Raw genomic sequence first — 57,671 nt, 5'->3', positions numbered from 1 at the left:
ATTGAAGTACCCATTATACAATAAATAAAATTGAATTTCTCAAAATATGAAGCGATCGTTTATGAGTAGTAACTTTCTTTTATTAATCTCGTTCCCATAATTCTCCCAAGACTGAAATTTAGCAACTTCTGGATTGGAACGATACAAATGAAAGGATTCCGTGTCATTAATACTAAATCCCCTTAAAATAAGACGGTTTGTTTTTGCGAAAACCTGATCATTTGTTTCCATTGTTTTTACCCCCATACACAAGATTAATTAAATCCTCCGAACATTACTGCCCTTATCTAAATTTAATTATGTTAATTAACATTCTGAAAACCTTCAGTCACGGTATAGTGGCCCTTTCATTTTGACGACGATTGGGGATCTTTACTATAAATTAGATCGTAGTTGGCTCTTGCCTCCTCGACATGCGAATAATTTATCCTTCCCCATTGCCTTAGCTCTCTCATCGGTTGAAGCAAGGATTCGCCTAGAGGGGTTAACGAATATTCGACGGTTGGGGGTACGGTTGGTGTAATAGTCGTTGGACCAGCCCATCTCGTTCCAGCTTTCGCACCGTTTGAGTCAGCATTTTTTTGGAAATGCCTTCGACTCTTCTGGCTATTTCTATCTGATATTTCCGTTTTCCAATGCGTAGATAACGAGTGCTGTCCATTTATTCGAGATTATTTCAAGAACTCTGCTGTAGCCGCAACCTGCCAAAGAGATGTCGGGTTGTTTTGTTTTGGTCGAAGATGTCAAATGATTCCCCTCCTATGCACCTTAAAGTACCCAGGACACATTAAAGTGCCTACTTATGTAATTTTAGATTGTATATTATTGTATGTCTATATTACCACTACGGCAGCGTGTTCAAGAACTAGGACGGCAAGTGCGCTGTTTATGACGATTCGGGGTTCTCGCTGCCGGTACACATCAACTCGAAGTGAGCCAGAGAATTAATGGACATTACTACAAATTGGGAGGAAACGAACATGTCAAATCTTATAAAAGCCCGTCCTAAGTTGTATGTGATGGATAACGGTCGTATGAGCATGGACAAAAACTGGATGATCGCAATGCATAATCCGGCTACGCTAAGCAATCCTAATGCGCCGACACAATTCGTCGAATTTCCGATCTATACGGTATTGATTAATCATCCTGAAGGGAAAATTTTGTTCGATACGGCCTGCAACCCGAACTCAATGGGTGTTGAAGGACGCTGGGCCGAGTCGACCCAGCATGCCTTCCCTTGGGTGGCTAGCGAGGAATGTTACCTGCATAACCGGCTGGAGCAGCTGAATATAAGACCTGAGGAAATTAAGTATGTCATTGCCTCTCATTTACATCTGGACCATGCAGGATGCTTGGAGATGTTCACAAACGCAACAATTATCGTCCATGAGGATGAGCTGAACGGCACGCTGCAGACCTATGCCCGCAATGAAAAAGAAGGGGCATATGTTTGGGCGGACATCGATGCATGGATCAAAAACCATTTGCAGTGGAAAACGATCAAGCGCAACGAAGATAACCTGGAGCTGGTTGAAGGTATCAAGATTATTAACTTGGGGAGCGGACATGCTTGGGGCATGATAGGCTTGCACATTGAAATGCCGGAAACGGGCGGGATCATCCTGGCTTCTGATGCCATCTATACAGCAGAGAGCTACGGCCCACCGGTCAAGCCTCCGGGCATTATCTATGATTTGATCGGCTACCGGAACTCGGTTGAGAAAATCCGTACACTGGCTACACGAACGAACTCTCAAGTGTGGTTCGGACATGATGCGAATCAATTTAAACAATTCCGCAAATCAACCGAGGGATACTACGAATAAAGAGGGTTCAACATGACCGAGCACAATTTGGTCTGTGCTCGATATGTTACAAAGCATGGACTTCTGTCAAATTATTGGACAGAAGTCCAGTAACTTTTTCGGAGCATATTTGCCCTGCTGCTGGCATGTACTTTGTCAATGTGCTTTTACGCACAGATTTCGCCATAGATCATGCGTGCTTCTGGGCACGTCCAAAAAAAAGCAGCCTAGCTAGGATCCTAGCTAGACTGCGAAATCATTCTTAACAACCAAACCGATTACTGCAATCCCTGCCGTTCCGGGAGGGGGGATGCAATATGAATTTGCAGCAAGTAGTCATTCTGTTCAGTAGTTGACAAATTTACTCGTAAATTACTGTGATCTGTACCTTACCATGCTACAATTCCCCCTTGCTGCGCCGAAACATCGGCTTGGTCCAACAAGGCGATATTGCCTGTTTGTGGCTCGGAAAGCGATTTGGAAAAGAGTCCCTTCAGTTCTTTGCCCAATTCAACAAAATGGTTCTTATCTGATGTGGTAAACCAGTATTCCCCAGATACCAATTGATCATCTTGAAAATTGTAAATGACCGTCTGCTTCACCGAAGCATCTAAAGGGATACTTCCTGCTCCGATGAGCCTATCAGCGTCTTTTGACTGAATGTTATCCAACTTCTGCTTTTCAATGACTTCTTGCTTGGAAATCAGCCAGGGAAGCCTTTCAAAAACAAATGCGCCATCTTGGTTAGTTTTCGCTAGAAGTTGGTCCAGCCCTTCAGAGGAAGAACCGCCCTGAACAGGCTGCTTATTAGATCCACAACCACTGATAATAAGTACCACACAGAGAACTGAAATGATGCAGAAAATCAACGTTTTCGTTATATTCATCCTGCACACCCCTTTTCTAGAAATATTAATTTCACTCTAATCCAAGGCGATAAGATTGCTTTTGAGGGAATTAATGGATCAGGGAAATCTACTATCGTTAAACTTTTATTGGGACCTTACACTAATTATAAGGGTGTTATTAACATAAATGGTATTAATATAAAAAGAAATTAATGTTAAAACAGTAAGAGATCGTATAGGAATTGTTTCACAGAATATTATTTTATTCTCTGGTACACTCTTGGATAATATCAAAATGGCGAATCCCGATATCACAGTAACTTAGCAAATATTATCATGGAAGTTAAAGAAGGTATTATTGAAGAAAAAAGCAAATATCCTATTTCCCAATAAAGAAGGTGAATACCCATGTTAAACATACAGGGAATTACCAAGCACTATGACAAGATGGAGAACGCAGTTGATAATTTAACATTAAGAGTATTGCCAGGCGAAATATTCGGGTTTTTAGGACCTAATGGAGCAGGGAAATCAACTACAATTAAATTAATTACTGGTATGCATACCCTCGATTCTGGCACCATTACGATAAACCAGTTTGATATTAAATTAGATACGATTAAAGCCAAACAAAACTTAGGATATGTACCTGATACGCCAAACTTTTTTTTACATCTGAAAGGGATAGAGTATTTAAATTTTCTAAAAGATGTCTATGCTATTCCTTCTGAGAAGTGTGAGCAAACAATAAAGACATTAGCAACAAAATTCAATATGTTACATGCTTTAGATGATTTTATTCAGAACTATTCCCATGGAATGAGAAAAAAAATTTTGATTATTGGCTCCTTATTACATGATCCCAAAGTATGGGTTCTTGATGAACCCTTAAACGGTCTAGATCCCAATGCCGTATTCATATTAAAAGAATTGATGAGAGAACACGCTGATAAAGGAAATGCTGTGTTATTCTCAACCCATATGCTAGAAACAGCAGAAAATACTTGTGACAAAATAGTGATTATTAAGCACGGCGTGAAAATATTTGATGGGGTTATGCAAGAAGTTAAACATAAAATGAAAAGTGAAGTATCCTTAGAAAAATTATTTATGGAGTTAACTAAAAATGATAAAGACATTAATTAGAAATATGTTGTTGGTCAATTTCAGGTCAACCGTGCAATCTCGAAAATCACTTTACATTCGAATAATAGGGGTTATTTACTTTTTTAGTTTATATTTTATATTCATCGAAGATTTCATTCGATTTCTATATGGAAATTTTGGAGGAGACAAGAGCCTGGCGCTAATCATGAACATGATGTTTATGGTTTCAAGCATTTTAATTTTCATCCTTAGTTTTATGCCTATAGTTTCGATGTTCTTTTTTTCTACGGATATTACTTCTTATTTCCACTTACCCATTAAGAACAGGGATCTCATTATTTCAAAATTGTTTATCTTATTCCTATCTGAATTTTTATTGCTGTTACTGCTTTATACTCCAATCATCTGGTATATTGGGATCATTCACCACCCTCCCCTAATCTTTTATTTCGTTGTAGTAGCTATAATAGCTACCATTCCTATTATTCCTAATTCTATAAATATGTTGATCATAATGTTAGGTATGCGAATAATAAGTATGAACAAGAGGAAGTTCGATTTTTATAAAAAATTGTTTACTTTCTTTGTTGCTATCATTGGATTAGCCACTACTTTCTTTTTCATACAAAAATATCAGTTTATCAATCATATTTTCGAGAAATTAACATGGAATATCACAGATACTTATTATTATCCACCTAGTATATTAATAAATTATATTTTTCATCATTTAGAACACATAAATATGATTATGATCATAATCATCTCATATCTTGTTGTTTCATATTTATTCCTATATATATCGATATGTTTAGGAGCTAAAATCTACACATATAATTCATCTACCCAACGAAAAAGAAAATCTCACCCTAAACTAAATGATCACTCCATTCATCTACATACTAGAAAAGAAGTACAGTCATTAATCATACAAGAATTCAAAATGTTGTTTAGAAGACCTGTCTTATTTATAAAAGGCTTGATTGGTTCAATACTTCTCCCGTTTTTATGTATTTTAGTTTTTATTTTGAATAAACAGTTGGAAGGAATCCAATTTTTCATTGAAAACCATTTAACCCTATCGTTTATACTTTTGGTTGGATTTTCAATATCAACGATTGGATGGAACCCTATTGCTATTTCTTCATTCTCTCGGGAGAAAAACAATCTTTTTATTAAAAGTGTATTGCCTATATCTGAAAGAAATATTTTATTATCTAAAATTATTACATCATGGGTTATATTTTCACCTACGATACTTCTATATTGTTATATGATCTACGAATTCTTAAATGTACCTGTAGTTGCTTTGTTTCTATGGTTGATACTTTCAGTTTTGATTTCTTTAAATGGTGTACTCATTTGTGTCATATTCGATATAGTCTTCCCCATATTCCTTTGGACTGATGAGCAACAGTTATTTAAAGGACGAACTGCGATCACATCATTCCATGTTGTGAATTCACTTTTTGTAGGTCTAGTTTGTCTAGTAGGCATAACAGTAAGTAAATACTTATCAAGTAACTTATATTTCATTTCAATATTTTATATAGCTCTTTTATTACTTACTCTCAGTATTTCAATTAAGTATTTATATAATCGCTGCAACAGTATCTTAGAAAAGCTAATCAAAAATTATAGAATAATTAAATAATAAATTTTGAAGGAGATCACATGAATACTAATATGAAAATTGCTCTTATTCTTTGTTTCATTAGTTTAATAGCTTTTAGTCTCTCTATCGAACGAGTCTCCGTTTTGCCACTTCTTCACCCACATCTTCAGTTGTAACAATGATGAATCTCTAATTGTTCTGCTACTACTTACTTGTCACTTTTGGGCCAATAAAAATATCCCCTATAAGTGTTACTCGATCCTTCATGATAACATGACAGTTTTTTTGAGTGTCTACTTTAAGGGGATATTCCCAAATAATGCATATCCCATGAACATAATCAAGAACAGTTGAGCAGTTTGGAGTACTAATCAATGGGATGATATTTATTTTTATGATCAGCGACTGAAGGAAGTATCACAAGTGCGGTAGTGCCCTCTCCTTTGACGCTCTGAAACTCCAATTTTCCATTAATGGCTTGAACAATCCTAAACGTCACCATAAGACCGAGTCCTGTACCATTCATTTTGGTAGAGTAAAAAGGGGTTCCTAATATCGACAGTTGTTCAGATGTCATACCAACCCCGTTGTCACGAATTTTTATACAAACTTTATTTAATTGGCGATAGGCTGTAATAGAAACTTGCCCTTTAGATGCTATAGAAGCATCTATTGAGTTTTTAATGATATTAATTAGCGCTTGTTTTATTTTATACTGATCTGCCTGAATCCATAGGTTATCCTCTGAGACCACATCCAAGCCCACGCTGTTCGATTGTGCAATCGGATCAATAGATTCTTTTATCTGATTTAAAATTTCAGATACTGTGAACACTTTTTTCGTCTCGATTTGGGGTTTTGCATAATTGAGAAAATCATTAAGGATATATTCCATGCGATTTAGTTCAACCATCGATATTTCTAGATATTGCTTTTCCTTCCCTTCCGCATTGCGCAACAACAGCTGCAAAAAACCTTTAATAGAAGTTAGTGGGGAACGAATTTCATGTGCTACAGAAGCAGCTAATTGGCTGGTTACATTTAGCTTTTCAGTACAAATAATTTGTTCTTGCATCGAAATTGCTTTAATGGTGATTTCCATTAAAAAAACAGACATGCACATGGTGATCAATTGCAATAGGAAAATTTGAAATGTAATAGATATGGATTTCAACTCGTCCATTTGATACGTAAAGACGGATGCACACCATAAGATGATAAAAGAGGCTATTGTTAAAAGGAAGCAGATGATAAATCGAGTTTGCGGTGATCTTTTATGAAAACGAGCAGCAAAAGGATATGTAGCAGCGCAGATAATAAATGAAGCGACGAAACTTATAAAAAAACCATCCATGCCAATAAAAAAACGGCATACTAAAAAAAATGTTAAAGAGATGATTCCCCCCCTATAACTGCCATATAACACAGAAATGATTAATAGAATGCTTCTTAGATCACCATCAAAGTCATTGGTAATAGTAGCCGGTAAAAGCATGGATAAAACGATTGCCGTTCCGCAACATAATCCCAGAAGCATTTGGCGGTGTTGATCCCTTTTATAGAAATTTTTATTTGTAATACAAACAAATTGGTATATCAATAGCGGAAACAAAATATCGAGAATATCCAGTAGCAGATCTTTTAACATAAGAAACCTCCCAAGAACTAATTCGACTTTAAGGGGATAATACCATTTCCGCAGCTTCTTATGAATATATGTGATTGTTTTGTTCGTTAGAGTGATCTACTTGTACTTCCGCTTTAGGAATACTGCTTTGTTATTCGAGTGAACTTCACATTTATCGAGCAGTTAGGCGCGACATGTACCATTTGTAACACATGTACACGATGAGTAAAAATATGAGATAAATAATAAGAAAAGTAACCCATTGCTGGGAACCAGAGATCATATTATCGCCGATATATGCGAACGAAATCATCACAGGAAGTTTTCCAATCAGTGTTGCAATAAAAAACGTTTTAAAGCGGATTCTAAATACACCTGCATAAATATTAATCACAGCCGCAGGAAAAATCGGAATCATTCGAGCAATCAATATGGACCAGAATAAATGACTATTTATGAATAGGTTACACCGCTCAATGGCTCCTGATTTTGTAAGAAGCTCTCTTCCCCATGATTGAAACAAATACCTCGTGAAAGTGTATACGAGTGCAGCTGCAAGAGAAGATCCAGCGATATTCATAATGCTTCCCCATATTAATCCGTATTTAGCTCCGATTACGCTTCCTACGATTCCGAACGGTATACCTGGTATAGCCGCAAGTATGACTAAAATAATAAAGACAAATAGAGAACTACCGTCCTCTACTTCCGTAACCCAATTCATAAGGTACTCCCGATTCCACCATACAAGAGCAATAATAATAAGATAAACAATCATGATAGCCCATTTTCTATAACTCATGACAAAATTAGAACTGCCCCCTCTCTTCTTCATATCTCATTTTAACTTATTCTCCATTTCATTATAAGAGGTAGGTGCTCTCCGTTTTACCCCCAAAAACCACCTATGGCTTTTGGGGGTCCCTTGTCAATTGTCTCTTAAGAGAAGAAGGTTTGCCAGAAGGTAGCTACAGTCAACCCGATGAGCAGTGTAACCATCGTCCACCCCGATATTTTTCCGAACCACTTCGTCCTGTACTCTCCCATCAATTCTTTATCACTTGTCATCAACACCATAAAGATAAGTAATGGCAACATCAGAATCCCACCAATGACTTGTGTAATAATGGATATTAAATTTAACGGCAAGTTAGGTATTAATATGGCGATAGCTGCAAAAACAAGGCTGCCGATATAGACGGCATAGAACTTTGGCGCTTCCGTTATTTTGTCATTGAGACTTTTGGACCAACCAAATAATTCTGCAATGCTCCAAGAAGAAGATAGAGAGACCGTAATAGAAGCAAGAAAACCGGCATTGAACAACCCAAGACCAAAGAGAATAGCTGGCCACCGGCCTACAACGTCGTTAAGCGCGCCTATCATTTCAGACGGACCTGCGTCACTGATATTCTGTACATGGCCAAAGAGTGCTGCTCCGCAGATAATAATTCCTGCTGCAATAATAACCTGGATGAGGGAACCTAATGCTGTGTCAACTCTGCTAAAACGCAGTTCTTGTGCGGTTATTCCTTTATCAATCGTGCCGCTGCCTTGAAAGAAAATCATCCATGGTGCAACCGCATTACCAACCGTGGCGATAATGAACCATATCATACCGTCTTGCATTTCTACAGGTACATTCCAAGCAGCAAAAGCATGACCGATCTCAGCAATACTTGGATGTGTCATAGCTGCTACCACTAAAAAAATGACGTTTAATGCGCCTACAAACAATGCAATCCTCTCTTTCGTCCAATAACCGGTAAACAGGACAAATGTAACGACAAGCAATAGACATATGATGGAACTAAGCCACAGCGGGAGACCTAATAACACAAGTCCTGCTGTCATCCCGATGAATTCTGTAATCAGTGTCAACAAATTCTCGAACGCAAGTGTTGAGATATGATAATACCCCCAGAATCGACCGTACCTTCGCAAAGCCAGCCTAGAAAATCCTTCTTGCGTTACCGCACCCAACCGCATGCTCATCTCTTGTATGGTAAATGCTAGAGGTGCAAGGCATATGACTAATGGGACAAAGAGGCCAATGCCAAACTGTGCCCCCGTGACAGCATAAGAAATGACCCCGCCAGCATCATTATTCGCAAGTGCTGCAAGCAAACCGGGACCTAGCAAAGCCCAAAATACCCAAATGAATCTTCTCCTTCCCGATTTACGATTTGTAAGTATTTCTTTAAGCTTCGATTTACTTCCTTCTGACTGAACTTGATTCATTCACTCATCACATCCTAAGCAACGTTTTTTAACTATTGCAATGTATTCCGATCTGTTGAGAAATGTTCAACAAAATTCAAACATGTTGAAAAAATCTTGATGATCTGTTGAAAAGATTCCGTAAATTAAACGCGCTGTATTATGAAATTAGGATGGTACGACATAAAAAAACCATAAGATGTGGTTAAATTTCAACATTAACCTCACCTTATGGACATGTTTGAGCCTTTCGTTATACATACCGTTATTATGTAATTAACGGTATTCCTAAGCAGGATGGTTGATTTGTGATAAACGCTGCAAAACAAGTTGTACAGCAATAGCATCATCTAAATAACCTAAAGGAAATAAATAATCCGGAATGATGTCAACCGAAGATATAAAATATAGGAGTCCGCTGCCAAGAACTGCACGTTCGTGTACGGTCGTATCCTCGTGGCAATATTTCTCAAACATTTGCTTCAATTGTTCTATAAAAGGGCCAGCTCCATTTACTTGTTCTACTTTCGAACGAAAATCATCATAAATCATCTGATTACCCTCGGCTGTTTGCGCATACTGCTCATACTTCTCTAATTCCTGTTGAACCCGTTCTGTCGTATATTTTTGATCAAATAGGTAGGATGAGGCTAAAACTTCTTGAATCGTATTCACGGAGTGATGAATGTCTGAGAGCGGTTCGCTTCCTGGTTCATTGCCATCAAAGACCGTAGCTTCAACTAATTTCTCTAATGGCATGTGTAAATGTTCTGCGAATTGCTTTAAATGGCTCAATTTAGCAGGTTGTTTGCCATTCACAATACGAGAAATCGTTGCCGTATCGATACCTGTCAGTGTACTTAGTTTACGCATTGAGAGCGAGTGTTTCTTCAACAATGACTTGAGTAACAATCCAATATTCGAATCCATAGAGATCGAGCGCTCCTTTCCTGTGAAATGAAGATCGATTCATGATCAGTATATGTCTGGAATTCGTGTCTTGTTCATCATTCTCAATACAATCTCGAAACATGTTACAAATTCCTCAATATTTTCTTCAACAGTATGCACGGATCTCAACAGATCACCATATGCTATTTTCAAATCAGCTTACCAACAAACAAAAAGAGGTGTATACGGGATGTATAAATGCATTAATTGCTTACGATTGCTAAACGAAATTGAAACAGAAGGATGGGTATTTGAGAAGGGGATCTATATAGAACCAGGAACTGGTGCTAGGATTCATCTGGGCATATGTAATAAGTGTAATGTAGGACCTGAAATAGTAATTAAAAATAAAAGGGTAATCGCGCATAGCTCCCCTAAAAAAGATACGATCAACAATTGGCTACCCATATATGATTATATTATAGAATTCCAACAACAGCACTAAGATCGTAATAATAACCGGCCATGAATCCAATTGGCCGGTTGCCGTCTTTCCCCCATAACCCATGTATGATTTGTTTGTCTCGCCCAATCTTTAGGTTGTCTTAAAGAACAATTAAGGTTTCCCTCAGGTTTGCTGTATACAATGACATTAGGCTGAAACTCTCATATCCCGAAACTTACGCATATGACAAACACAAAAAACAGGAAAAGAGGATTTTTAACCATGAACATAAAGCGAGTGATGATTGTCGGAACGATGGTAATAGTTATGTCTTTCGGAGGTACCGCGTTAAGCGGCTCCATCATAAGCGCAAGCCCGGTAGCGAAGTGGTCCTCCACTGGCTTTACGGAAAAAGATGACTTGCTAGATGCACTCAATCAATCGTCCGACGAGGAACTGTATGATTCCTTATATGAAGGCAAATCCTTGCATGACATTGCGGCCGATCAAGGCAGAGACATTACGAATGTTATCGAGCTGCAAATGAAACAGCTAACACAGCAGCTCGATGACCGCCTGCGTAGCGGAAGCATTACCGCAGCGCAATATGCCGCACACAAGGCAGAACTTAAGGAAATCGTAGAACAGAGCGTCTTCACTTCCTTCGGTAATCAGGAGGTACATAAAGACAGAAGCGCTATCCATTAAATAATACGCTCTTAATTCATAGGGTCTTTCTCTCAACCGGAACGGGCTTGGCAAAGCTGCCTAACTTTCCGAAGGGAGGAAGTCCTTTTTTGCAAATCTGGTTGCGATATTCATTGTTCTACCGGTTGATCTTCTAAATCCCATCAAATTAAGTTTTTGAGCATACAACTTTATTATCCTCATTCAAGTATTTTCTATGTTTTGTAGATTTTGATTCGTTTTGGGATATCTCACGTACATAGGGCAGCAAAGACAATAAGCCAAGCACCCCAAACAGCGATCCAACCCAGAGCGGTGAGACGAGACCATAACCGCCACTTATGGTAAGCCCGCCGATCATGGAGCCTGCCATAACACCGAATGTAATCACAGAGGTATGAACGGTATTGACCAGCGGGCCAGTGCCTGCTGAACGCATTACGCGTGTTGCCATGGCAGGATTCATTGGCACACCGACGATACCGATCACGATAACGGCAATGATCGTAATGACATTATTATGAGCACCCAGAGCGAAAGTGATGAGCCCAGCTGTTAGAAGGAGTAGCCCTCCTGCCAGAATCTTCATCGCGTATCGATCTGCAAGCCTGCCGGTGATAATGTTGCCGATAACGGTTGCCATGCCATAGAGTGATAGCAGAAAAGGAACCATCGTGGGGGCGAACCCCGTTACCTCAGTGAGAATCGGCGAGAAATAGCTGAACGCCGCAAAGGTCGCACCGATAATCAACGAGCTTGTTGCATAAGCCGCCCACAGGCTGCGATTGTTAAAGGCCGCTAATTCACCGCGTAGACTGATCGGCTCCGGCTTGGGTGACGCTGGAATCAACCATTGCGTAGCAATCCCAGATAATAGCACCAGGACAACAACAACCCAGAAGCTCGTGCGCCAGCCAAAGGCTTGTTCAATCAGCGTTGCCGCCGGCAAACCGATGACAGTGGCGACCATCAATCCGCCGATGACGATTGAGGCCGCACGTCCGCGGGACTCCGGACCGACGAGACCTGCACAGATGGAGAGTGAGACACCGAAGCCTGCTGATGAGGCTACCCCCGTGATGATACGAGCGACCATCATCGACTCATAACTCCAGGCTAGCGCACCGAGCGATTGCCCGATCAGAAAGAAAGTCACAAGCGCCAGAAGAGCTTTCTTCTTCGGAATGTTTAGAAGCCCCACTGTCAGCACGGGACCGCCAATAACCATCGCCCCAGCGTAGCCGGAGATTAGATAACCGACAGCAGACACAGACACCCCAAATTCTTTTGAGAGCGAGTCGATCATCCCTGCCACCATAAATTCGGAGGTGGTCATGGAGAAAATCGTCAGTCCCAGAACATAAATTGCAAACGGCATAGTAACACTTTCCTTTCATTTCACGTAATTAGAACAATATTTGATTGATCAGTACAAAATTAACAAAAAAATATATTGCCGAATCGTCGCCGGCTAAAAAATGGCAGCCAGCGTAGCTTCGACAATATGCATCGCCATTTCGCGATTCTGTGTGGACTTATTAAGAAAACGAAGACCGTGATAGCTGCTCATGAACAATCTGGCTAGTTCCAATGCCGGACGATCCGCCCTGATTTCCCCCGTCCGAAGACCATCCTCCATTAGGCGGCATAAGGCCTGTTCGAGAAATCCAATATGACGGCCAATCACACGTTCAACGACAGGATCGATCCCTGCGCGCTCCATCGCAGCATTAAGCACCAGACAGCCTCTACGGTCCGGATGGGAAAAATCGATATCAATAGCCCATTCTAGCAGCCCTGTCAATCTCTCTTTCGCCGACACAGGCCGTTCTAATATCTCCAGCTGCGCCTCGATGCCGAGCTCGTGGTACCGCTGCAGAGCCTGCTCATACAGCTCATGCTTGCTGCCGAAAGCGTTATACAGGCTTCCCCTGCCGAGTCCCGTCCGATCGCACAGCTCCTGGGTGGAACATGCTTCATATCCTTTGGACCAGAACAAGTCTATAGCTGCATCAATTACCGCCACATCTTTAAACTCACGCGGTCGGCCACTTGTACTCATGGAATATTCTCCTCTCTCGCGTCTTTTCAAATTCATTATAAATATTTTGTATTGATCAGTCAAATATTATCTGTCTTTAACGAGGGAGGCACATTTGCTATAAGCGAAGCACTATTTTGGCAATCGTAAAGTAAATAACAAGTCCAGTGCCATCCACTAGCGTCGTAATAAACGGGCTAGACACGACCGCAGGGTCTGCCTTCAACTTGTACAATATTAATGGTAAAATCGCTGCTACAAACGACGCCCAAATGACGATCGTCAGCGCAGTAATACCGACAACAAGTCCAACGTTCCAATCAACCCCGAGCAGTAATGCTCGACCAATAGCAATCAATGAAATCGTGGCACCCGTCATAAGACCTGTGGTTACTTCCTTCCTTATAACTTTAAACATATCCCTAAATTGTACTTCTCCGACTGCAAGTGCCCGGACGAGCGTCGACACCGTTTGCGTTCCTGTGTTCCCACCCGTGCCAATCAGCAATGGGATAAAGAATGCCAATGCAATGACTTCTGACAACGTTTCCTCATAGTGTCTTAGAACCGTTCCCGTATAGGCCTCCGCTACAAATAAAATTAATAACCAAATGATACGTTTTCGATATAATTGAAATACAGAGGATTTAAAATAAGGTTCTGTTAGAGGTTGACTTCCGCCTAGCTTCTGAATATCCTCTGTCGCCTCTTCGTGAATGACATCGATTAAGTCGTCGACTGTGATTACGCCAATTAAACGCTCTTGCTGATCAACTACAGGCAGAGCAACTAAATCATAACGGGTTAGTAGATCGGCTGCTTCCTCTTGCCCCATAGAAGCAGGTACGGAGATCACTTCACCCATTACGATTTCTGATATTTGGGTCTGGGGTTCCGTTAATATGATTTTCTTCAACGAAACTACACCTAGAAGCTCCCCTTTGTTTCCGGTGATATAAACATAGGAAGTAATCTCTGCTTTATGGCCAATTTTTCGGATATGACGTAGTGTTTTCTCTAATGTCCATGTACTGCGTGCAGCAATGTAATCGACCGTCGCCAGACTTCCTGCGGTGTGTTCAGGAAAGGTCATTAATGTCTGCACTTTTTGCCCATAGGCCTCCGGTAGTAAATTAAGCAGCTTCTCGGCTTGATACCGATGTATGGCAAGCATCATATCTGCTACGACGTCGCTAGACATCTTATGAAGCACTTGAGCTGTCAGTGTTTCCTCCAACTGATTCAGAATGCGGTACTGTAATACCGGTTCTAAATATTCCAATATTTCAGCAGACATGACAGGATCCAATATCTTGAACAATTTAATTTGTTCCTTGCTTTCGAGTTGTTCTATGCATTGGGCCAAATCAAAAGGTCTGAACGATTCAATATAGGTTATTATGGATTTTGTATCGGATTTATCTATAATTTTTTTCATTTCTTCAATCTGGATCATTCCTGTCTACTCCTTCATGTTAGGATGTTGCAAATGGGATAAGAAGAGTAGCAACGCTGTAATAAATTAATAATGCCACGATGTCCGTTAAAGTTGTTACCACAGGTCCAGAAGCGATTGCAGGGTCTATATTCAGACGTTTAACGATTAAGGGAAGTATGGCTCCGGTTATCGTTCCGAACAGAACAGATACAAATAGTGCCAAACCGATGATCATGCTAAACATCAGCGATGAATCCAATAATAGGCTGGATAACACGGTTGCGAAAACACCACAAACAAACCCCGTCAGCACACCGATACCCGCTTCTTTTCCAAGTAGATACCAACTGTCCTTACCGCTCACGGGACTCACACTCATTCTTCTAATGACAACAGATAAGGATTGAATTCCGCCGTTACCCGACATTCCTAGTATTACCGGGATGAACAGAGCTAGCATGGTGAAATGTTCCAGCGAGGCGATAAAAGGAGCCATGATTTTCGTCATCAGAAAGCCCACTACTGTAAGCCCAATAAGCCAAGGCAATCTTTGGCTTACTAATCTGAATGTACTTGAAGAAAACGACAGTCCACTTTTTAGCGCGGCAATATTCTGAATTCTCTGCGTCATCCGTTCTTCCAACAAATCGAGCACATCATCAACCTTCATGATTCCAATCATGATTCCGTCTTGGTTCGTAACAGGGAGTTCATGAAGATCATACTTTTTGATCAAGTCGGCAGCGTTGGTTTGATCAGCATGATCGTGTATAGAGATAATGTTCGTGTTCATGAGCATTTCCATCTTACTGTCTGAACGAGCTCGCAATAGTTGATGAATCGATACTACACCGATCAAACGAAGGTCCTGATTGGTAACATACAGAAAATAATAATTATCCTCGTTCGATAGACGCAACCGGCTTAGTACCGCATCAACAGTATCCGCTAAATCTACGGTTTGAAACTCCGTGTGCATTAGTGCACCCGACGAGTTTACGGGGTACTTCAAGATCCGCTCCACTTTTGTTCTAGCCTCAGGCTGCATCGCATTCAATAGTGGAACGGCTTTACGCCGCGATATGGATTTTAGGAAAGCCGCTGCTTCGATCGAGACCATATCGTTCAGCATTTCCGTAACATATTTAGAGTCAAGATACGCCACAATATGCCTTCGATCATCCAAACTCAATTCCTGAAATATGCCGGCAAACTCACTCGGTTTTAGAGACTTAAGAATCGTTTCACGGTTTTTTTCATTCAGTTCTAAAAAGAATGTGGCTTGGTCTGAGACATGTAGACTTAAAAAAGTAAAAATGAATTGTTGAATCTCGTTGGATGCTAGAGACAATCGAAGGCGACTCGTAATTTCATCATTTTGTCTTATGTAAGTGGGATTCATAGGGATCGCTTCCTTCCTTCGATTATCATTAATAATGATCTTTCATCAAACTTGTTATTATGAGCTTTCTATAGAATTCACGGAATCAACATGACATATACAAATAATCCGATCAGAGCGAATATGCCTTATTTCATGGCATCATGCCACGGATATGTTCACTCAACAAGCACGTATTATTTTATAATTATCCAGGGACGAAGTGGTTATGAAAAAGTTAAGTTCGGTCTAAATTTGATCGCATGCTGTATCGAACGACCTTGAAATCACTCTATGAAATCATGTATCTTAGAAGGAGTATTCATTATTTTATGAAAAACAAACATACTCTAATTGGAGGTCATTATATGTCAGGAACGGAATCAACAACGCGAGGTGCATTAATATGGGAAGGAAGAAAATGTACGATTTTCGGGCTGCCGCTTTCATTCACGAAATATTTTGTATATGAAAAAAGATTAGTCACAAGAACAGGATTCTTCAACTTGGTCGAAGATGAAATGGATTTTTACAAAGTGTTGGATAAAAGCCTAGTACTACCATTCTGGCAACGAGTGTTTGGCTGTGGCTCGATTCATCTGAATGTCGCTGATGTGGATACACCGATTAAAGTGCTCGTATCCATCAAAAATCCACGAGAGGTTTACGCTCAAATCGATAGCATTGTCACAAGCCAAGCAAGCCAGAACCCCATGCGTAATGCTGCGAATATCCTAAGCTCTGTCTCGCAAGGAGAGTATTTTAATTAATCGCACCACTTAACAATAGAGTGGGTACAAGCAATCATGAAACCAGAAATCGAAATATAAGGTGATTGGGCGATTATCGAGGTCCCAAGACATTTCATCCCCCATATGATAGTGCGAGGGAGTGATGAAACTTGGCAAAAACCATGCAGCCGGTAACCATTGGAGCGAATAGTATAGCAAAGATTGGAAACCGCTTTTTTCTCATTGTTGAGGTGGAGGCAAAATCACCTGGGGTTGAAATTGACCCAGTATTCGGCGTTCGAACGACCGCACAACAAGCAAGAAGTCTCATTCGTGCGGGTGTTATGCGTACGATATTTCAAAAAACGCCTCCAACACCGAGTAAAGGAAAGAAAGTTGAGTTGAAAGGTGTGTTGTTCGCGAATGGTCGTATTTTTTCAGTCTTTGACGTTGAAAACACGACTGACGTTTCTGTACTTGTGAGAATTAACCGGGAACAAGCAAATAGGCTTATCCGCGGTGGAACACGCATCATCAAAGTTATTAGGAAACCGTTCTAAGAAGTTATTGTTTAATTGCAAATTCATGAATCAAAGGGATAGAGTTTTAGATTATATCTGAGAACTCTATCCCTTCTCCGTCATCATCACCGAAATTTGTATTCACTAAGATCAGAAATCCTGACCATGACTTTCAAGCGATGATTAGGAAGTACCGGATTTTCCCAGTTATCTCAATTAGTTATCGCCCTCAGATTTGAATGTTTTGCCCAAATACCAATTCCATTCCGTTGCGCTACCTGAAATCCTTGTCCACGGTGTGCTTAATCTCAGAGTTAGCACCCCACTCCGTCAAAATGATTACTGTCAGGAGGTAAATGCCACGATGAAGCTGCATATTACCTATGATCATCCCATCCCAATCAATGCTTTCGAATGGACGCCTGCCACATACCGACAGTCGCCACATGTGCACGCAAGTCTGGAAATCGGTCTTTGTTTGTCTGGCAAAGGTGCCTTTTTCTTCGGCAATAAACGATATGCAGCGAGTCCTGGCGATCTGTTCATCGTCAATAATGAAGAACGGCACATTGCTCAATCAGATCCAGATGATCCGAGCCGCTATCTTTTCATTAACTTTGATGCTGCAATGCTGCTGGCAGAAGAACCCGGACTATTGCTGCCATTTTCATATCGATCCACTCATTTTTGCAATCATATTGCTGGTGGCTCAGCGCTTGCACAGGAGCTTACACCTTGGATACTGGCCATAGCAGAAGAACTGCAGGTGAAATCCGCGGGTTATCTGGCGATGGCCAAAAGCGCACTTATTCAACTATGCGGGCGCCTTCTGCGCCATTATAACGGGCTGCTCACGGAAGTTGAGCGGCAGACCATGGTACAGTCCGTTCGTCAAATACAATCGCTGGCCGCTTTGGTCGAGCAGCGTTATCGTGAGCCGATTAGCCTCGGAGAACTGGCCGATGAACTTGGTCTAAGTGTCTCGCGTGTGAGTCGGGCATTTCTGGAAACGACAGGTTATCGATTCTCGGACTATGTATCCCTATTGCGTATTCAGTCAGCCAAGCAGGATTTAACTGGAACGGACAAAGCTGTTGCTCATATCGCATTCGAATGTGGCTTTCAAAGCTTGCCAACCTTCTACCGGGTTTTTAAAGAGATCGTTGGCATGTCTCCGATTGTATATCGTCAATCCATAGGGGTTGCTCACTAAGCAAAAAATGAGAGTATCGTATTTATCATTTGAGAAGTCATTGCTGATGATGTTGATTATAATGAATGCAATCGTTTTAATTTTACATACTTCAGGAGGAAATTCGGTATGACGAAATGGATTGGACTGAGAGAAATTGTCCGTGAAGAAATGACCCAACGCCGTGAGGAAGGTTGCGACGTAACAGGTTTCATGGAGCGTCTGGACGCAGCCGGTACGAATGAATCGCACCTAATGGATGTATATCATGCGTTAATGGCACTTGTACCCAGCGCGGAATTTAAGTATACCGAGCCATCCGCGTTGGAAGCGATTCGCGCAGAACGACCGGAAGGACCGCGCATAATGACCAGTACATGGGACGACAATGAATGGCACAACAAGTTTTATGGCGCTTGGCTCGGCCGTGCGGCTGGATGTGCGCTTGGCAAGCCGCTGGAGGCTCATTCTTTCATGTTCGGTTCTGGTGACAGACCAGGCTGGCACAATATTAAGCTATGGTTTGAAGGTGCTGGGCAATGGCCGATTCGCCACTATACACCAAGTGAATCTGCTGCTCAAGCCCAGTACGGTATTGATATTGCCCGTTGGAGCAGTCTGGCCAGTTGTGGCGACAATATTCGCTTTATGGAAACAGATGATGATATTCGTTACACGGTGCTTGGTCTGCTTATGCTTGAAGAGCGCGGACTGGATTTTAATTCATGGCATGTTGGCAAACTTTGGCATCGTCATTTGTCATTTGGTCAGGTGTTCACGGCGGAAGCACAGTCATACTTAAATTTTGCACGTGTCACTTCGTATATTAGCGGGGATCAACCGGACGATTGGGAACAGCATATACATTGGGGACGGTCCTATTTGAACCCATACCGCGAATGGATCGGTGCCCAAATCCGGGTTGACGGCTATGCATATGGTGCTGCCGGTCAGCCCCAGCTTGCAGCTGAGCTCGCATGGCGGGATGCTTCTTTTTCCCATGTGAAGAATGGGATCTATGGCGCCATGTTCTGTTCAGCTATGATTGCAGCTGCATTCGTTGAAAGTGATGTGAAACGGATCGTTGAGATCGGATTGAGTGAAATTCCGAAAAACAGCCGTTTGGCAGAAGATGTTGCATTGGCGGTAAGGATCGCCGAGGAAACGAATGACCAAGTAGAACTCGTGAGTAAAATATGGGAGTCATTTAAGCATTACCACCCCGTTCATACGAATAATAATGCCGCATTATGCGCGGCTGCACTCATTCATTCCGGTGGCGATTTTGTAAAAGGAATTACGACAGCTGTGCTTGGCGGCTGGGATACGGATTGCAATGGTGCTACGGTCGGTTCTATTCTTGGTGCATCGCTTGGAGCATCAGCGCTCCCAGGGTCGTGGATAGAACCGCTAAACGATACCCTATATGCAGATGTTAGCGGCTTCCACCCGATTGCGATCTCAGAATGTGCTCGTAGAAGCTACAATGTCTTCCGCAAATTACAGCAGTCGTGAGAAGTATGTTTTGTTCTCCGACAACAATCTATAATAAAATATAGGAATAACATTAGAGAAATAAAGAAAGTACTGCCGCACGATGTACGTGTTGTAGTACTTTCTTCGTTTCAATCCTCCACGATTGCAATCGGACTCAAGTCGCCCTTGGAAAAACACCTGTTCCTACGGGGTCTCGCATAAAATGGTCTTCCATGACAATCCAGGTCTGATCGGATAACGGGTCGGTCGTGATTCCTGCGGGCGGAAAGACGAATTTTCCCGGCAAAGACTCAATTGAGAGAGCTCGCTACACCTCTTAGGTCTTTCATATTGGCCGGGAGTCGTCGATCCCGATTTTTTTCAAGTCCATTAGTACTTCCTGAACTTCTCTCATCGGATTCAAAGCCGTAATCCAGCCCTTCTCTACCTGGTTTCCGTGATAAATTTGGCTGACGACATCAAGTGGCAGCGGTATTGATAGGTCGAAATAATCTTCAGCCCATTCTGCATAGCTCGCGGATGATTCCGCCAGATAGCCGAATAAAAAATCCGCTCCTCCGTCCCGATCGCTTTCATCCACCTCGTCCAAGCCAAGCATTTCGCCGCTGCGCCACGATGGATCGTTCACCATATGCCATAGGCAAAAGGTTACGTCATCCGCTTCAAGAGATTCACTGATGTTCTGCAGGCGAGTAAGCAAGGCTTCCGGCACCTCATCGTACATGCCCGGCCAGATCTCCCCATCCTCCCTAGCATGCGGGCTGAGTGGAGACTCATGGTCAAAGCCTTTAATCAAGACGCCTTCCTTCATAAATATCACGTAGAAATGATCCCCAGCACCGTTCTTGACCACACCCAAATCCACCCCCGGCTGCCAGGATTGCTCATAATGGTGAACCCGAAGCCATTCTTCTTCACATAATATTGCATCCAGCGCAGATAGAATCTGCATTCTCTCTTTCAATCGCGTTGGATCCGGCAGTATCGTTGTTGTCCAGCTTTTCATATCTATAATCACCTCCACGGTTAAACACTCATTTTCTCACCTGTCACTTTACAGTTCTCAAGCACGAGCCAGAAGTTGTTATCATCATAATGCTTGACCGTACCATGAACTCGATACCCTGGATACATATGCTCCGGTCGAGTATGCCGTCTAAACTCAATATCATCCGCAACCGCATAAACATCGTGGCTTAACCTAATGATTACACCCTGTGGATAGAACATCATTATCGTACCTGTAACGGAATCTGTGGGCAAATAGTTTTGTTTCACCTGCACCCAGGTAGCCTTGTATGGCGCTACAGCCTTTTCCCAAACCTCGTTAAATAATTCAATGGAGATTGCTTCATCCCCGTCGAACATTTCCACTTCTTGATCACTTAACTGAAAATCCGGTGCGATTGAAACGATATATTGGTCGTCCGTAATAGAAACTTGCCGATAAGCGGTCATGTAAGCATCAACTTCAAAATAATAAAACTCATTTTCCTCAAGTCCGTAAGCTTTTATATATTTCAAACAAATTCCTCTCTTCTTCCGATGTTCCAGTTCAAGATTTTATTATAAATGATCTGATTTCCTTCCTGAAGACAACTGACGGAACACGCTGACGAATCGTCGCAACCCTTCCCGCAGCTGAAGTTCATTCAGATAGGAATAGCTCATGCGAATCCAGGAATTCAGTTCCCTGCGCGGGTCGCAGATGGAGCCTGGCACAAAGGTAATGGATTGCTCCATGCTTTTGCCGAGAAGGCCTTCCATCGGGGTAGATTCCGGCAGCTTGATCCACAAATTAAATCCGCCCGCCGGGGAGTTCCATTGCCAGCCAGTCGCGGACAACTCTTCTTCCATAATTTCCTTGCGGATCGCCAGCGCTGTCCGGAGCTTCTCCAAATGCTGCTGCATGCGTTCTGAAAAGAAATAATGCAAAAAGATTTTTTGGTTCAGCAAAGGCGTCCCGCTGTCCGATAGCGATTTCGCCTTGACCAAATAGGTCATGAAGCTAGGACGGCAGGCCACCATGGCAATACTCAAGCCCGGGGCAATGTATTTGCTGAAACTTCGAATATATATCGCGCACCCGGTCGTATCGTAAGCGAAAAAAGGCGGCGGAGGTTCTTCTCCGAAATAGATATCCGGGCAAGGGTCGTCCTCTACCAATAGACATTGATATTGAGCCGCCAGATCCACAATCCTTTTCCGTTGTTCCGCAGGAACGGTATACCCCGTTGGATTTTGGAAGGTAGGATTGAGATAAAAAAGACGCGGCTTGTATTTTTGCATAAGCTCTTCCACCTGATCCAGACGGTAGCCGTCCGGGTAGATATCAATCGGGACAATATTTGCTCCCTGTCTTCTGAACACGTCAATCGCCGGGCTATAGGTGGGCCTTTCGAGCAATACGGTATCCCGCGGTTTGACCAGCACTCTGGCGATTAGATCGATAGCTTCCTGCGAACCGGAGGTGATCAGTATTTCATCCTTGGTCAGATCGAAATGATGTTTGTCTGCAAAATATCGGCATAGAGCTTCGCGAAGTTCCAGATCCCCCTGCGTTGTAGAGTAGGTCCCTAACACTTTGGGATAAATATCAAACACTTTTTTTACGTATTCAGAAAAATACCGGTTCGGCAGTAGATTAGGATCCAGTAAAGCCTTGGAAAATTGATAAACGGCCTCCACCTGATGGATTTCGGAAAGACAGCTTTCATGAACATAAGCAGCAACGATCGGGTCCTGCTGCGCGGCGAGCGGCAGCGTACTGCCTGGCTGCACATAATATCCGGATTTATCTTTTACATACACTTTGCGGTTTTGTTTCAGCAATTGGTAAGCTTTGAAGACGGTTAAGCGGTGCACCTCGAATTCCGCCGCCAGTACGCGAATCGAAGGGAGCTTCTCATGTACCTTCCACTCCCCGCGTCTGATCCGCTCCAGAAGATAGTCGTACACTTGTTCAAAAAGTTTATCCGAATGAACATTCGAAAGAACGTCTTTTTTCATATCGCCCCTCCCTTTTCCTCCTATTATAAAGGATTTCTACAGCATCTGTTCTATTTAATTCTAACTGTTCTGTTCCCTCCCCTTTATGATATAGAAATATAAGGAGGTATGGACATGATATTGATAAATTATTTGATAATGTGCCTAGTTTTCGGAACGACTTTTTTGGCTATTAAAATAGGGATTGATGCGGGAGCGCCGCCTTTTTTCTCGGCTGGCCTCCGTTTTCTTCTGGCAGGGAGCATTCTTATGTTATATATGGTTGTCAGACGTAAAGCGAGGTTCTCCCTTCTGCTCCATAAGGAGATGTTATTGACGGGAGCGGGACTAACCTTCGGCGTGTTCGCAACATTATATTGGGCCGAACAATATTTGAGCTCCGGCATTGCAGCAATCTTGTCGGCAACGGCCCCCCTCATGATTTTGTTGCTTCAAACCGTCATTGCCCGGCAGCGGCTTTCGCTCAGCTCCTTAGCAGGCTGCCTCACAGGGACTGTCGGCGTCGTTTTGCTGCTATTGCCTGGCCTTACCGTCACCTATAGCAGGATTTGGGTGCTTGGATGCGCGGCCGTGTTATTGGGCCAAGTCTTTTATTCCGCTGGTGCCGTATATTCGCGCCGTGTCGTGCAGCGTTTTCAAGATACGTCACCCATCGCCTTGAATGCAGCTCAGATGATGTACGGCGGAGGGATGCTTCTGGTTTTATCCCTGTTCACTGAAGAAATTCACATGGGAGCAGTGCTCGCTCCAAACGCCATTTTGTCGCTTTTGTATCTAATCATCGCCGGTTCCATGACAGGACACACCATCTTCTACTGGCTGATCGCCAAAACCAATCCCGTGTTTCCATCCACTTGGCTCTATATCTCGCCATTGATTGCCCTCTGTCTTGGCGCTGTTTTGTATGATGAGCCTGTTTCGGTTTTATCGGTGGTCGGCGGAATCACGATTATCATCGGGATTGTTGTGGTTAACCTGAATAATTTGAGATCCTTCGTGTTCAAAAGCAAACATGCGGGAAAGGAAATACGCAAAACGATCTGATAAAAATAACCCGGGAGCTCCTTGAGAGTATTGAATAAGTACCTTAAACTTTATGAGCCTTCCTCGATTTTTTCATCCGGATGAGCCTTATGAATCACCTATATTGAATGAATACAGGATAGGAGGTCCGGATGAGCTTCGGTACTCATCTATGTTGGAGTGAATACAGGATAGGATTCGCAAATTGAGGATTATTGGTGTTTTTCATCCTAGTATGTTGGAAATATACACTATAGACGCTTAAATATAGGCAAATCCGTTAAAGTTAGTGGATATATCCAACATAGCAATCTTCATCTAAATCTTCATCATCGTTATGGTTAAAAACATTAGTTTTTCAGTGCCCTCGAGCTCCTTAGTCCGAGTTTTCCGGGTTTTCCTGGCCAATGTTACCCTATTCCATCCAAAAATAATTTTCAAGTTACCCAGGTCAACGAATATGTTCCGAATATCAGATTGACAGATATTATCAGTAGAATTATAATTCTTACTAAACCAAGTATAATAGTATATATTAAAAAATGCTGCGAAACACCCAACCACACTTGGGTTGTCCAAAAAGGAGAGTAAATACATGCCTAATGTTCAAACGTTCAAAGCAACTGCCCATTTACAAGACGGGGTCAAAGTCGTTACAAATGTAAGACATTTCGAGCTGGTCATTGACGAGCCGAAAAACCTTGGCGGTACGGACACGGGAATGAATCCTGTCGAAGCTTTGCTTGCCTCCCTGGGTGCATGCCAATCCATTGTAGCTCGGGTCTATGCCCCCAAATTCGATGTAGTGCTCGAAGATTTTAGGGTAGATGTTGAAGGTAATCTGGATCTCGACGGATTTTTTAACCGATCTGAAGTCCGCCCCGGTTACTCCGATATTCGATACACGTTCTACATCAAGACCAATTCATCTGCCGAGAAAGTCGAACAATTTGTGCAATTTCTGGAGAGCAAATGCCCTGTGGGTGACACGATTGCCAACCCGGTGAATCTCAAGCTGAATCGCGTTGTTATTGAAAATTGAGACATTAACTCCCTAGTAGAATACATAGAGGGCTGCAAGGTTGCATAGAAGCAACTTTGCAGCCCTTATTCGTTACGTAACTGGTATTTTACAACTGAAATATATCCAGATGCGATGTTATATCATTCTCCTTGAATCGGGTTTTGATCGGCTACTTGCAGCGAAATATTGTCATCTCTTTTAGCAATTTCCTTATTATCTTCAGAAAGCGCAATGATCTGAAATTCTGATCCCTCAAATTTCTTCATATCCAACAACCAAATTCTAGCATCTGTTCCCTCAATAATTTTAGCCTTCTCTTCCATATTTCTTTTCTTCTCTACAATCTTTATTTGAGTTATCTCTGGATTTCTAATAAGGCCAAAATATATAGGGAAAGATGTATTTTTTATGGCTGGAAAAAACATGTACGTAAAACCAAACCGATCTAAGGTTAAATGAATTTCTCCCTGGGCTCCACTATACATAACTCTATAGTTTCCGAATCTTTTTTTTACAACAGCAGCTGAAAAATCATTCTTACTAATTTGATAAAATACGAGAATTCCATCTTTCGTTTTTTCTTCATGAAGAATAACTATCCGCTCTGGATGTGAAATACTTAACGCTTCTTGTATGGTTTTTGCACCACTATTGTACTTTACGATAAAAAAAGAAAACAACAATAATATTACAACAATAAGATATACAGTTTTCTTCATAAGAGCCTCACATCTTTCTTTAATTGTAAACCAAATATATAATCCTAAATTTTGAAAGTCTATGATTTTGAGTACTTCCTAGCAATAACAAGAGATATACTGATTATTTTCCATATTGAATCAATCATCAGTTTGTTCCCCCTCCTCCTAAGGCAGAAATATTGCAAGTATCAAATCCTTTGATCCAAACTATCGATATATACATCAGGCGTCTTCTGATTACTAATAAATTTTCCAAATCGTGAAACGTATTTAGGTTCATCCGAATTAGCCTATTCGTCGGTATTGATTCGTTATCGGAGCAGCTAAATGTGTCCTCAAACTGACATAAGGATCTAAGGTAGACGCCGCAAGCGCCTACCTTAGATCCTTATGGAATCAACAATTATGTGTTGAGAAGTAATAAATAACTTTTCGGATATTCTAATAAAAAACTAGACCTTCACTTCTCTCATCTCGAAGTATTTTTTGGATTGAAAATGAAATATCGACTGCGTAAGCCGGCGCTTCAGTCCGTCAGTCCGTCCGTCTCCGTTTTCTACTGATTCTAATTCCAGACCACAGCAAGATAAGAACCACGATCAAAATACCTGCCGAATAAGCAATCGTTCTGATGTTAGGTATCGTGAAGTTTATTTCAAAATGGTTAGGTTCGAATATTTTCAAGTTCCATACTAATGTTCGCCCATGATCTCTGATTTCTTCCGCATTGTTATAGCCTGGCTTGAGCGGCGCCGTAAGGAGAATTTCAAAGTCGATCTGCCTTTGCACAAGATTTTTCACAAATGACGTAACAGGGTTCTTTTGTAACCAATCCCCGTATTCTTTATTGGAAATTAGCTTTTCGATATCAACGGTTACGATAACTTGCTCTTTTGTATAAAAAAACTTATTCATTTCTGTCCGCTTTATCGTAATCCCCTGAGGTAAGGATATATTATTCATGTCGCGAAGGTTGATGGTTCGGGATAAAGTGAATCCGACCCGTCCACCCTCATCGTATGGCTTCACTTCCATACTTTTATCCTGAAATTGTTCAGTAATTTGTTTCATCAATTCAGGCATACCAATCTTTGTAAGCGTGTCTTTGTTTACCGACAAATTCATTTCGAATTCGGCCATTCCATTAAGATGTATCGTGAAATGGGCATTACCTTTTGCACAAGATGAAAGGATGCACATACTTAGAAGCAACAATCCGACTGGAATCCAGCGATAGCGTGATTTCACAAATTTCATTCCTTTCTTATAACTGAACGATACCCCGTTCGATCGCTACAGCAACCGCTTGGGATCTAGAATCCACTCCTAGTTTGTTATAGATGTTTGTCAAATGAGCTTTGACCGTTCGCTCGGATATCCCCATATCGCCAGCGATTTCTTTGCTTCGATAACCGCGCGCAATGGCCAGAAGAACAATTCGCTCTTTCTCGGAGAGCAGCGTTTGCTCTGAAGAAATATCATGCGCATCATGGCGTTTGTTTCTTGCCGCGAATACTCTTTCCATAATTTCAGGCTGCAGTAACGTGTCGCCGTGAACAGCGGATTCGATCGTGCGGAATAGATGATCTCTACCGGTATCTTTCAGAAGATATCCTTTGGCCCCCAATTCCAACCCGTTGATCATCAGCTCATCTTCATTATATGTCGTTAATATCACAACAGGGATATCGAAGTTCCTTACTTTGAGCTCCTTCATGGTCTCCAAACCGCTCATTTTAGGCATATTTAAGTCCATAAGAATGACATCAGGCGTAACCGACTCCAATAATCTCAGGGCCTCCTCACCGTTTGCCGCTTCTCCGACGACTTGAAAATTGTCATTCGTCTCAATAATAAACTTTAGCCCTTCTCTGACCACGAGATGATCATCCGCAATAACCACGTTGTATTTCATGAACTCTCTCCTTTCTTTTCGGATGTATCAATCATTATCAAAGTTCCGCAAGGGATATTATTGGTTATAATAAGCGATCCCCCTAAGATGCGAACTCTCTCCTTCATACCGATTATTCCGTAATGTCCAGACCTAGAGCCCCTATGATTCGAAGAAATGCCTTTCCCATCATCTTTGATTTCAAGGTGCATGTTCTCGTCCTCTATACGAACGTATACCCATACATGCTTGGCTTCTGCATGCTTGGCAACATTCGTTAAACATTCACCTATAATGTAAAGTCCATGCTCCATCATTAACTTGGGTATGCTGCCATCCATGCTCATATCAAGAAATACTTGAATGCCGGTCGCATTCTTGAATCTTTCGATTTCTTCACGAATGGCATCTGAGAAGTCGATCGTCGCAAACGTTTTTGAACGGAGATTATCAATGGCCAATCTGGCTTCCGATAATGTTTTCTTTGCATGAACCATGGAATGCTGGACGATTTCTTGAGCTCTTTGGGAATTACCTTTCGTCAAATGTGCGTCGACCGCATCCAGCTGCATAATGATACCCGCCAGACCTTGGGCCAGCGTATCATGCAAATCTCGAGCCATTCGTTGGCGTTCGTTCGCCAATGTCAATTCCTCCACCTTGCGATGTGCGCGCTCCAGATCTTCAAGAAAGGTTTGGGTAAGGATCCGAGCATGTACCTGCTTTAGAAATAAATCGGCAAAAGAAACGAAAATGACGGTCATCATTATGTACAAAATCGACATTAAAATCAACAATTCGGTTTGTCCCATAATGAAGAAAGTCGATAGGAATAAAACATAGTACAAAACGGACAGCATTACCATTTTGATTTTATGATTGTAGACACCAACGATTTGACCCGTCAAAACGGGATACATTCCTAGTAATAGCATAAAAGTGGCTTGATCCATAATCAGCGCACATCCCTGAATAATCAGGCCTTGAATCATGAAATAGACCCAAGGATATTTTTCCGTAAGCGATGAGAAGTGCCAAATTAATGAGGCGTGGAGAAGCATCAATCCCGAAAAGAAGGACAGAGAAATAAATGACGGCTCGTGCAGAACCTGGACAATCATGGATATGAAATAAATGAAAAAAACCCAAGTCATGCTCGGAACTCTGGCATTAAACATGGCATCGGGTAAGTCGTTATATTGATTTTTTTGCGACCACTGCTTGAACTCGTTCCCCGTTTCCATGTGTCCTCCCCTTTCGTTCTTGTAATAATAACATGTTTTCTATTATACCTTACCTTATAGTAAACATAAAAAAATCGTACATAAGGACAAAAACACTCATGTACGATTGGGCACTAATTTGCAGATTTCAATTCGATTCCACTAGACGATTTCTCTCTTTAACTTCCGATTCGTTCTTTTCAATAGACTCACCTTCAACATCGATATTTGGTAAAATGCGTCCAAGCCATTTCGGGAGATACCAAGCCGAACTGCCCATAAGGGTCATAACCGCAGGCACGATTGTCAGTCGTACAATAAATGCATCGAACAATATGCCGAACGATAATGCTAAACCCATGGATTTAATCATAACATCTTCGACAAAGATGAAGCTTGCGAACACGGCAATCATGATCAGACCAGCTGCCGTTACAACGCTGCCGCTATGTTTAAGACCAGACAATACGGCCTTTTTCGCATTTCCCGAATGGGTAAATTCTTCGCGCATGCGACTGACCAGAAATACCTCATAATCCATAGCCAAGCCGAATAGAATGCCGGCGGTTAATATAGGCAAGAAGTTTAGCACTGGACCTGCTGCAGGAATATCGAAAAGCTTGGCCAGATTGCCATCTTGAACAACAAATACGACGAACCCAAGTGTGGCCGTAAGCGTGAGGAGATAACCTAACACGGCTTTGATTGGCACGAAGATGGAACGGAATACCATCATGAGAAGAATTAATGCTAGTCCCACAATCAGAGCCGCAAATTTCGGCAAAGCCTCATTTAATTTCTCGGATATATCAATATTCACTGCCGTTGAACCTGTAACCATAACCTCAACATGATCCTGTTGCTTAAACTCAGCCGCCTTATCGCGGATCATATGAACCAAATCGGTTTTTCTCACTTTTTGGATCGGTTCCAGGGATAATCGTTACCATGGCTACTTTGCCCGTTGCATTCGTGACCGGCGGCGTTGCCATTGCCACATTCGGCAGCTCGCTTAGTTCCTTCCCTACCTTCGCAAATGTCGCTTGCGCGTCATCTGCTGCTTCCGCATTGACAACAATAGCGAGCGGTCCGTTCATCCCGGGCCCAAACCCTTCCGCGATCAAATCATACCCACGGCGGTCCGTTGTGTCGATCGATTTAGAACCTTTATCCGGAAGACCCGTTTGTAGATGCATTGCAGGCAGACTTATTGCACCTAATAATAAAATGCCCGCAATTGCGATCGGTAGAGGATACTTCGTGATGAACCGTCCCCAACGATTCGTGTGATCACTGTCTTTACGGAGATCTTGATATGAAGCAGCTTTTGACTTCGGACGGATCCGTTCACCTGCAAACCCAAGTAGCGCAGGAACGACTAGAACGGAAATGATTACGGCAACAAGTACCGTAAATGCTCCCGCTATGCCCATGACCGTGATGAATGGAATTCCCGTTACGGATAATCCAGCAAGGGCAATAATAACCGTCAATCCGGCGAAAATAACGGCGCTGCCGGCGGTAGCATTAGCATGCGCAATGGACTCCTCTACCCCTTTGCCTTCTGCAAGATTTTGTCTGTATCTCGAAATAATGAATAAGCCATAGTCGATCCCGACAGCTAACCCGAGCATGATAGCTAGAATCAAGGAAAACGAAGCCATTTCAATAAAATTAGAAGCAATAATAACGGACATGACGCCAATTCCCAGTCCTAATACTGCTGTTAGGATAGGTAAGCCAGCAGCGAGCAAGGATGAGAATGTAATAGCTAGGATCATAAATGCAGCAATGATGCCAATGACCTCGGATTTGCCGCCTATTTCAAGGTTCGTGAATTCGACGCTTCCTCCGAGTTCAGTCTGCAAGCCCTCGCTTCGTGCTTGCTCCACACTTTTCAATACATGTTCTTTAGATGCATCGGTGACTTGTAACGCCTCAGATTTGTAGGTGACTAGCGCATATCCAATTTCTTTGTTATAGCTAATTGTTCCTGCCTCATAGGGGCTGACAATCGATGCAATCTCAGGGTCTTCAGATATGGACTTTAGCGTCTTAGCTATCTTGCTTTGAGTTGATTCCGACGCTAGCGTTTGACCGTCAGGGGCTTTGAAAATCACTTGGATCGTGCCGCCTTCAGGGCCTTTTCCTTGTGAGAACTCTTCTTTCAGTAGTTTCATCGCTTCCTCAGATTTTGTGCCGGGAATGGTTATTTCACCGTTTAAATGAATGCCCATACCAAGGCCAAGAGAAATGGCGATAATGAGTACCGCTAAGGTTCCAAACAAGACCTTTTTTCTCTTTTGAGCAGCAAATGTTCCAAGTTTATACAAAAATGTTGCCATGGTAATCACCTTCCTCTACTTGCATGAATATCTGTCATTATATCGTCCAAGCAGAGGATTGAAATCGTACATGCGGGCATTTTCAGCATGTACTTTTGGGCATGCCCTTTAGGGACCCCATGACAAATTGGCTTCTTTTCACTGGGACCACGCAATGATGCATGGATAGAGCCCCCATGCAAACGGCATGGCGGCTCTTTTTGAATGCCTACATTTGTTATTAGACGGGATGGATATCATTCGGTTTTACTGCGATGGATAGCTCGAGAGGTAAGCGATTCCAATGACTTGTTACAACTCGTGCTGTGACATGACCAGCTTCTTCGATAACCGATATGTCTGGCATTGTCTCTACCACTTCTCCAATCGCTAATGAGAACAAAAAGGCTGCTCTATTTAACGCATGGAAGTCTAGTGTTCTTCGCTCTCCCGTATATATGACGAAATCTAACCCAATACGTTGTTCTAGCTCTGTCACTTCCCAATTCCAGTCTCGTTGTTCGCCGCAATCAATTGCCAATAGTTCGTCGAAGGCAGCATATACGTTATCAACCCGTAAAGGTAATCCGTTGATCTCTACTTCTGCTTTTGCCCCTTCCGTTGCAATGCGCACACCAGCTAAACAACCTCCGAATTCCATCCGAAGCCGGAAATCCGATGCCTCTATACAACCCTCAATACGATCCAAACCCGGATGTGTATCTCCACCATTCGTCAGAAATCGTACACCAAGTAGAAGATGGCCTTCTTCCTCCGCAACGCTGAGTACCCCCGAACAATAATCATAACCATCATGTAAGCAGCGCATCTGTAAATACGTTGCTGCCCCATGATTCTCAAAATAAGCGACGAGTCCCCGTGTTTGATTCCACATGATTTCATGTTTGAATATCCCGATCGTATATTGGGGTGTCATCCTCGTTTTCGCCCATTTCACGAATCCAGTATCCTCATTACGATAGTAGGGCTGCTCAAGTACCCTAGATTCTTCGCTCATGAACAGATTCAAGTAAGCCTCCGGGCATCGGCAACCACTGCCGTACCACTCCGCATCATATTCAAGATCGTCATCGGAGAAGAAAAACAACCTATTGTCCGTAGCGATTTGTAAAAATGATTTTATTTTATTGCTCAGAAGTGTACTATAACTGCGACTATGCGGACCGGCCCATTGCTGGGAGGTTGGATGATAATGCTCTGCTACCATGTGCCAACCAATGTCTAATAGGTCATTCGCAATCTCCCTAGCCCGTGGGTTCATGGAATACGTATAGATTTTTGACAACTCGACGATGGCAATGACAGAATAATGTGGACTGTTAAATTCCTGGAAGGTCCTTAAACGTTCTGTATATTGCTTCAACTTTTCTAATCTCTGTAATGCATAATCCACATAGTCCTGCTTACCATACAGTTCTCCAGCAATCAAGGTCACAAATGACCCCATGATCGAAATATTCGTATAGTGAGGTCCCATATCCCGTTTCATGATGGCATCACAAGCACAGCTTATCCCTTGACGTATGTCCTCCCTCAGTTCTTCAGGTAACCGATGACCGTGAAGCAAGGCTGCAAGCACAAGCTCTTTCCCACAAAAGTCAGCCCAGTTCCAGTCAGGAGGAGCCATCTGTGTAAGCGGCTCTTCATAGAACCATGGCCATATGCCGTAGGTATCTCGGTCTGGGTCACGATCTTGCAGCGTAAGCACGCATTGAATGATATCACAAGCCCTCTGCACATATTCAGGAGATTCCGTATTTAACAAGGAAGCGGCATATAACAACGATGGATGTGTTGGATGAACTAGTGGATAAACATCAGAGGTTAATGTCGTATGATATCCTGGCGTGTGCAAGGGTCGAAGCAGCATATGAACCAGCGGGTCGTAGTCCTTTTCCTGTGAAATGACTTTTCTCAATAAAAGCTCTTTATGATCGAAAAATTGTCTATACAGGCTCATTCTTGACTCCTCACCTCATCTTCACATTCTGGATCTACGATATTCACATGCTGTAATTGAATGGATTTGAACAAAGAGGATTGCTTACTTGCACCAATACCACTCCCCCATTCCACATACCCTTTACGACCGTTACCATCGTTCTCATTCACAACAATCGACAGACTAAGGATTCCATCGCTCGGAACAATCGGCGCCAATTCACTCCATGGGAGAGCCAACTTGTATATCGTATCCTTTGCCGCCTCGTCTCTTGTTACTTGCAGGTTAGGGCTTACGATAGATCCCGTCTCAATTCCTTGTGGGGCCATCCACCGATAGAGTTCGGGTCCTTGGGATGTCAAGGCCATTCCATACTCATACCACTGTAAATTCTCTCCCGGCATCCCTGCAGATACGGCGAACTGGATGCTATCTCCTTGCCAGATTTCGCTACCTTGCTTCGTTTGTGAATACACATCGTCATGGACGCGAGCAGTCATGTATAGATGATCATTATCATACGTAGCCCAGACCGTGCCACTGAAATCCTCTGGACCGTTATAGGAGCCTATTCTCGAATTAACGTCAGTAACTAGATCAATTCCTGCCACATCCTGAAGATCATCTAAAGAGCCAACCGTTCGAAATACCAGTGGAACCCTTGACTCAGGTGGAACAAGCTTGACACTCCCATCGCTTTTCAATACCGCCCCATCTTTCATATACAGCTTAAATTGATAGGATTGCAGTGTTCCCTCTGTTATTCCCGACAACGGGAAGTCTATTGTATGCACGGTATTTCCAGGGATAACTACGTTATAAGCTTCCGAACCCGTAGATGACCCAATGCTCCAATCCATCCGTTTTATATGACGTTTGGTAGGTCTTTCATTCACAATCGTTATTTCCATCACGTCAGCACCGTTCTTCACCACATGCTTCGATGATACTTGCTCGGCCTGTTGGATCTGGACGTGATCAGATAACCCAGCAAATACTCCCCCAGTCGTTCGTACCGTTGCCGTCGCCATTTGGCTTCCAATCTGTTCAATCCCCGGAAACTGAACACTGTAATCTCCCGTTCGATTTATGGAAATTTCTTTCGTTACACCTTGAAAATTCACCTCGGCGGTAAGCGCCTCTCCTTGCCCGAGATCGTTGACATGCAATGTAAGCGTTACGGGGTCATTCGTAAAAGAGGGGGTGCTGGTCAGGGATAACGGACTGGCTTGAATAATGCTGTCCATGTCTCCCTGAACAAACAGGGGCTCTCCAGTCAACGTTAGGTATACTTTCCCCTGTACCGGCGTATAGGTAATCTTCCTCCCCATCATATCCGTCACCGTTAGCGGAACCTGCGTATTTAAGGTGACATCTTTTTTGTCCAAGGACCATAGGACATGAATGCGATCGTTATCTTTTTCGAAACCATAGTGATAGAGTCCATCCGTTACATCTTGACTTACAGCATTCGCATCCGCTAGCTGTCTTGTAAGTGTGGCAAGAGCCACATAGGCCGGTTTGGGGGTATAGGATCCGAGCGCATCACCCGTATTGTGGATGATTCCGAAATTATGCTCGTTGTTAAGCTTATCCGTTCCAGAATCCATCAAGTTGTACCAAAATACTTTTTCAACACCAGCAGCGATACTTAGAACATAGGTACGGATCAAATAAGCAGCCTGTGTATTTTCATCCACACCGGTTGGATTCAAATGCGTTGGCCAACCAACCTCCGAGAACCACAGAGGGATGGTCTTACCGTCATTATGATCGCGCACTAGCTGATTCAAGCGATCAATCTCTTCGATTAACCCCTCGGGTGTTTGCGGATAGCGGTAGGGATGGACTGAGAGCGCATCCATATAATTCAGTCCTCCGAGATCGAATAGGTCTTTCAACCACTCTTCAGGAATTCCTGATGTAGCTCCACCAACGACGTTCAGATCTGGACGAATCAATTTGGATGCTTCATAACCTTTCTTCAGCACATTGAAGTAGACATCCGCTCTTGAGGCAGCGGGACCATTTCCACCGAAATAAGGCAAGTTGAACTCATTCCACATTTCTCCCGACTTCAGCTGATTGCCGAACTTCCCAAGCATAGCCTTTACATAGTTCGCATAGGCGGTATGCGCTTCATCTGAATAGGGTGTTTTGCCTTCGTCATAATATTTATTACTGAACGCGAAGACGAGGAATGGATCAATGTTAAACTCTTTAAAATATTGCATCGGAAGGGTGAACTTCGGATTAAACGTGTATTGACCTTTATTGACCTCAATTTCTGACCAATAGAAGGAATCTCGTACGTTTTTGGTGCCAGCATATTTAAGAAGTGGAATGGATTCTTTATTCCAATTGATACCGTAATGTGTTTGAATGCCAAATGGAGACTTTGATACACCAGAAAGATCGAATTCGGGAAGAATCGCAAATGTCGTTTCTGTGGCCTTGACTAAGGTTTGTGCTTGATACGCTTCTACCTTCAATCGATAATATCCATCTTCAGGCATCGCTAGGTTTAGCCGTAGTTTGCTATCCGTTACAGGAGCCGTCCCCGAAGATACTGGTTCTCCCCACGCATTCTTCGTACTCCATTGAATAACATCACCTGTGGTGAGAATGTCAAAAGCGGCTGATCGATTACCTGCAAAGACATTTCCAACTTGCACCTGGGCAATCGCCAGATCAGGGGTTTCGACCTTCACTCGAATATCATCTAGCCAGATCGTGCCCATCGTTTTACCTGATTTCATCGATGCTTTGGTCAGTTTATAATACATTTTCTTTAACGGACCATGCCATACGCCATCGTTGCTGCCGCCCCAATTCGTATAATTGATTCCCGATGTAAAGGAGCTTACAGTCACTTTCTGCCACTCCGTTGTTGGATCCAATTGAATTGTTTGTTGATGGTTCTGATTCGAATTGTCGACCAATATCAGATCGAACTTCGCCATATCCGCTGTCTTCACCCAAAAGCTAAGTTCCAGCGCGTTCGTAGGTAGAACACGTTTAAATAAGTACTTCTCCAAAGAAACATAGCTGTTCGTATAACTCGATTTGCTGCTGAAATCTAGCTGCAGCTTTCCAGAGGAACTCCCCGAGTGAAATTTCGACGCATCTCGACTGAACTCACCGTTTCCAAGCGCACCCCCGCTACCGATCAAGAAATCCCAAGCTTCGTCAGCACTTTCGAAATCACCTACTGTCAATTCTGGGGTATTATCATCTGCATAGATTGTGGATTCGGGGGTTCGCACGAGGGAAGAGGATAAGAATAAGGAAAATAGGAGAATAAACACAGTTAAGCTGGCAAGTATAGGCTTCCATCTGATCATGTATTTCACTCCTTTTTTATAAAAAACTTGTGCTGGAGGATGGATTCCAGCCTAATCCTTAGAATCCATCCTCGCTTAAGATTACTTTTTTACATTTAAAAACTCCTTATTTTTCTCATACCATTCTTGCGCTAGCTTCTCCACATTCTCACCACCAAGGCGTTTCCATTCCTTGCGAACCTGCGCCATTCCTTCTTCAGGACTTAGTGCTTTTCCGCCTGTCACGACCTTGACTTCAATTTGTGTTGCAATGGGGGCAAACGTCGCAATAAGTTGGCTCACTTCAGGAAGATCCGGGCTAAACGCGATATCTCTGCGATATTCATTCTTAAGAGCTACTTTTAAAGCCTCAGATTTAGCAAGCGCGATTTCTTGGGAGAGTGCATCCTGTGCCGCCATGATCGGAATCCATTCCGGCTTGGTGTTCCATTGGCTGAGAATAGCATATTCGTTCGCGTAGGCCACTTCCTGGCGATATTTGTCTGAATCCAGCCTTTGCGGAATTTCACCATTCACCAGCTTATAATGGACATTCTCCTCTCCAAACTTCATAGGCATCCAGCCCTTTTCCAACATCCAATCCAGGAATTTAACCGCCGTTTCGATTCGATCTTTATCCATATTACTATTAAAAGCGACCAACACGTTAGATGGCAATTCTTGATATAGACCATTTTTTCCATATTTACTTGCTACAGACTCTAGCGGAGCTACTTTGGCATCAGGCACATTCGCTTTAAGATCACGCATTTCATTATCCATACTCCAATTGCCGAAATAGATCCCTGCCTTACCCGTCGTCCATAGTTGACGTGCACGTTGGAAATTACTATCGGTGATATACTCTTTATCAATCAGTCCTTGGTCAAATAATGATTTCTGGAATGCAAGTGAATCGGTGAAACGATCTAACGTTCTGCCATACTTCATTTGGCCATCTTCCAAGTACCACTGGTTCTCATTCGTGAAGAAGAACGCACGCATAATTTGGACCGCGTTACCGTTAAATACGATAGGTACTGTATCCTTTTGTCCATTGCCATCCGGATCTTCATCTTTGAACTTCTTAGCTACCTCAATCAATTCTTCCACCGTGGTTGGTGCTTTCAATTGCAGCTTATCCAGCCAATCCTGCCGAATCCACATGCCGTTATTGGCAATCGATTCAATACTTCTTTCACTTGTAACCGCATACATTTTCCCATTAATGGTCATCGCTGATTTTAACTGCGGGTGTTCCTGTAAATATTTCTTCAATGTGGTACTGTATTGTTCGATATAACTATCAATGGGCTGGATAGCACCCTGATTCGCCAATTGAGCGATATAATTCCGATCGTATTCCCAGATCAAATCGGGTGCACTTCCGGATGCGATAAGTGTGCTAATTTTCTGTTGGGCTTGCCCTCGGTCAACCGGAATCCATTTCACGGTTGCAGGTGAATTTTCATTGATCCATTTGGTCCACCGGTTACTTTCATAGCTTCCTTCTTCCGTAGGCACACTCCCTCGATCAAAGGCTGAAATACTGATTTCTTTTTTCGTTTCTGCTGACTTCGTATCTACCGTTGTAGCTGCGGGAGTCGTTTTTTCGGGTGATTCCGCAGGATTCACCGACGTAGCATTATTACTGCAAGCTACCAACATCATGACACATAAACTCGTCGCTAGGACCGATTTCCACACATGCTTCGAAATTCTCAATCGTTTCATCCCCTTTTCAAATCGTAGTACTTACTATATATCAGGAACCTAGGGTCCGATGATATCAACCTTTCACAGAACCGATTAACACCCCTTTGACAAAATGCTTCTGCAAAAACGGATACATCACGAGAATTGGAGTAACCGCAATTACGATGGCCGCGGCTTTGATCCCTTCCGGTGTTAGCATGACGTGATCGACTCCTTCACTACCTGTGCCATTATTCAAAAGGCTTTGATTCACTTGAAGAATCATTTGATAGAGCTTAAGTGTTAAGGTCTGCAGGGTACTCTTCGTAATATATAACAACACGTTGAAATAGGAATTCCACCAACTCACGGCATAAAACAAGGAAAGCGCAGCCATAATGGGTTTACATAAAGGCAAAATAATCTGTACCAGAATCCGCCAGTCTCCAGCTCCGTCGATCGCCGCTGATTCCTCAATTTCTTCGGGTAAGCCCTCCATAAAACTTTTCATGACGAACATATTATAGGTACTGATGAGTGCTGGCAGCCACAATGACCAATAAGAATCCATGAGTCCCAGGGATTTCACAAGTATAAAATTGGGAATGACGCCTGTAGTAAACAACATGGTGAATATGATAAACATAAGCAGCAAACTACGGCCTTTAAGCCTTTTTCTGGATAGCGGATAAGCTGCTAATGTCGTTAGTACCATATTCAGCAGCGTCCCTACAACGGTTACCACGATCGTATTCCCCATCGCCACGAAGAGCTGACCATCATCAAATAATCGCAGATACGCTTGTGTGTTAAACTCAACGGGCCACAAAGATACTTCACCTGCCGTTATCGCCCTACTGCTGCTAAATGAAGACACGATGACATACCACAACGGATATAAGGCAGCGAGTGAAAAGAGGCCGAGCAGGGTGTAATTAACCGCCGTCCCTACTCGAGACCGGACAGATAGATTGTTATTCCGTATGATCATCGGTTACCAGAGTCCCCTTTCCCCGAACGCTCGGGTTAATCGATTGACACCTACGACCAGAATTAAACTTATTAGGGATTGGAACAAGCCTAATGCGGTCGTATAACTATAATTCATATTTTGCAGACCGACTCTGTAGACGTAGGTACTAATCACATCGGCCACATCCAATACGGACTGATTTTGTAAGATGAGTGTTTGCTCTAATCCGACATCCAGCATACTGCCCATTCGTAGAACGAGAAGGATGGCAACCGTGCTTCGAATTCCTGGAAGCGTAATATGCCAAGTCTGGCGAAGCTTGCTCGCTCCATCGATCTTAGCCGCTTCGTAGAGCTGAGGGTCAATCGAAGCCATAGCTGCTAAATAGAGAATCGTACCCCACCCAGCTTCACGCCAAATCCCGGACAACGTGTATGCAACAGGCCACCATCTCGAATCTGCCATAAAGTAAATCGGTTCCATACCGAATACATGCTGAAGGACCGCATTAACAACACCCGTACTCGGGGAAAGGATCGCGATGAAAATTCCTCCCAAGACGACCCATGATATAAAATGGGGCAAATACAGCAAGTTCTGTACGGTCCTCTTGTACCATTCTTTTCGAACTTCATTTAGTAAAAGAGCTAATACAATGGGTACCGGAAAGCCAAACACAAGACTGTATACATTCAGTACCAACGTATTTCGAAGAACTCGCCAGAAATCAATACTTCCGAATAAACTTTCGAAATGTTTAAATCCCACCCATTGACTCCCGAATATCCCATCTCCCAAGCGATAATCTTTAAATGCGATCATCTCGCCGATCATTGGAGCATATTTGAATACGAGATAAAACAAGATCACAGGCAGCAGCATCAGGTACAAGTGTCGGTCGCGTAGGAATCGACTACGGATAATGGAACGTGTATCCTTCATTTGGTTCATCCTTTCTTTGTGGGTACAGCGATCGTACCGTGAGATTGAATCATTGGAAATAGACACGTTCTGAACACGATCACTATTCTTGCAAAATGTACAGTCACCATTCTTATACTGGGTTCACTTCTTGTGATAGGGTCTGAAAATCCCTATAATGACGCGGTTTATTCGTTGCGGAGCCCTTACAAAACAAAAAACATGTACAAGGTAATCCTCCACATGAAAAAGGATTAAGTCCTGTACATGTCTTATAAGCTCAATCGCATTCAAGGTTCGATTCATTCGTAATCTCCATCTGCAACTGGGTCCGATACTCTAATGGGGTCATGCCTGTATACTTCTTGAAGGTCCGTATGAAGCTGCGAGCATTCTGATAACCAACGGCTTCAGCAATTTCGTTCACTTTCATATTCATACACGCTAAGTGTTTCTGGGAAGCATCCATTCGAATACCAATGAGATAATCAATAAAATTGCTTTCCGTGTATTCCTTAAATTGTTTACTAATATAGGTCGGGCTCAAATGAAATTCTTGTGCAAGCTTATCCAAAGATAGATCATTCTCTTGGAAATGCTCTCCTATATAGATGAGGATTCGTTCAATAGTATCGTTACTGCCTCTTAGAGTTCGCTTGGCTTTGATTTTGGAAGCCATCTCCTCAAGAAATTGGAAAACGGACATTTCCATCTCTTTCAAGTTCCCGCTGCGGTTGATTAGCTCATACATACTCTCCAGTTGGCTCATGGATTCATGCAGGTCGATCCCGGTGGAACTAACCGACTGTACCGACTTGACGATGAGATCAAAGGAAAGCTGACGTATCAGATTAGGGGATAAATTGCGATCCATTGCCTCGTGAAAAGTTTCTTGTACATATGCTTTTAACTTGATCGAATCAGTAAGTTTCAGTGCATCCGTAATTCGATCCGCCATACGAAGGAGGCGATAATAATCTTGGCTATCCAGGGGTTGCAGGTCTTCAATCGAGATGACAGCGTGCCCCCCGAATACGATTTTGTAATGAAGTGCCTTTTGTGATTCGTCATACGACTTGGGAATATCCTTCATCTCGCGATAACCACGACCAACGCCAACCGTCACGACCAGGTCGAATTGCTTCTTCATCATATCAAGGATCAGCTCCATGATCGCAAGCGCACGCATATGATTCTGCTCCGCGTCCCCTTCAGCAAAACTTAAGATGACGGCTGCACGCCCTCCACCCACATCAATCGCCATGCCTGCATTCTCTGTATTGATCAATTCCTCTGCCACATTACAGAATACATACGTGTACAGCGTTTCATCCTGGGCTCTCAAGTCCATCCCCTCTTTGCTGATCTCCGCCGTACAGACAAGATATCGATCTGGAAATAGGTGGACGCCTACAAACTCCAAGTGGTGAAGGACCGCCAAATAATCCGTTCGATAGCCGATAAGCATATCCATCATAATTCTCCACTTCAGTACCGGCTTCGAGTCCCTAACATGTTGTTGAAGATGTTCCCGATCCAGCAATAGCTGATCGAATACGCTTTCTAGATAGGTAAGTCCAACATCCGGACGTTCCTGTGTAGGGGTGAAATGATAAGTTCCTGATATTTTACCTATCAATTGATGAAGTGGTTTAAAGGTCCAACGACTCACGTAGAAGAGTACGATCAATGCAAGAATAATCATACTTACAGCTAATGCTATCAGCAGATTGCGCGTCACCCTGAGCGGCTCATAGATTTGTGACTCCGGCACAATACTGATCAGTTTCCACCCTGTATAGTTGGAGTCACGGTAGAATATCGATTGACGAACACCACCCAGCTCACCGGTAAAGGTGCCGCTTCCTTTCTTCACGAGTACGCTTTTGAGATGAGGAAGTTCTTTGATATTACGGTAGATTTGAGTCTTATCATCGTGGGTTACGATATTTCCATCGCTATCGATAATAAACATATGGCCAATTTTACGATCTTCGTATACAGCATTCACCATATCGTAGATGACCTTTTCATTGATGTTGACAGCTACCATGCCCTTGCGATACCCGGGACTACTGATCGTCGGATAGGATCTCACCAAGGTAATGACGTCTTTGTTCGAGTTGCCATCCGATATCTGATGCGTGGTTAACCACTTAAAATAAACGGGCATATCCAAATAATCACCCAACCAGTTATGAACCAAAGGTGCATCCTTCATATAAGCTTTATCTGTCAACAGGTGACCGCTTTCAGCAGAATATACAAAAATAGATGAAAACTGGGGATTCGTATTAATAAAATTTCTCAACTTTGTGTTTAATGCATAAAAATTGCTATACCTTTGGCCATCATCCATATAACTATCGTACATAAAATAAACAAACTCGAGTTCATTCATTAGCGTTAACAGATCTTTCTCCGTCTGACGAAAAGCCACTTCAATTTTTTGATCCACTTGTTTCAATAAGGCTAGGTTCGTATCATTTAAATCACTCCCTAGCTTACCTACCGTTCCTGTGTAAGATAACCCGAAGGTCAACGTGATGATCACTAAGAATACAGTCCCATAGATCAACATTACTTTGGTTGATAGGCTGAACTTCAACATCGAAATACCTCCGAATGAGACCTCTAAAAGCGAATACAAGCATATCATCTATTTAAATGATATGCTTGTATTCCCCTTTCATTCATTCGAACGGGTTGAGCCTCTGACGATAAGGTTACCGGAAAGAAGAATTGGCTCTGCTGTGATGCCATTCATTCGGTCAAGCAACATATTCATTGCCGCTTCTCCTGCTAACTGACGGGGATAGTCGATAACGGTTAGCGGTGGAGATAATTGCGATGACATCAGGATATTCTCGCAGCCCGCAATGGCCATATCATGAGGTACCCGGATACCTCGTTCATGACATGCAGCTAAACATCCTGCAGCCATTAAATCGTTGGCGCACACGATTGCCGTGAAGTCTGTAAGTACTCCCTCTTCACCTTCTAGTAATCTACCGAGCACCATTTTCGCCTGTTCGAATCGACCTGAGCCATTAAGATATCTGGATACAGCTGCATCTGTATGTAGACCTTCAAGCCGCATCACTTCGCAAAAAGCGTGATATCGGACGGCGTAGTGAAGGTTCTGTCCCCCCTCAGACATAAAGGCGATTCGTTCATGTCCTTGCTGTCGTAAATGAGAGATAAGGTTCCTCATCATAGGCAGCCATGCAATGTCAACATATGGAACGTTGTTCCTTTCCCCCCAAGTTGAAGGCTGCATAACGGATACAATAGGTATCTCGAGCGAATTGAAATACTCTAATGTCTCTCGGCTAAAGCATGGGCCAAGTAGTAGAACCCCGTCTACCCGGCCCATTAGCAATCCTCGCAGCTCTTCTTCTCGGTTCGGATCGTACGTCTGCACGAATACGAAATATCCGTGTTGCTTTGCAGTCGCTTCGATGTGAAGCAACAAACCTGCCTCGAACGGATTGCCGATATAATGAATCAGCACGGCAATTTGCTGTGATTTTTTCGTCTTTAGGCTGCGTGCTGTCTGGTTTGGGCGATAACCCAACTCACGAATGGCTTCTTGTACCCTGCGCTTCGTTTCTTCCTTCACGATTTTACGACCATTTAGCACATACGAGACAACGGCTACGGATACACCGGCACGATCCGCTACTTCTTGTCTTGTTACCATTCTTTCAATGGCACCATAGAATCGTCAGGTACATAATAGTTAAAAGGATTGTCACTAATCATACCCAGCAGCTGCTTGCGAATGGGGCTCGCATCCTTCAGCAGTCGTTCCGAAGGAACCTTATAATCAATGGGGCGCATCCAAATGGGGCTATATCCGAGAAACAACTGACGTCTGGTTTCAGTTGAATGATTCGGTGCACCCGAATGCCATAAATTCTGCGGAAAAATAAATACATCGCCTGGATCACCGCAAATCTGAATTTCATCCGACAGTGTTTCTCTCACATTGTCCGATTCAGGTCGGTATATACGATTATGCGAGCCCGGGATAATCTTCGTATTGCCACGGTTCGGTTCAGACATATCGCTCAGGATATAGCAGACTTTAATATAGTAGGTCGCTGTAAGGCCTCCGATCCTTGGAAACTGAGGATGCGGTCCATCTTGATGCCAGTTAATGAAACTATTCGTCGCCGTCTGAACATCCCCTGGATTAGGCTTCCGAACTGTCAGATGAGAGATATGCAATTGAATATTATACCCCAGCAATTGAACGATAAGCGGTAGCACCGATGGTTCATCGATTAAAGAGGCAATTTCTTCATGACGTTCTACACTGTTATAAACATTGTAAGAAAGTGATTCAGGCTCTTCATCCAATATTCCGTCAACAGCAGCATTTAACCGTCTTACCTTGTCTTCGCTCAATACACCCTTCAGCAATAGATACCCTTCGTCATTAAACTTCTGGATCCATTCAGAACGAAATGTTTTCATCGTTGTCAATTTGCATACCTCCTGATTGAAATGTAATTCAAATGAATTTTAGATGAATTTACTCGTGTAAATTTGACTTAAAATTACTATATTTTGCCAGCGCATGTCCTGTCAACATATTGGACTGAAAACTAAAAAGCCTACAGGAGTCAAAATTTATGCTCGTGTAGGCCTAAAGTATATGATTTTCAAAACTCTCTACTAGATTCGCTCTGAATAAAGCTTGTCATTTTGGCTTATTAACATGTCGAACTGGTATACATATGTACCGTTATCGGAAACTCGTAATATACAAGCACCTTTGGCCTTGAGGTCGTCTAACATTTTACTGGCATCATCAAGGCTTAAATTGGAGTTCAAGCTTATCTCTGCCGCAGTAATATATCCCTTCTTCTCAGCAGCGAGTTTTAAGATCAATTTCTCATTATGATTCTGCTGTTCTTGGTCAGCCAGATGCTGCGCCTTCTGTTTTTTTGTATACTTTGAATACGCATAATAAGCGGCTATCGCTACGATGGCGACGATTAGTATAATTAGAACCGATCGTCCTTCATTAGCGAGCCATTGACCCAGTCTTATCATTGTTCCTAGTATCGTCATGACGACTAATAGGCCCAAACAACCGAGCCAAGAAGATTTCCTGTTTTCCCTCAATTTCACCACTCCAGTTAATATGTTCATATATCATTAGATAAGATAACTCCACTGCTTGTCAATGCCAGCTTCTAGCTTATCATTAATTTCTGTAAAGCAAAAACTGCCGGGATAAAATGATTTGTATTACAACGAGTATCTTGCATGTGGTATTATGTTTGTATATTCAAATCTTCAAAAATTAAGGAGATTAGATTCATGAATCGTGAAATACAGCAGTTTAAAGCAGAATTTTTTAAAGCGTTGGCCCATCCCATGCGTATTCGAATCCTTGAAGTGCTATGCGAAGGGAATAAAAATGTCAATGAACTTCAGGCCATTTTAGGAAGCGAAGGTTCTGCCGTGTCTCAGCAGTTAGCTGTGCTTCGTAATAAAAACGTTGTGAATGGAACAAAAGATGGAACCTCGGTTATTTATTCTCTTCGGGATCCCCTCATTAAAGACCTTCTTGAGGTGGCCAAACAAATTTTTGATAATCATCTGGTAGATGCTATTTCATTATTGGAAAACATAAGAAATGAATAAACCGCCTCCCAAAAACAAGGAATCTTTACATCCAATAAAGGTTTCTTGTTTTTAATTCATGAGGGTATGTTGAAAGTAACATAGGCGAATTGTTCATTGACAAGTAAGAATACTGGGTGTATATTTCCCATATATTCAAATAATCAAATATATGAAGAAAAAGAAGGGTTGTCATGAAATGGTCGGGGAGATTTGAAGGATATAACATCCAATCGTTACGTCGGGATCTCGTTGCAGGACTGATTGTTGGTGTCGTAGCGATTCCACTTGCTATGTCTTTCGCTATTGCTTCGGGGGTAAAACCTCAATTCGGAATTTATACAACCATCGTGGCAGGGTTCCTCATTTCATTGCTTGGTGGATCCAAATTTCAAATTGGGGGTCCAACTGGCGCTTTTGTTCCGATCTTATTAGGAATTGTACTGCAATATGGATATGAAAATTTGCTCCTCGCTGGTATGATCGCGGGGATAATTCTTATTTTAATGGGCATTTTTAAGCTGGGCGTGTTGATTCAATTTATCCCCCGTCCCGTTACGATCGGGTTTACGTCAGGCATCGCTGTCATCATTTTTTCTGGTCAAATCGCGAATTTTCTAGGGTTACAACACTTGAAAAGTCATGAATACTTTTTGTCCAATATGAAAGAAATCGGAGCGCATCTTTCCACATGGAATTTGTATAGTACCCTGACTGCTGTCATCTGCCTTACTGTCATACTCATTTTACCAAAAGTCGTTCCGAAAATTCCGGCATCATTAGTCGGACTTGTTGTTTCAAGTGTTGCTGCGTCCCTATTTTTTAAAGGAAAAATAGCAACCATCGGTTCAACCTATGGATCGATTCCAGATACGCTGCCTACCCTCTCCATGCCACATTTTACGATAGATACCATCATTCAGATTCTCCCAGCTGCATTCGTGATTGCGATGCTTGGCGGAATTGAATCACTCCTGTCTGCCGTTGTGGCAGATGGCATGACGGGAAGCAGACATCATAGCAATCGTGAGCTTATAGGGCAAGGGATTGCGAATGTCGTTGCCCCGCTTTTTGGGGGGATTCCTGCAACTGGGGCGATTGCGCGCACGGCTACGAATATTAAAAATGGCGCTGCTTCGCCAATATCGGGGATGGTTCATGGATTAGTCGTTTTGCTAGTCTTGATCTTGCTGGCTCCTTTGGCTTCAACAATTCCCTTATCCAGTATGGCGCCGATCCTGATGGTCGTGGCATGGAATATGAGTGAACGGAAAGCGTTTGCCCACGTTTTAAAAACGAAATCGAGCGATTCCATGATCTTAGTGATTACATTTCTTCTTACGGTGTTAACCAATCTGACTACAGCCGTCGAAGTCGGGTTGGTACTTGCGGTTATTGTTTTTATGAAGCGAATGCGGGATACGCTTATGGTGACTAAGGTCTTACCTGATCCGTCGGTGAAAAATGAGAAAGTAAAGTCATACATGGTCAATGAAGGGCATGACTGTCCCCAGATCAGCATCTATACGATTGAAGGACCTTTATTCTTTGGCGCGGCCAATATGTTTGAAAAATCCATCATGGACACAATGAAGCTGCATCCAAAAGTATTGTTGCTACGAATGGGGAAAGTACCTTTCATCGATTCTACCGGCGAAGCCAACCTTTCCAGCATCGTGAAGCATTTTAAAGATTCTGGCGGAAGCGTGCTCATTTCGGGGATTCAATCTCAGCCAAGAGCGTATTTGCAGACCACCGGACTAGACCAAATGATTGGGATAGACCATTTTTTTGACCATACCGGTGAAGCGATTACCTTTGCATTAGGCAAATTAGACTATCACAAATGTTACGGCTGCAAACACTTTGCCTTTCGTGAATGTACCGCGATATCTCGTACCGGGCAACAGATTTAAACAAAAAGAGTCCTTAAAAATAAGGACTCTCGAAAATAGAATGAAATGAAATTAATACAAGTTCTCCAGTTCATCAATAAGTGAACCTACGTAGGCTGCAGCGCTGCGAATCGGATCAGGCTGCGACATGTCGACGCCTGCCAATTTCATCAATTCGAGCGGGCTCATCGATCCTCCAGCTTTCAATACTTCGAGCCAGCGATCCACAGCAGGCTGCCCTTCCTCTCTTATCAGCTTGGCTACAGCAGTCGAAGCGGTAAGGCCAGCTGCATAAGTATAAGGGTATAAACTCATATAGTAATGCGGTTGACGCATCCAGGTTAATTTGGCATGCTCATCGATAACCACATCCTCTCCCCAGAACGAAGATAGGATATTCCCCTTCAACTCACACAATTTCACGGCAGTAATCGGTACATTTTGCATGGCAAGTTCGTAGACTCGGCGCTGAAGCTCACCTTCGAGTAAATGGGTTACAAAGTTGTGGAAATAGGTACCGAGCAACTGAGAAATCACCCAGCGGCGCATTCTCGGATCGTTAGAACGTGCGAGCAAATGATCCGCCAGCAGGAGTTCGTTCATCGTTGAAGGCGCTTCAATAAAATACATCGAAGGTCTCGAGTTCGTTATACGCTGATATTTGTTCGCCAGCATGAGATGACCGGCATGGCCCACTTCATGGGCTAGCGTAAAGGCTCCTCTCATATTATCCGCCCAGCTGATCAAAATATAGGAATGAACTCCAGGAATCGACATGCAGAACGCACCCGTTCTCTTCCCTGCGTTATCCGCGTAATCCACCCATCGATTTTTAAATGCATCCGATACGATTTCCCCGTATTCCGGACCAAGGATGCTTAAGGCTTCCTTGATTAGATCTCCTGCTTCCTGAAAAGAAATACCAGGACTAAAATCAGGATCAAGCGGAGCTTTCAGATCCGCAAACGTCATCTCGTCTAAATTCAGCACGCGCTTCTTGAGTGCGGCATATTTTCGCATATGAGGCGCAAGTTCTTCCTGCAGAATATTCAGAATGTTGTTATACATTTCCATTGTGACCTGCTGCGGCGTCAAGAGCATGTCTGTAACAGAATCGTATCCACGCAGACGCGATTCAATCACTTGGCGTTTCACTTCGGTACCATAGGCTTCAGCAAACGTGTTGCGGTATTTGAATAGTGTCTCGCTAAAGACTTTAAAAGAATTACGACGTAGATCCGTGTCCGGAGATTCAACGTACTTGTTCTCATACAATGCAAACGAAACCGGCACCTCTTCCTCACGGCCGTTCTCTGTAGATGGGAATGTCATATCTGCCAACTTGCTGCGCTCATAGATACGGTAAGGCGCCCCTAATACTTCGCCAAAGGAAGCAAGAACCTTCTCCGTCTCTGCCGTCAGTCTGTGCGGCTTGGTCTGTAGAAGCAACCCGAGACTGCGTTCATACACCTGAAGTTCAGGCTGTTCTATTATGTAGTGGTCAATCGTTCCGTCTGGTAGCTCGATAATTTCAGATTTGATAAAGGAAAGAGCTGAACTGACGAATGAAGAAAGATCGCGTGCTTTCGTAGCATTCATCTGATTTTCAGGATTGATGCTGTCTCCGGATTGATGCAGATAAGCATACGCTCCTACACGGTTGATTCTGCCTTGAAGCTCTTCCTGTGCACGAAGACAGGCCAGCAGCGTATCTGCTCCTTCTCGGAGTCTTCCTTCATACTTTGTAACCGAGGAGATGTCCTGCTGAACAGCGTTTAATTCTTCTTCCCATGCCTCTTTTGTTTCAAAGATATCATTCAAATTCCAAGTTGATTCCATATCCACTTCTGCTCGGGTTAAAATTTTCGACATACGCTAAACACCTCTCCCATGTTATTAATTGACCCATGTAAGGTACCAATAATTCCCATTGTATCATAGATTCGTAAGCCTAGACCTGCATATTTCGCAATAAAAAAATGGATTCACTCCTTAATGAAGGAGAGAACCCACGATGATTGAACTCATGTTCAATCTTCCAACACTATTTTTTTCTCCATAATATTATCGTCCATCACATATCCATTTCCTATATCAGCCACCTGAGTACGTACGGTTCTAAATCCTTTTTTCTCATAAACAGCAATCGTGGCATCATTATAACGATTTACCGTAAGCCAGATCATACCTAACCTTCGAACTTTGCAGATCCCTACCAAAAACTCCATAGCCTGACTTGCATAACCTTTTCCTCGATGCTCTTTTTGTAAGTAAAATTTACTTAAAAATAGCTTGTCTTCTTCTTGTTTTATCCCCAAATAGCCGATAGGATTGCCATTTACGTTCATAAAATAATATTCATAACCCTGATTTGTAATTTGGTCAGTAATCGCATGTACGGATTGAAATTTTTCCACCATATAGTCGATTTGTTCATTTGATATAATGCATACAAAATATTCATACCAAATTTCCGATGCCAATTGAGCTAATAACGAGATTTCTTCCTCTGAATCTACCTTTGAAAAAACGAGTTCCATGAAATTACCAACCACCTTTTCTATAGAAGCTTATCTAAAAAATATTAACGAACCTGTGCTTGTTAGTGCACTTTCATTACATCATAAAACATTGCAATCATTTATAGCAACTAACCCTATTATCTTCATGAACCGTCGAAAGTGCTTCGATCAGAAGCTTTTTCTATTAGCGATATAGGCCGAAGGGGATTCCTTCATCATTTTTTTGAAGACGCGATAGAAATGCGATGTATCGTAGAAGCCCAAATATTCGGATACTTCGGTAACTGACATGGTCGATTCCAGCAGCAGGCTGCTTGCTTCCTGGACACGCAGCTGATGAACATATTCGATAGGTGTCATGCCGATCGCTTTCTTGAACATGGCGATTGTATAATTCGGCGAACGGGCAATGAGCTCCGCCAGATCACTTACTTGCACAGATTCCCGATATTTCAGTTGAAGCTCTTGTTGAATTTTCCGGGCCAAATAAAATTTTATCGGTTCCACAGGGGGGCTCACCGGCTCGCGCTTCGCGATTCCGAGCAACTCTATCAGAATGCCGAGGCAGATCGGCTCATGAAACGGCTTCCCTTCCCATCTGTCTTGGAACAGTCGAGAAAATCGGTTGTGAACGTATTCGTAGTTGCTTATTTTCATCTTCATGAACTGACGGTGCAGCAGAAGCTGCGCATTGGGATCTATATCGTCTATCGGATTAAACAGTGCGGTATATTTCTTATGCGGCGCTCCGGTATTGCTTCCCGCTCTGACCGTACCTCTTGGTATGACCAAGAAGTCTCCCGCCTCAGCTCGAAACGTCTCGCCATCAATGGTATACGCCACCGTTCCTTCCACCACAAGAACGATAACATGGTATGGAATGGCCTCGCGGACCGTATTCCAGTCAGGTATACAATCGTCATAATGTACCGCCAGTAGCTTAAACATAGCAACGGTCCTCTCATTGAAAAATGCTAATCCCAGCATAGCAATCCTTCGTCAGTCATGCAAACGGGAAACCATTCTTTCAAGGATCAAAGCTGTCAAAAATGCAGTTGTTTCGTACATGAAACCAACATTACGTACATCGTACTCGAAGCTGCAATTTTATATAATGTAGACAAAAAACTACATTGGAGGTTGAAAGTGCATATGAGCAGCACCACCAAACCGAATATTCTGTTCATCATGAGCGACGATCATGCTGCACACGCCATGAGCTGCTACAGCGGACGGATTAACCAAACGCCGAACATTGATCGGATCGCAGAGGAAGGCATCCGCTTTGACAATTGCTTCTGCACCAATTCCATCTGCGCGCCTAGCCGGGCGACGATCCTGACAGGTAAATACAATCACTTGAACGGGGTTCGTACATTGTATGAAGGCTTCGACGGTCGGCAGGATCACGTTGCCAAAATGCTTCAAGCCGGCGGCTACGAAACGGGTATGATCGGCAAATGGCATCTCGGCCAAGGCGGTATTTACGACCCGACCGGGTTCGATTACTGGAACGTGCTGATCGGCAATTGGGGCCAAGGCGAATACCATCATCCGACTTTTTCGGAAATGGGCGAGGATCGTGTTTACGAAGGTTATGTCACCGATGTCATTACAGATTTATCGATTGATTGGCTAAATCGCCGAGATCAAGACAAGCCGTTTTTCTTAAAGTGCCACCATAAGGCACCACACCGCCCATGGGAGCCAAGCGCCAAATACGCGACGCTGTATGATGATGTAACAATACCGGAGCCGGAAACGTTTAACGATGATTATGCAACCCGTGCAACGGCTGCAGCGGAAGCGACGATGCGGGTCGACAGTGATCTAACACTCGTCGATCTAAAGGAAGAACCGCCCGCGCATCTGACGCCGGAGCAAACAAAAAGCTGGAAATATCAGCGATACATTAAAGACTACTTACGATGCGTGGCTTCCATCGACGAAAATGTCGGCCGATTGCTCGATTATTTGGACGAAATGGGACTCGCAGATAATACGATTGTAATATACACGTCTGACCAAGGTTTCTTCCTCGGAGACCATGGCTGGTACGACAAACGGTTCATGTATGAGGAATCGCTTCGCATGCCGTTCATTGTTCGTTATCCGAATGAAATCAAGCCAGGCGGGATCACGGATACGATGGCACTTAACGTGGATTTTGCGCCGACCTTCCTCGAATATGCCGGACTGCCGATCCCTGACGAGATGCAAGGCCATAGCCTTCGGCCGATATTGAACGGCGAACGGCCGGAAGGCTGGCGAACGTCGATGTATTACCGTTATTGGATGCATCGCATAGACCATAACGTGTTCTCGCATTACGGGTTGCGAACCTACCGATATAAGCTTATCTATTATTACGCTGACGGTTTGGGAGTGCCGGGTACGCTGGATGAAACAAATCAGCCGGAGTGGGAATTGTTCGATTTGCAGCATGATCCAGCTGAACTCAATAATGTGTATGCGCAGCCAGAATACGCCGACATCGTCAAGACATTGAAGGATGAGCTCCATGCGCTTCAGGAAGAGGTCAAAGATGAGCGGTACGTGCTCGACGTAGACTGATCAAGCTCGTATAATCAGCAAGTTGCTTCATGCAATAACCTGTATAAAATGTTATCGAGAGGGGGCGTATTTACGCCCTTAAAGTGTCGATAAAGTCCAGAGGACTTTTCGACACTTTATTTTTTGGGTAGATCTCGTTTCGTAGAAGAAAAATCAATTTAAAACGATCTATAACAATGATGAAGATGCATGAAGTTTGCTACGTTGTTTTAAATCCAGTACAGGTGGGGAGAAGTGTTTGTGGTGGTGCTATATTGGATAAATCCACTAACTTCGCCGTTTTCAGTACGATTTCGCACTCTATACTGGATAAATCCAATAGAATGTGCTGAAAATGCCTCTAAAATGCTGATTTCCCCCTCTATATTGGAAACGTCCAGTATAGGTACGCGTTTTAGTGCTGGTAGTGAAGCTATGTTGGATAAATCCATTTTAGGTAAAGAATTCGTGTTGGCGGCAAAGCTATATTGGATTATCCAACATAGCAATCTTCATCTTCTTCTTCGCCATCGTTATGGTTAATAACATTAGTTTTTCAGTACCCTACCTTGCAAATAGTGTTCCAATTACAGTCATCTACAAAGCAAACTGTTGAAAAAGAGATTGCCTACGGTCTTATCTTGATGCTATGTTTTCTTATCGAAGACTTCAAAGTCCGCCTGCTTCGCGGATCGCTCGCTGAGCCAACATCGCAATGACGGTATCTTCCATCGGCGGATTATGGAGTCCCGCGCGGACGTCTCGATACATCCGCTCCAGTGGTAGACTGCGTGACAAACTCGATCCACCCACGATTCGCATCGCTAAATCGACAATACGGAGGGCAGCGTTGGTCGCCACCGTCTTGGTTAGCCCAAGCTCCGGCTTCATGGATGCCCGCGCTGCGGGAAGACGATCCCAGCGGTCGGCAACGCTGTACAACAGTGTGCGCGCTGTTATAAGTTCTGACTCCATCTCTCCGATTTTCTGCTGGATATGAGGCAGCTCCGCGATTGGGCCTGGCAGACTGTTGGGACGGTAATCTGCGGCGAACTTCACGGCAAAGTCTCGTGCTGCCCAAGCAATGCCGAGATAACAAGCCGGTATATGCAGGAGAGCCCCGCCATGATCGGACATGCCCGATCCCACGGCCCCTTCGCCATCGCTGTTCTCAATTTTGGCATCTTCCGGCACGAAAACAGCGTCAAGCAGCAGATCATGGCTTCCGGTTCCCCGCATACCCAAGGTATCCCAGGTTTCTTCAATGCTTACGCCCGGACCTTTACGAACGAAGAAGGTGCAGACCTGCTCCTCATCCTCTACAAATGCAGTTACGGTAAATTGATCTAGGATAGGTATCAGCGAACTGAAGGTTTTGCGGCCGGTTAATAGATAGCCCCCTTCCGTCCTTACAGCGGCAGTCTGCGGTCTACCCCCGCGGCTTGGGCTGCCTGTAGAAGGCTCGCTCGCAAACTTGTTGATCATCGCGCCTTCTTCAACAACACGTCTGCAAAAATCAGTATACAGCTTTTGAGGCCATGACAGGTTCATTCGCAGCTGGAGCATCTGACTGACATGCCAGCCTACGGCCAGCGCTGTTGAGCCGTCACCTTTGGCAAGCCGCTCCTGTGCAAGGATCATCTCATACAAAGAGGCTTCTTCTCCTCCGAATTCTTTCGGTACGGTAAGAGCCAGATATCCGGATTCTCGTAAATCAGCGAAATTTTCAAAGGGAAAAGACCCTTCACGATCATGCAAGGCAGCGCGCTTCTCGAATAGATCGGCAAGCCTGTCGGATCTTGAAGCAATCTCTTTCTCACGTTCATTTCTTACAAAAGGATCAGATTGTATGGAGTTCATGCGGCATTCTCCCGTTCTTTATATGTTCGTTGATATCGATTGTACTTTCTTTTTTCATTAACTTACTAAAAAAGTATGATCAAAATACGCCTTGAAATTAGGATACAAAAATGTCAATGACTCTTTTAGTGTATTGCGTTCCGTATGTTCTTCGTCATAACCAAATAATATGTCATGATCAATTTCGTATATGGCACCATGCTCTTCATCCGAGCCTTCATTTAAGTCAATACATAATATGTTTCCGTACTCTGAATCCCATGTAAATGGAAGATACCCCAACCTGCACAGCAATGGATTATACATATCTTTAATGCTATGTAGAGGCTCATCCAACCCTTGTTCGGGTACGACGTCAAAATAATGATGGTAAGTTGATATAAATACTTTATACCATTCGGGAAAAACCAGCCCAAATTCGTTTTCTAGCGCACGAATATCATCTTTAGTTACGATGGAAGGAACTAATCTCCATATGGACCATTCATCATCGCCATCCGCTGCCTTCATTTCATCAGGGACGTCAGGACGCATCCATCTGCAGAAACCTTCCTCCGTGACTTGATGATATCGATCATAATACGCATCCAAACCTTTTTTGATATAGTCTTGTATATCCATATGTAAAGTCTCCTTATCAAGAAAAAAATGTTTCCCAACAATCATACTATAAAATGGAAGTTGGAGACATGGCGAACCTGCGTATTTATTCAGATTTGAAGAAGTTTATAGTCTAAATAAAAAGGAGTGCCCACCGGCACCCCTTTTACATGTTCAAAGTATATGTAGTCTAATTACGAGTTACCCACCGCTTTATTCGGTTCAGGTTGAATGCCGCCCTTCAACTTAAACAACGGTAGGAGAACCGCCACACCCACAAGGAAGAATACACCTGCGAGCACGTACAGCGGAACGAGCGAGATTGCGTTTTTGATCACGCCGGACAGCATCATCGTAACAACCATCGAACCCATAAACAGTGGATTCAGAATCCCGTTGACCCGACCAATGAACGCTTCCTCCGTATTTTGTAAAATCATCGTATTGATCCCGATCTGAATACATGGTAGTATCAACCCGCTTATGAACTGGAGTCCCAGCGTTAACCAGTAATCCGTCGAGAGCCCCATGGCGATCATCGCCAAGCTGTCGACTGCCATACCGAACGCCAGCAGCTTCTGCGGCGATATTTTGCTGGAGAAGCTCATTGCGACCACGCCGCCGATAATCATCGCGATGCCGTTGACTAATAAGAACCACTGCAAGTAATCCTCTGGCTTCCCAAGCCGCTCCGTAATCAGGAAGATGCCCATCGGCTGAATAAGTCCAAGACCGAGCCCTGCAGCAATGAAGCCGCCACCAAGTTTACGGAGTATAATGCTGGACAATACGTAGCGGAACCCCGCCTTAATGTCTTCTAATACTTGCGACTTTTGTTTGTCCCTGTCGTCTTGACGATCGCGCGGCAGTAAGGCTAGTGAAGCCGCCGACAACAGAAAGGAAATACCCATGATTCCGATTGCTGTCTCAATGCCATAGGTCTGGTAAACAAACGTGCCGACGATCGGTCCGAAAATCATAAATACCGCGAACAACGTTTGATACACCGACATCCCCTTTTGCACTAAATGTTCAGGCACATGCTGCTTGAACAGCTTCATGCCGGATGGCTGCGAGAACTGAGATAATATTGCCGAGACTAACGTCGCAAAAAATACCGCTTTCCACGAACCGTTTACCATAGCGAAAAGCACCGCGATAATGGAAACCGCACTTAACAGGTCGCACCATACCATGGTCCTTTTTGGTCGCCAGCGGTCTGCAAATGTCCCTCCGATAAACGAGAATACGAAGATTGGAGCGAACTCCGCGACGGAGATTAGCGATACGGCGAACGCATCGTCATTTGTCATTTTTTTGACGTAAAACAGGATGGCGATATTTCGCACCCAAATACCGCTTTGTAAAAACAATGTGGACATCAAAATCACTTGCACGAATCGGTTGCTCAGCAGTGATGATGCCGAACTAGGTTGACTGGCAGTCATATTTCTCTCCCTTTCAATCTTCAATTTTTCTCTCTGAAATACTGTAGTAGTCCTTAATCATTTTACTTAACGTTCCAATCACCTAAAAGGTTCGCCAGAACGAAAGACCGCTCGGTCTCGAGACCGATTTCTTTTACTTCAACGAAGATCCTTTGTTTGCTTGCACTATTCACATTAGGGGATCTTTGTCATTCCCCATACTTCCCCCACTCTCCTAAACTATTTATATGTAAATATTATTGTAATGAAATTTTTGGGAATTAACAACGACTTAAGTAAATTCCAACACAAAAAACCGGCGTCTGCACACGCATCTGGTCATACCCCTGTCAAGTAGACAGATAAAAAAAGCTATGCAGCCAGCGCGTGTCGATACTCAATCGGCGCGCGCTGTTTAAGTTTAGCTTGAAACCGTTGATAGTTATAAAAATAGATGTATTCCTCAATTGCTTGATGTATCTCGCGTTCTGAATTACACTGTTTAAGGTACAGCTTCTCTGTTCTGAGATGCGAAAAGAAGGATTCGATGCATGCGTTATCCAGGCAGGTTGCTTTGCGAGAGTGGCTGCCTTTAACGCCGAACGCCTCTAATCGTGTGTTGTACGCCTGAGACGTATATTGGAAGCCCTGATCCGAATGGAGCACGGCCCCCGAGACGTCTCTTTTTCTTGTCCACTGCGTAACGGTATCCAGCACGAGTTGAACATCGTTACGATCTGACAATTGCCAAGCGACAATCTCGTTGTTGAAAAGATCTTGAATGACGGACAAGTAATGAAAGTTGGTCCCGTCTGAAATATAGGTAATATCGGTCACCATTTTTTGTTGGGGCGCTGTAGCATGGAATTGGCGCTTTAAACGATTCGGATACACAACAGAAGGTGTGTAACTGGACTGCTTCCGCTTCTTTCGAATGACCGATTGGATCGACAGCTCCCGCATCAATCGCCATACTTTCTTGTGATTCACATTGTAGCCTGCCTCCCACAAGGCGGTCGTCATGCGHGCTNDGRYANAGTATHNATSSGYAS

The 57,671-nt window shown here is 43.2% G+C and carries 47 protein-coding genes and 3 pseudogenes; 15 read left to right on the top strand and 35 right to left on the bottom strand.

Going from position 1 to position 57,671, the window contains the following annotated elements; all coding sequences use genetic code 11:
• Nucleotides 1-96: 96 nt before the first annotated feature.
• Together BVG16_RS34115 and BVG16_RS27800 are read right to left on the bottom strand one after the other, a co-directional pair.
• Nucleotides 97-231: pseudogene (locus tag BVG16_RS34115) on the bottom strand (GNAT family N-acetyltransferase); the annotation flags it as partial.
• A 116-nt stretch (nucleotides 232-347) separates the two neighbouring features.
• A pseudogene (locus BVG16_RS27800) lies at nucleotides 348-661 on the bottom strand (winged helix-turn-helix transcriptional regulator).
• Between the two features lie 319 nt (nucleotides 662-980).
• Between BVG16_RS27800 and ahlS the strand changes: the two are divergent.
• Entirely contained in the window at nucleotides 981-1,829 is an 849-nt protein-coding gene (ahlS, locus tag BVG16_RS27795; protein ID WP_078502460.1) for an AhlS family quorum-quenching N-acyl homoserine lactonase, read from the top strand.
• A gap of 368 nt (nucleotides 1,830-2,197) precedes the next feature.
• Here ahlS and BVG16_RS27790 read toward each other — a convergent pair whose 3' ends face one another.
• The gene (locus BVG16_RS27790; protein WP_078502459.1) at nucleotides 2,198-2,695 is read right to left on the bottom strand and encodes a hypothetical protein; all 498 of its coding nucleotides are present in this window, start codon (nucleotides 2,693-2,695) and stop codon (nucleotides 2,198-2,200) included.
• On the opposite strand from BVG16_RS27790, the gene BVG16_RS34110 reads away from it, so the two are divergent.
• Complete coding sequence (locus BVG16_RS34110; protein WP_078502506.1) at nucleotides 2,690-2,869, top strand: ATP-binding cassette domain-containing protein; 180 nt, start codon at nucleotides 2,690-2,692, stop codon at nucleotides 2,867-2,869. The genes BVG16_RS27790 and BVG16_RS34110 overlap by 6 nt on opposite strands.
• A gap of 195 nt (nucleotides 2,870-3,064) precedes the next feature.
• On the top strand, nucleotides 3,065-3,802 hold the full coding sequence (locus BVG16_RS27780; RefSeq protein WP_078502458.1) for an ABC transporter ATP-binding protein: 738 nt from the start codon (nucleotides 3,065-3,067) through the stop codon (nucleotides 3,800-3,802).
• 1,943 nt (nucleotides 3,803-5,745) lie between these two features.
• Here BVG16_RS27780 and BVG16_RS27770 read toward each other — a convergent pair.
• The 4 genes from BVG16_RS27770 to BVG16_RS27755 form a co-directional block, all read right to left on the bottom strand.
• Nucleotides 5,746-7,026, bottom strand: coding sequence for a sensor histidine kinase (locus BVG16_RS27770; RefSeq protein WP_078502456.1), 1,281 nt, complete (start codon nucleotides 7,024-7,026; stop codon nucleotides 5,746-5,748).
• 151 nt (nucleotides 7,027-7,177) lie between these two features.
• Nucleotides 7,178-7,729, bottom strand: a complete 552-nt coding sequence (locus BVG16_RS27765) for a TVP38/TMEM64 family protein (protein ID WP_158081819.1) — start codon at nucleotides 7,727-7,729, stop codon at nucleotides 7,178-7,180.
• Nucleotides 7,730-7,944: 215 nt separating this feature from the next.
• Complete coding sequence (locus BVG16_RS27760) at nucleotides 7,945-9,246, bottom strand: NRAMP family divalent metal transporter (protein ID WP_078502454.1); 1,302 nt, start codon at nucleotides 9,244-9,246, stop codon at nucleotides 7,945-7,947.
• A 267-nt stretch (nucleotides 9,247-9,513) separates the two neighbouring features.
• Nucleotides 9,514-10,155, bottom strand: coding sequence for a DUF1232 domain-containing protein (locus tag BVG16_RS27755; RefSeq protein ID WP_078502453.1), 642 nt, complete (start codon nucleotides 10,153-10,155; stop codon nucleotides 9,514-9,516).
• A gap of 52 nt (nucleotides 10,156-10,207) precedes the next feature.
• Here BVG16_RS27755 and BVG16_RS34105 point away from each other — a divergent pair, with 52 nt between their 5' ends.
• Entirely contained in the window at nucleotides 10,208-10,621 is a 414-nt protein-coding gene (locus BVG16_RS34105) for a DUF3973 domain-containing protein (protein ID WP_144027516.1), read from the top strand.
• A 222-nt stretch (nucleotides 10,622-10,843) separates the two neighbouring features.
• Nucleotides 10,844-11,269, top strand: a complete 426-nt coding sequence (locus tag BVG16_RS27745; protein WP_078502451.1) for a hypothetical protein — start codon at nucleotides 10,844-10,846, stop codon at nucleotides 11,267-11,269.
• Between the two features lie 148 nt (nucleotides 11,270-11,417).
• Here BVG16_RS27745 and BVG16_RS27740 read toward each other — a convergent pair whose 3' ends face one another.
• The 4 genes from BVG16_RS27740 to mgtE (BVG16_RS27725) all read right to left on the bottom strand — a co-directional run bounded on the left by BVG16_RS27740 (nucleotide 11,418) and on the right by mgtE (BVG16_RS27725) (nucleotide 16,129).
• On the bottom strand, nucleotides 11,418-12,626 hold the full coding sequence (locus tag BVG16_RS27740) for an MFS transporter (protein ID WP_078502450.1): 1,209 nt from the start codon (nucleotides 12,624-12,626) through the stop codon (nucleotides 11,418-11,420).
• A gap of 93 nt (nucleotides 12,627-12,719) precedes the next feature.
• Complete coding sequence (locus BVG16_RS27735) at nucleotides 12,720-13,310, bottom strand: TetR/AcrR family transcriptional regulator (protein ID WP_078502449.1); 591 nt, start codon at nucleotides 13,308-13,310, stop codon at nucleotides 12,720-12,722.
• Between the two features lie 97 nt (nucleotides 13,311-13,407).
• A complete protein-coding gene (gene mgtE / locus BVG16_RS27730) occupies nucleotides 13,408-14,745 on the bottom strand; it encodes a magnesium transporter (protein ID WP_144027515.1) in 1,338 nt (445 codons plus the stop codon).
• A 19-nt stretch (nucleotides 14,746-14,764) separates the two neighbouring features.
• Nucleotides 14,765-16,129 (bottom strand): magnesium transporter, encoded by a 1,365-nt coding sequence (gene mgtE / locus BVG16_RS27725; RefSeq protein ID WP_078502448.1) that lies wholly within the window; start codon nucleotides 16,127-16,129, stop codon nucleotides 14,765-14,767.
• A gap of 347 nt (nucleotides 16,130-16,476) precedes the next feature.
• Here mgtE (BVG16_RS27725) and BVG16_RS27720 point away from each other — a divergent pair, with 347 nt between their 5' ends.
• From BVG16_RS27720 to BVG16_RS27705, 4 genes are all read left to right on the top strand, one after another.
• Complete coding sequence (locus BVG16_RS27720) at nucleotides 16,477-16,878, top strand: PH domain-containing protein (protein ID WP_158081818.1); 402 nt, start codon at nucleotides 16,477-16,479, stop codon at nucleotides 16,876-16,878.
• Between the two features lie 131 nt (nucleotides 16,879-17,009).
• The gene (locus BVG16_RS27715; RefSeq protein ID WP_233147196.1) at nucleotides 17,010-17,399 is read left to right on the top strand and encodes a hypothetical protein; all 390 of its coding nucleotides are present in this window, start codon (nucleotides 17,010-17,012) and stop codon (nucleotides 17,397-17,399) included.
• A 325-nt stretch (nucleotides 17,400-17,724) separates the two neighbouring features.
• Nucleotides 17,725-18,573 (top strand): AraC family transcriptional regulator, encoded by an 849-nt coding sequence (locus BVG16_RS27710; RefSeq protein ID WP_078502446.1) that lies wholly within the window; start codon nucleotides 17,725-17,727, stop codon nucleotides 18,571-18,573.
• A gap of 108 nt (nucleotides 18,574-18,681) precedes the next feature.
• The gene (locus BVG16_RS27705; protein WP_078502445.1) at nucleotides 18,682-20,067 is read left to right on the top strand and encodes an ADP-ribosylglycohydrolase family protein; all 1,386 of its coding nucleotides are present in this window, start codon (nucleotides 18,682-18,684) and stop codon (nucleotides 20,065-20,067) included.
• A 307-nt stretch (nucleotides 20,068-20,374) separates the two neighbouring features.
• Here BVG16_RS27705 and BVG16_RS27700 read toward each other — a convergent pair whose 3' ends face one another.
• The 3 genes from BVG16_RS27700 to BVG16_RS27690 are packed head-to-tail and all read right to left on the bottom strand — an operon-like array spanning nucleotide 20,375 to nucleotide 23,058.
• Nucleotides 20,375-21,055, bottom strand: coding sequence for a hypothetical protein (locus tag BVG16_RS27700; RefSeq protein WP_078502444.1), 681 nt, complete (start codon nucleotides 21,053-21,055; stop codon nucleotides 20,375-20,377).
• Nucleotides 21,056-21,075: 20 nt separating this feature from the next.
• Nucleotides 21,076-21,573 (bottom strand): hypothetical protein, encoded by a 498-nt coding sequence (locus BVG16_RS27695; RefSeq protein ID WP_078502443.1) that lies wholly within the window; start codon nucleotides 21,571-21,573, stop codon nucleotides 21,076-21,078.
• 42 nt (nucleotides 21,574-21,615) lie between these two features.
• Nucleotides 21,616-23,058, bottom strand: coding sequence for an aminotransferase-like domain-containing protein (locus BVG16_RS27690; protein WP_078502442.1), 1,443 nt, complete (start codon nucleotides 23,056-23,058; stop codon nucleotides 21,616-21,618).
• Between the two features lie 114 nt (nucleotides 23,059-23,172).
• Between BVG16_RS27690 and BVG16_RS27685 the strand changes: the two genes are divergently transcribed.
• Both BVG16_RS27685 and BVG16_RS27675 read left to right on the top strand, forming a co-directional pair.
• Nucleotides 23,173-24,102, top strand: a complete 930-nt coding sequence (locus tag BVG16_RS27685) for a DMT family transporter (protein WP_078502441.1) — start codon at nucleotides 23,173-23,175, stop codon at nucleotides 24,100-24,102.
• A 574-nt stretch (nucleotides 24,103-24,676) separates the two neighbouring features.
• Entirely contained in the window at nucleotides 24,677-25,123 is a 447-nt protein-coding gene (locus BVG16_RS27675) for an OsmC family protein (protein ID WP_078502439.1), read from the top strand.
• 122 nt (nucleotides 25,124-25,245) lie between these two features.
• Here BVG16_RS27675 and BVG16_RS27670 read toward each other — a convergent pair whose 3' ends face one another.
• The 14 genes and pseudogenes from BVG16_RS27670 to BVG16_RS27605 all read right to left on the bottom strand — a co-directional run bounded on the left by BVG16_RS27670 (nucleotide 25,246) and on the right by BVG16_RS27605 (nucleotide 45,258).
• Nucleotides 25,246-25,824: a hypothetical protein gene (locus BVG16_RS27670; RefSeq protein ID WP_078502438.1), complete on the bottom strand. Its 579-nt coding sequence runs from the start codon at nucleotides 25,822-25,824 to the stop codon at nucleotides 25,246-25,248.
• 516 nt (nucleotides 25,825-26,340) lie between these two features.
• Complete coding sequence (locus BVG16_RS27665) at nucleotides 26,341-27,054, bottom strand: DUF3153 domain-containing protein (protein WP_158081817.1); 714 nt, start codon at nucleotides 27,052-27,054, stop codon at nucleotides 26,341-26,343.
• Nucleotides 27,055-27,070: 16 nt separating this feature from the next.
• Nucleotides 27,071-27,721 carry a response regulator gene (locus BVG16_RS27660; protein ID WP_078502436.1) on the bottom strand — a complete coding sequence of 217 codons (651 nt, stop codon included), beginning with the start codon at nucleotides 27,719-27,721 and terminating at the stop codon, nucleotides 27,071-27,073.
• Nucleotides 27,718-28,944, bottom strand: a complete 1,227-nt coding sequence (locus tag BVG16_RS27655) for a sensor histidine kinase (protein WP_078502435.1) — start codon at nucleotides 28,942-28,944, stop codon at nucleotides 27,718-27,720. Before BVG16_RS27655 ends, BVG16_RS27660 begins: the two co-directional genes overlap by 4 nt.
• 127 nt (nucleotides 28,945-29,071) lie before the next feature.
• Nucleotides 29,072-31,268 (bottom strand): annotated as a pseudogene (locus BVG16_RS27650) (MMPL family transporter).
• Between the two features lie 220 nt (nucleotides 31,269-31,488).
• A complete protein-coding gene (locus BVG16_RS27645) occupies nucleotides 31,489-33,228 on the bottom strand; it encodes a hypothetical protein (RefSeq protein WP_078502434.1) in 1,740 nt (579 codons plus the stop codon).
• On the bottom strand, nucleotides 33,225-36,554 hold the full coding sequence (locus BVG16_RS27640) for a sugar-binding protein (protein ID WP_078502433.1): 3,330 nt from the start codon (nucleotides 36,552-36,554) through the stop codon (nucleotides 33,225-33,227). Before BVG16_RS27640 ends, BVG16_RS27645 begins: the two co-directional genes overlap by 4 nt.
• An 81-nt stretch (nucleotides 36,555-36,635) precedes the next feature.
• Nucleotides 36,636-38,258, bottom strand: a complete 1,623-nt coding sequence (locus tag BVG16_RS27635) for an extracellular solute-binding protein (protein WP_233147195.1) — start codon at nucleotides 38,256-38,258, stop codon at nucleotides 36,636-36,638.
• A 64-nt stretch (nucleotides 38,259-38,322) separates the two neighbouring features.
• On the bottom strand, nucleotides 38,323-39,219 hold the full coding sequence (locus BVG16_RS27630) for a carbohydrate ABC transporter permease (RefSeq protein ID WP_078502432.1): 897 nt from the start codon (nucleotides 39,217-39,219) through the stop codon (nucleotides 38,323-38,325).
• A 3-nt stretch (nucleotides 39,220-39,222) separates the two neighbouring features.
• Nucleotides 39,223-40,143: an ABC transporter permease gene (locus BVG16_RS27625; RefSeq protein ID WP_078502431.1), complete on the bottom strand. Its 921-nt coding sequence runs from the start codon at nucleotides 40,141-40,143 to the stop codon at nucleotides 39,223-39,225.
• A 259-nt stretch (nucleotides 40,144-40,402) separates the two neighbouring features.
• Entirely contained in the window at nucleotides 40,403-42,733 is a 2,331-nt protein-coding gene (locus BVG16_RS27620; protein ID WP_158081816.1) for a helix-turn-helix domain-containing protein, read from the bottom strand.
• A gap of 78 nt (nucleotides 42,734-42,811) precedes the next feature.
• Nucleotides 42,812-43,825 (bottom strand): LacI family DNA-binding transcriptional regulator, encoded by a 1,014-nt coding sequence (locus BVG16_RS27615; protein ID WP_078502429.1) that lies wholly within the window; start codon nucleotides 43,823-43,825, stop codon nucleotides 42,812-42,814.
• Nucleotides 43,819-44,604 (bottom strand): phytanoyl-CoA dioxygenase family protein, encoded by a 786-nt coding sequence (locus BVG16_RS27610; RefSeq protein ID WP_078502502.1) that lies wholly within the window; start codon nucleotides 44,602-44,604, stop codon nucleotides 43,819-43,821. Before BVG16_RS27610 ends, BVG16_RS27615 begins: the two co-directional genes overlap by 7 nt.
• A 201-nt stretch (nucleotides 44,605-44,805) precedes the next feature.
• Nucleotides 44,806-45,258 carry a hypothetical protein gene (locus BVG16_RS27605; protein WP_078502428.1) on the bottom strand — a complete coding sequence of 151 codons (453 nt, stop codon included), beginning with the start codon at nucleotides 45,256-45,258 and terminating at the stop codon, nucleotides 44,806-44,808.
• 198 nt (nucleotides 45,259-45,456) lie between these two features.
• On the opposite strand from BVG16_RS27605, the gene BVG16_RS27600 reads away from it, so the two are divergent.
• Together BVG16_RS27600 and BVG16_RS27595 are read left to right on the top strand one after the other, a co-directional pair.
• Entirely contained in the window at nucleotides 45,457-45,783 is a 327-nt protein-coding gene (locus BVG16_RS27600) for an ArsR/SmtB family transcription factor (protein WP_078502427.1), read from the top strand.
• Between the two features lie 173 nt (nucleotides 45,784-45,956).
• Nucleotides 45,957-47,678: a SulP family inorganic anion transporter gene (locus BVG16_RS27595; protein WP_078502426.1), complete on the top strand. Its 1,722-nt coding sequence runs from the start codon at nucleotides 45,957-45,959 to the stop codon at nucleotides 47,676-47,678.
• A gap of 51 nt (nucleotides 47,679-47,729) precedes the next feature.
• Here BVG16_RS27595 and pepF read toward each other — a convergent pair whose 3' ends face one another.
• The 3 genes from pepF to BVG16_RS27580 all read right to left on the bottom strand — a co-directional run bounded on the left by pepF (nucleotide 47,730) and on the right by BVG16_RS27580 (nucleotide 51,127).
• Nucleotides 47,730-49,529: an oligoendopeptidase F gene (gene pepF / locus BVG16_RS27590; RefSeq protein ID WP_078502425.1), complete on the bottom strand. Its 1,800-nt coding sequence runs from the start codon at nucleotides 49,527-49,529 to the stop codon at nucleotides 47,730-47,732.
• Between the two features lie 158 nt (nucleotides 49,530-49,687).
• Complete coding sequence (locus tag BVG16_RS27585) at nucleotides 49,688-50,197, bottom strand: GNAT family N-acetyltransferase (protein ID WP_078502424.1); 510 nt, start codon at nucleotides 50,195-50,197, stop codon at nucleotides 49,688-49,690.
• A gap of 150 nt (nucleotides 50,198-50,347) precedes the next feature.
• Nucleotides 50,348-51,127, bottom strand: coding sequence for an AraC family transcriptional regulator (locus BVG16_RS27580; protein ID WP_158081815.1), 780 nt, complete (start codon nucleotides 51,125-51,127; stop codon nucleotides 50,348-50,350).
• A 204-nt stretch (nucleotides 51,128-51,331) separates the two neighbouring features.
• On the opposite strand from BVG16_RS27580, the gene BVG16_RS27575 reads away from it, so the two are divergent.
• Together BVG16_RS27575 and BVG16_RS32570 are read left to right on the top strand one after the other, a co-directional pair.
• Entirely contained in the window at nucleotides 51,332-52,753 is a 1,422-nt protein-coding gene (locus BVG16_RS27575) for a sulfatase family protein (RefSeq protein ID WP_078502422.1), read from the top strand.
• 234 nt (nucleotides 52,754-52,987) lie between these two features.
• On the top strand, nucleotides 52,988-53,275 hold the full coding sequence (locus tag BVG16_RS32570; RefSeq protein ID WP_144027514.1) for a hypothetical protein: 288 nt from the start codon (nucleotides 52,988-52,990) through the stop codon (nucleotides 53,273-53,275).
• Between the two features lie 126 nt (nucleotides 53,276-53,401).
• Here the strand turns inward: BVG16_RS32570 and BVG16_RS27570 are convergent, their stop codons facing one another.
• From BVG16_RS27570 to BVG16_RS27555, 4 genes are all read right to left on the bottom strand, one after another.
• On the bottom strand, nucleotides 53,402-54,592 hold the full coding sequence (locus tag BVG16_RS27570) for an acyl-CoA dehydrogenase family protein (RefSeq protein ID WP_078502421.1): 1,191 nt from the start codon (nucleotides 54,590-54,592) through the stop codon (nucleotides 53,402-53,404).
• Nucleotides 54,593-54,649: 57 nt separating this feature from the next.
• A complete protein-coding gene (locus BVG16_RS27565) occupies nucleotides 54,650-55,213 on the bottom strand; it encodes an SMI1/KNR4 family protein (protein ID WP_078502420.1) in 564 nt (187 codons plus the stop codon).
• A gap of 173 nt (nucleotides 55,214-55,386) precedes the next feature.
• Nucleotides 55,387-56,640 (bottom strand): MFS transporter, encoded by a 1,254-nt coding sequence (locus tag BVG16_RS27560; protein ID WP_078502419.1) that lies wholly within the window; start codon nucleotides 56,638-56,640, stop codon nucleotides 55,387-55,389.
• Nucleotides 56,641-56,991: 351 nt separating this feature from the next.
• Nucleotides 56,992-57,642 carry an IS3 family transposase gene (locus BVG16_RS27555; protein WP_078502418.1) on the bottom strand — a complete coding sequence of 217 codons (651 nt, stop codon included), beginning with the start codon at nucleotides 57,640-57,642 and terminating at the stop codon, nucleotides 56,992-56,994.
• Nucleotides 57,643-57,671 lie beyond the last annotated feature (29 nt).

Source organism: Paenibacillus selenitireducens (assembly GCF_002021565.1).
Taxonomy (GTDB): Bacteria; Bacillota; Bacilli; order Paenibacillales; family Paenibacillaceae; genus Paenibacillus_K; species Paenibacillus_K selenitireducens.
The sequence above is the reverse complement of the archived record's forward strand: the minus strand, read 5'-3'. Positions and strand labels throughout refer to the sequence as shown.

Bases quoted from the DNA above. Each gene is read 5' to 3' on its own strand.
- ahlS (WP_078502460.1), top strand. From the start codon at position 981: ATGTCAAATCTTATAAAAGCCCGTCCTAAGTTGTATGTGATGGATAAC.
- BVG16_RS27790 (WP_078502459.1), bottom strand. From the start codon at position 2,695: ATGAATATAACGAAAACGTTGATTTTCTGCATCATTTCAGTTCTCTGT.
- BVG16_RS27780 (WP_078502458.1), top strand. From the start codon at position 3,065: ATGTTAAACATACAGGGAATTACCAAGCACTATGACAAGATGGAGAAC.
- BVG16_RS27770 (WP_078502456.1), bottom strand. From the start codon at position 7,026: ATGTTAAAAGATCTGCTACTGGATATTCTCGATATTTTGTTTCCGCTA.
- BVG16_RS27765 (WP_158081819.1), bottom strand. From the start codon at position 7,729: ATGAATTGGGTTACGGAAGTAGAGGACGGTAGTTCTCTATTTGTCTTT.
- BVG16_RS27760 (WP_078502454.1), bottom strand. From the start codon at position 9,246: ATGAATCAAGTTCAGTCAGAAGGAAGTAAATCGAAGCTTAAAGAAATA.
- BVG16_RS27755 (WP_078502453.1), bottom strand. From the start codon at position 10,155: ATGGATTCGAATATTGGATTGTTACTCAAGTCATTGTTGAAGAAACAC.
- BVG16_RS34105 (WP_144027516.1), top strand. From the start codon at position 10,208: ATGTCTGGAATTCGTGTCTTGTTCATCATTCTCAATACAATCTCGAAA.
- BVG16_RS27745 (WP_078502451.1), top strand. From the start codon at position 10,844: ATGAACATAAAGCGAGTGATGATTGTCGGAACGATGGTAATAGTTATG.
- BVG16_RS27740 (WP_078502450.1), bottom strand. From the start codon at position 12,626: ATGCCGTTTGCAATTTATGTTCTGGGACTGACGATTTTCTCCATGACC.
- BVG16_RS27735 (WP_078502449.1), bottom strand. From the start codon at position 13,310: ATGAGTACAAGTGGCCGACCGCGTGAGTTTAAAGATGTGGCGGTAATT.
- mgtE (WP_144027515.1), bottom strand. From the start codon at position 14,745: ATGATCCAGATTGAAGAAATGAAAAAAATTATAGATAAATCCGATACA.
- mgtE (WP_078502448.1), bottom strand. From the start codon at position 16,129: ATGAATCCCACTTACATAAGACAAAATGATGAAATTACGAGTCGCCTT.
- BVG16_RS27720 (WP_158081818.1), top strand. From the start codon at position 16,477: ATGTCAGGAACGGAATCAACAACGCGAGGTGCATTAATATGGGAAGGA.
- BVG16_RS27710 (WP_078502446.1), top strand. From the start codon at position 17,725: ATGAAGCTGCATATTACCTATGATCATCCCATCCCAATCAATGCTTTC.
- BVG16_RS27705 (WP_078502445.1), top strand. From the start codon at position 18,682: ATGACGAAATGGATTGGACTGAGAGAAATTGTCCGTGAAGAAATGACC.
- BVG16_RS27700 (WP_078502444.1), bottom strand. From the start codon at position 21,055: ATGAAAAGCTGGACAACAACGATACTGCCGGATCCAACGCGATTGAAA.
- BVG16_RS27690 (WP_078502442.1), bottom strand. From the start codon at position 23,058: ATGAAAAAAGACGTTCTTTCGAATGTTCATTCGGATAAACTTTTTGAA.
- BVG16_RS27685 (WP_078502441.1), top strand. From the start codon at position 23,173: ATGATATTGATAAATTATTTGATAATGTGCCTAGTTTTCGGAACGACT.
- BVG16_RS27675 (WP_078502439.1), top strand. From the start codon at position 24,677: ATGCCTAATGTTCAAACGTTCAAAGCAACTGCCCATTTACAAGACGGG.
- BVG16_RS27670 (WP_078502438.1), bottom strand. From the start codon at position 25,824: ATGAAGAAAACTGTATATCTTATTGTTGTAATATTATTGTTGTTTTCT.
- BVG16_RS27660 (WP_078502436.1), bottom strand. From the start codon at position 27,721: ATGAAATACAACGTGGTTATTGCGGATGATCATCTCGTGGTCAGAGAA.
- BVG16_RS27655 (WP_078502435.1), bottom strand. From the start codon at position 28,944: ATGGAAACGGGGAACGAGTTCAAGCAGTGGTCGCAAAAAAATCAATAT.
- BVG16_RS27645 (WP_078502434.1), bottom strand. From the start codon at position 33,228: ATGAGCCTGTATAGACAATTTTTCGATCATAAAGAGCTTTTATTGAGA.
- BVG16_RS27640 (WP_078502433.1), bottom strand. From the start codon at position 36,554: ATGATCAGATGGAAGCCTATACTTGCCAGCTTAACTGTGTTTATTCTC.
- BVG16_RS27630 (WP_078502432.1), bottom strand. From the start codon at position 39,219: ATGATCATACGGAATAACAATCTATCTGTCCGGTCTCGAGTAGGGACG.
- BVG16_RS27625 (WP_078502431.1), bottom strand. From the start codon at position 40,143: ATGAAGGATACACGTTCCATTATCCGTAGTCGATTCCTACGCGACCGA.
- BVG16_RS27620 (WP_158081816.1), bottom strand. From the start codon at position 42,733: ATGTTGAAGTTCAGCCTATCAACCAAAGTAATGTTGATCTATGGGACT.
- BVG16_RS27615 (WP_078502429.1), bottom strand. From the start codon at position 43,825: ATGGTAACAAGACAAGAAGTAGCGGATCGTGCCGGTGTATCCGTAGCC.
- BVG16_RS27610 (WP_078502502.1), bottom strand. From the start codon at position 44,604: ATGAAAACATTTCGTTCTGAATGGATCCAGAAGTTTAATGACGAAGGG.
- BVG16_RS27600 (WP_078502427.1), top strand. From the start codon at position 45,457: ATGAATCGTGAAATACAGCAGTTTAAAGCAGAATTTTTTAAAGCGTTG.
- BVG16_RS27595 (WP_078502426.1), top strand. From the start codon at position 45,957: ATGAAATGGTCGGGGAGATTTGAAGGATATAACATCCAATCGTTACGT.
- pepF (WP_078502425.1), bottom strand. From the start codon at position 49,529: ATGTCGAAAATTTTAACCCGAGCAGAAGTGGATATGGAATCAACTTGG.
- BVG16_RS27585 (WP_078502424.1), bottom strand. From the start codon at position 50,197: ATGGAACTCGTTTTTTCAAAGGTAGATTCAGAGGAAGAAATCTCGTTA.
- BVG16_RS27580 (WP_158081815.1), bottom strand. From the start codon at position 51,127: ATGTTTAAGCTACTGGCGGTACATTATGACGATTGTATACCTGACTGG.
- BVG16_RS27575 (WP_078502422.1), top strand. From the start codon at position 51,332: ATGAGCAGCACCACCAAACCGAATATTCTGTTCATCATGAGCGACGAT.
- BVG16_RS27570 (WP_078502421.1), bottom strand. From the start codon at position 54,592: ATGAACTCCATACAATCTGATCCTTTTGTAAGAAATGAACGTGAGAAA.
- BVG16_RS27565 (WP_078502420.1), bottom strand. From the start codon at position 55,213: ATGGATATACAAGACTATATCAAAAAAGGTTTGGATGCGTATTATGAT.
- BVG16_RS27560 (WP_078502419.1), bottom strand. From the start codon at position 56,640: ATGACTGCCAGTCAACCTAGTTCGGCATCATCACTGCTGAGCAACCGA.
- BVG16_RS27555 (WP_078502418.1), bottom strand. From the start codon at position 57,642: ATGACGACCGCCTTGTGGGAGGCAGGCTACAATGTGAATCACAAGAAA.